This window comes from uncultured Microscilla sp. (assembly GCF_947493425.1).
Classification (GTDB): Bacteria; Bacteroidota; Bacteroidia; order Cytophagales; family Microscillaceae; genus Microscilla.
Map to the genome: position 1 here is coordinate 1 of NZ_CANLRP010000017.1, position 57,671 is coordinate 57,671.

Annotated in this window: 40 protein-coding genes (1 of these 40 running past the window's edge); 8 read left to right on the top strand and 32 right to left on the bottom strand. The window is 41.6% G+C overall.

The window, feature by feature from the left end; genetic code table 11:
- Window positions 1-329 precede the first annotated feature (329 nt).
- Window positions 330-9,689, top strand: a complete 9,360-nt coding sequence (locus Q0954_RS06950; RefSeq protein ID WP_299455366.1) for a neuraminidase-like domain-containing protein — start codon at window positions 330-332, stop codon at window positions 9,687-9,689.
- 239 nt (window positions 9,690-9,928) lie between these two features.
- On the opposite strand, the gene Q0954_RS06955 is transcribed toward Q0954_RS06950, so the two are convergent.
- The 24 genes from Q0954_RS06955 to Q0954_RS07070 form a co-directional block, all read right to left on the bottom strand.
- Entirely contained in the window at window positions 9,929-10,933 is a 1,005-nt protein-coding gene (locus Q0954_RS06955) for a 3-oxoacyl-[acyl-carrier-protein] synthase III C-terminal domain-containing protein (protein ID WP_299455367.1), read from the bottom strand.
- The gene (locus Q0954_RS06960) at window positions 10,911-12,212 is read right to left on the bottom strand and encodes a F390 synthetase-related protein (protein ID WP_299455368.1); all 1,302 of its coding nucleotides are present in this window, start codon (window positions 12,210-12,212) and stop codon (window positions 10,911-10,913) included. The genes Q0954_RS06955 and Q0954_RS06960 overlap by 23 nt, the downstream gene beginning before the upstream one ends.
- The gene (locus tag Q0954_RS06965; RefSeq protein ID WP_299455370.1) at window positions 12,202-13,050 is read right to left on the bottom strand and encodes an MBL fold metallo-hydrolase; all 849 of its coding nucleotides are present in this window, start codon (window positions 13,048-13,050) and stop codon (window positions 12,202-12,204) included. Before Q0954_RS06965 ends, Q0954_RS06960 begins: the two co-directional genes overlap by 11 nt.
- 590 nt (window positions 13,051-13,640) lie before the next feature.
- A complete protein-coding gene (locus Q0954_RS06970) occupies window positions 13,641-14,612 on the bottom strand; it encodes an NAD(P)-dependent oxidoreductase (RefSeq protein ID WP_299455372.1) in 972 nt (323 codons plus the stop codon).
- 117 nt (window positions 14,613-14,729) lie between these two features.
- Window positions 14,730-15,800, bottom strand: coding sequence for a DUF3419 family protein (locus tag Q0954_RS06975; protein WP_299455374.1), 1,071 nt, complete (start codon window positions 15,798-15,800; stop codon window positions 14,730-14,732).
- The gene (locus tag Q0954_RS06980) at window positions 15,800-16,834 is read right to left on the bottom strand and encodes a Rieske 2Fe-2S domain-containing protein (RefSeq protein ID WP_299455376.1); all 1,035 of its coding nucleotides are present in this window, start codon (window positions 16,832-16,834) and stop codon (window positions 15,800-15,802) included. Before Q0954_RS06980 ends, Q0954_RS06975 begins: the two co-directional genes overlap by 1 nt.
- An 830-nt stretch (window positions 16,835-17,664) precedes the next feature.
- Window positions 17,665-18,852 carry a glycosyltransferase family 2 protein gene (locus Q0954_RS06985; protein WP_299455378.1) on the bottom strand — a complete coding sequence of 396 codons (1,188 nt, stop codon included), beginning with the start codon at window positions 18,850-18,852 and terminating at the stop codon, window positions 17,665-17,667.
- Window positions 18,853-18,870: 18 nt separating this feature from the next.
- A complete protein-coding gene (locus Q0954_RS06990; RefSeq protein WP_299455379.1) occupies window positions 18,871-20,058 on the bottom strand; it encodes a glycosyltransferase family 1 protein in 1,188 nt (395 codons plus the stop codon).
- 12 nt (window positions 20,059-20,070) lie between these two features.
- The gene (locus Q0954_RS06995) at window positions 20,071-21,264 is read right to left on the bottom strand and encodes a glycosyltransferase family 2 protein (RefSeq protein WP_299455381.1); all 1,194 of its coding nucleotides are present in this window, start codon (window positions 21,262-21,264) and stop codon (window positions 20,071-20,073) included.
- Window positions 21,265-21,400: 136 nt separating this feature from the next.
- Complete coding sequence (locus Q0954_RS07000; protein ID WP_299455383.1) at window positions 21,401-22,573, bottom strand: glycosyltransferase family 2 protein; 1,173 nt, start codon at window positions 22,571-22,573, stop codon at window positions 21,401-21,403.
- A 115-nt stretch (window positions 22,574-22,688) separates the two neighbouring features.
- Window positions 22,689-24,134 carry an O-antigen ligase family protein gene (locus Q0954_RS07005; RefSeq protein ID WP_299455384.1) on the bottom strand — a complete coding sequence of 482 codons (1,446 nt, stop codon included), beginning with the start codon at window positions 24,132-24,134 and terminating at the stop codon, window positions 22,689-22,691.
- Window positions 24,135-24,185: 51 nt separating this feature from the next.
- Entirely contained in the window at window positions 24,186-25,103 is a 918-nt protein-coding gene (locus Q0954_RS07010) for a glycosyltransferase family 2 protein (RefSeq protein WP_299455385.1), read from the bottom strand.
- A 48-nt stretch (window positions 25,104-25,151) separates the two neighbouring features.
- On the bottom strand, window positions 25,152-26,195 hold the full coding sequence (locus Q0954_RS07015) for an acyltransferase (protein WP_299455387.1): 1,044 nt from the start codon (window positions 26,193-26,195) through the stop codon (window positions 25,152-25,154).
- Between the two features lie 11 nt (window positions 26,196-26,206).
- Complete coding sequence (locus Q0954_RS07020) at window positions 26,207-27,499, bottom strand: oligosaccharide flippase family protein (protein WP_299455388.1); 1,293 nt, start codon at window positions 27,497-27,499, stop codon at window positions 26,207-26,209.
- A gap of 2 nt (window positions 27,500-27,501) precedes the next feature.
- Window positions 27,502-28,740, bottom strand: a complete 1,239-nt coding sequence (locus tag Q0954_RS07025; protein WP_299455390.1) for a glycosyltransferase — start codon at window positions 28,738-28,740, stop codon at window positions 27,502-27,504.
- A gap of 44 nt (window positions 28,741-28,784) precedes the next feature.
- The gene (locus tag Q0954_RS07030) at window positions 28,785-30,977 is read right to left on the bottom strand and encodes a hypothetical protein (RefSeq protein ID WP_299455392.1); all 2,193 of its coding nucleotides are present in this window, start codon (window positions 30,975-30,977) and stop codon (window positions 28,785-28,787) included.
- Between the two features lie 10 nt (window positions 30,978-30,987).
- Window positions 30,988-31,701, bottom strand: coding sequence for a TolC family protein (locus tag Q0954_RS07035; RefSeq protein WP_299455394.1), 714 nt, complete (start codon window positions 31,699-31,701; stop codon window positions 30,988-30,990).
- A 173-nt stretch (window positions 31,702-31,874) separates the two neighbouring features.
- Entirely contained in the window at window positions 31,875-33,068 is a 1,194-nt protein-coding gene (locus Q0954_RS07040; RefSeq protein WP_299455396.1) for a sugar transferase, read from the bottom strand.
- Entirely contained in the window at window positions 33,031-33,453 is a 423-nt protein-coding gene (locus tag Q0954_RS07045) for a response regulator transcription factor (protein WP_299455397.1), read from the bottom strand. Before Q0954_RS07045 ends, Q0954_RS07040 begins: the two co-directional genes overlap by 38 nt.
- A gap of 1,052 nt (window positions 33,454-34,505) precedes the next feature.
- Window positions 34,506-35,309 (bottom strand): FkbM family methyltransferase, encoded by an 804-nt coding sequence (locus Q0954_RS07050; RefSeq protein WP_299455399.1) that lies wholly within the window; start codon window positions 35,307-35,309, stop codon window positions 34,506-34,508.
- 115 nt (window positions 35,310-35,424) lie between these two features.
- Entirely contained in the window at window positions 35,425-35,715 is a 291-nt protein-coding gene (locus Q0954_RS07055) for a hypothetical protein (protein WP_299455400.1), read from the bottom strand.
- Between the two features lie 18 nt (window positions 35,716-35,733).
- Window positions 35,734-36,936, bottom strand: coding sequence for a sugar transferase (locus Q0954_RS07060; protein WP_299455401.1), 1,203 nt, complete (start codon window positions 36,934-36,936; stop codon window positions 35,734-35,736).
- A complete protein-coding gene (locus Q0954_RS07065; protein ID WP_299455402.1) occupies window positions 36,908-37,312 on the bottom strand; it encodes a response regulator transcription factor in 405 nt (134 codons plus the stop codon). The genes Q0954_RS07060 and Q0954_RS07065 overlap by 29 nt, the downstream gene beginning before the upstream one ends.
- A gap of 21 nt (window positions 37,313-37,333) precedes the next feature.
- Window positions 37,334-39,376 carry an LruC domain-containing protein gene (locus Q0954_RS07070; protein WP_299455403.1) on the bottom strand — a complete coding sequence of 681 codons (2,043 nt, stop codon included), beginning with the start codon at window positions 39,374-39,376 and terminating at the stop codon, window positions 37,334-37,336.
- Between the two features lie 485 nt (window positions 39,377-39,861).
- Here Q0954_RS07070 and Q0954_RS07075 point away from each other — a divergent pair, with 485 nt between their 5' ends.
- The 3 genes from Q0954_RS07075 (at window position 39,862) to Q0954_RS07085 (ending at window position 46,245) form a co-directional block, all read left to right on the top strand.
- Window positions 39,862-41,214: a sigma-54 dependent transcriptional regulator gene (locus tag Q0954_RS07075; RefSeq protein WP_299455404.1), complete on the top strand. Its 1,353-nt coding sequence runs from the start codon at window positions 39,862-39,864 to the stop codon at window positions 41,212-41,214.
- Window positions 41,215-41,373: 159 nt separating this feature from the next.
- Entirely contained in the window at window positions 41,374-42,474 is a 1,101-nt protein-coding gene (locus tag Q0954_RS07080) for an FIST C-terminal domain-containing protein (RefSeq protein WP_299455405.1), read from the top strand.
- Window positions 42,475-43,017: 543 nt separating this feature from the next.
- The gene (locus Q0954_RS07085) at window positions 43,018-46,245 is read left to right on the top strand and encodes a PAS domain S-box protein (RefSeq protein WP_299455407.1); all 3,228 of its coding nucleotides are present in this window, start codon (window positions 43,018-43,020) and stop codon (window positions 46,243-46,245) included.
- A 12-nt stretch (window positions 46,246-46,257) separates the two neighbouring features.
- On the opposite strand, the gene Q0954_RS07090 is transcribed toward Q0954_RS07085, so the two are convergent.
- Complete coding sequence (locus Q0954_RS07090) at window positions 46,258-47,757, bottom strand: Mur ligase family protein (protein WP_299455409.1); 1,500 nt, start codon at window positions 47,755-47,757, stop codon at window positions 46,258-46,260.
- A 109-nt stretch (window positions 47,758-47,866) separates the two neighbouring features.
- Complete coding sequence (locus Q0954_RS07095; RefSeq protein WP_299455411.1) at window positions 47,867-48,625, bottom strand: alpha/beta hydrolase; 759 nt, start codon at window positions 48,623-48,625, stop codon at window positions 47,867-47,869.
- Between the two features lie 429 nt (window positions 48,626-49,054).
- Between Q0954_RS07095 and Q0954_RS07100 the strand changes: the two genes are divergently transcribed.
- Complete coding sequence (locus Q0954_RS07100; protein ID WP_299455412.1) at window positions 49,055-50,023, top strand: PASTA domain-containing protein; 969 nt, start codon at window positions 49,055-49,057, stop codon at window positions 50,021-50,023.
- Between the two features lie 181 nt (window positions 50,024-50,204).
- Here the strand turns inward: Q0954_RS07100 and Q0954_RS07105 are convergent, their stop codons facing one another.
- Both Q0954_RS07105 and Q0954_RS07110 read right to left on the bottom strand, forming a co-directional pair.
- A complete protein-coding gene (locus Q0954_RS07105; protein WP_299455414.1) occupies window positions 50,205-50,495 on the bottom strand; it encodes a hypothetical protein in 291 nt (96 codons plus the stop codon).
- 500 nt (window positions 50,496-50,995) lie between these two features.
- Entirely contained in the window at window positions 50,996-51,175 is a 180-nt protein-coding gene (locus Q0954_RS07110) for a hypothetical protein (protein ID WP_002704998.1), read from the bottom strand.
- Window positions 51,176-51,741: 566 nt separating this feature from the next.
- On the opposite strand from Q0954_RS07110, the gene Q0954_RS07115 reads away from it, so the two are divergent.
- The 3 genes from Q0954_RS07115 (at window position 51,742) to Q0954_RS07125 (ending at window position 55,595) form a co-directional block, all read left to right on the top strand.
- Window positions 51,742-53,265, top strand: a complete 1,524-nt coding sequence (locus tag Q0954_RS07115) for a SpoIIE family protein phosphatase (RefSeq protein ID WP_299455420.1) — start codon at window positions 51,742-51,744, stop codon at window positions 53,263-53,265.
- Window positions 53,266-53,509: 244 nt separating this feature from the next.
- Complete coding sequence (locus tag Q0954_RS07120; protein WP_299455422.1) at window positions 53,510-54,436, top strand: GAF domain-containing protein; 927 nt, start codon at window positions 53,510-53,512, stop codon at window positions 54,434-54,436.
- Window positions 54,437-54,836: 400 nt separating this feature from the next.
- Window positions 54,837-55,595 carry a hypothetical protein gene (locus tag Q0954_RS07125; RefSeq protein ID WP_299455424.1) on the top strand — a complete coding sequence of 253 codons (759 nt, stop codon included), beginning with the start codon at window positions 54,837-54,839 and terminating at the stop codon, window positions 55,593-55,595.
- A 79-nt stretch (window positions 55,596-55,674) separates the two neighbouring features.
- Here the strand turns inward: Q0954_RS07125 and Q0954_RS07130 are convergent, their stop codons facing one another.
- The 4 genes in view from Q0954_RS07130 to Q0954_RS07145 are tightly spaced (at most 39 nt apart) and all read right to left on the bottom strand, a layout consistent with a single transcriptional unit that may run on beyond the window.
- Entirely contained in the window at window positions 55,675-56,202 is a 528-nt protein-coding gene (locus tag Q0954_RS07130; RefSeq protein WP_299455426.1) for a hypothetical protein, read from the bottom strand.
- A gap of 39 nt (window positions 56,203-56,241) precedes the next feature.
- Window positions 56,242-56,718: a DUF6252 family protein gene (locus tag Q0954_RS07135; RefSeq protein WP_299455428.1), complete on the bottom strand. Its 477-nt coding sequence runs from the start codon at window positions 56,716-56,718 to the stop codon at window positions 56,242-56,244.
- Window positions 56,719-56,752: 34 nt separating this feature from the next.
- Window positions 56,753-57,628 carry a DUF4249 domain-containing protein gene (locus Q0954_RS07140; RefSeq protein ID WP_299455430.1) on the bottom strand — a complete coding sequence of 292 codons (876 nt, stop codon included), beginning with the start codon at window positions 57,626-57,628 and terminating at the stop codon, window positions 56,753-56,755.
- 23 nt (window positions 57,629-57,651) lie between these two features.
- Window positions 57,652-57,671, bottom strand: the end of a protein-coding gene (locus Q0954_RS07145; RefSeq protein ID WP_299455431.1) for a TonB-dependent receptor. The gene runs 2,485 nt beyond the window's last position; 20 of the gene's 2,505 nt are visible here — the last part of the coding sequence; its start codon lies off the right edge, out of view — the gene reads right to left on this strand; it ends in the stop codon at window positions 57,652-57,654.

Here is a 57,671-nt window from a genome sequence, read left to right on the forward strand (position 1 = left end):
AGGCAAAGGTTTTTTTTACAAAAATAGGGAAGCTGCAAGCCCCGAATCAAGTTCGGGATTTCGGAACTTCCGCAATGGTAGGTACAAGTGAGGACACTTTCCCCAGACTCAGCGAAATGTACGCGTATAGCAAGTTCAGCTTTCTGGTCAAGTACTCAGAAAGATTTACAAGACTAGGCAAAGGTTTTTTTTACAAAAATAGGGAAGCTGCAAGCCCCGAATCAAGTTCGGGATTTCGGAACTTCCGCAATGATAGGCACAAGTGAGGACACTTTCGCCAGCAACAACAACACTATTCAACCCAAAACAACATTATGAAAACCAAAAAAATGAAATCATCCAAAAACAGTTATGCCATTTATGGCAAAGTAAGCAATGCGCAGGGCAAAGCCTTAGCGGGGCTTAAGGTAGAAGTGTATGCCGTAGGCTTGCGAGCTTGGCAAGCGTTAGGCAGTGCAATTACCGATGCTCAAGGCAAGTACACCATTACTTGGGAACCCAAAAAGCTAGACAGGGACAAAAAAACGGGCAACTTTGGGCTGAAGGTGTTCAGTGCCAAAAAACAAGTCGAAGTATACCAAGCAGACTTGGTGCAGGTGAGCTTTGACGCCAAAGGGCGCTACAAGGCAGAGGTGCGCCTCACCAAAGTTTTGCCTGTAGAAACGCCCGTGTTCAATGATTTGCGCAAGCAAATAAAAAAACTGGCGGGCGAGGTAGCCATTGCCCAACTCAAGCAAGACCAAAGCCAGCGCGATGTCAGCTTTTTGGCGAAAGCCCTGCCCGCCTCCCGTCAGCAAATAGAGTGGATGATATTGGCACACCAACTAGAGGAAAGTTCGGAGGTGGATGCAGCATTTTTTTATGCTGTGTTGCAACAAGAAACTTTGCTACATCACCCTCCAACTGGCGCACCCACCCGACGCGGCATTGACCTAGACGCCGACCCGCGCACCTTGCTTTACGACATTGCCCTGGTGGATGAAACTGCCCTCAAAGCCGCCATTCACCAAGCAGTAGAGGGTTTGACCATTGCGCCAAGCACCCGTAAAAAGCTGGGCAAAAATCTGGAACAATTGGCAAAGTTTCGTGAAGAAGCCCGCCGCTATTACCAAACCACTCACCCCAAAAAGAGCATCGACTGGTTGGTGTCGTTCTTGAAGCCGGGCAAGTTGGCTGCCGTGCAACGCCTCTTCAAAGAAAGTCAGGGCAATGTGAGGGGTTTTATTGAGCAACTCAAACAAGACAGTTTTTTTGTGGATGAAGCTGCCCAAAAAGACGCCCAAACCCAACTTGCCTTGGGGCAGTTTTTGGGCTTGGGCAACGAGGCAGTGCCCGCCATAGCCAAAGCCCACCGCCTTGACTCTGCCACCGATGTAAAACAGTTGGCGCGTCTCAACAAAGCCGATTGGGTGAAGGCAATAGGCAAAGCCAACCCTGCCCTCAAAAAAAATGACGCCTTGAGCAATTATGCCTCGTTGGTGGTGAGGCGGTTCGAGCAGGCTTTTCCTACCATAGCTTTTGCCGCTCAACTAGAGCGCGAAAAAAAGCCTGTAGTCAAACACCAGGCGGCTTTGGTGGCGTTTCTGAATGCCCACCCCGACTTTGACTTCCTCCACCACCAAGTAGACCTTTATTTGAAAGAAAAGCAAGACAAGAGGAAGGGCAAAAAGAAAGACGATACACTAGACGAGCAGCAAGCAATGAGCGAAGAACTCAAGGCGTTGCAAAGGGTGTTTAGGTTGGCGCCACATTATGGCAAAACCTTGGCATTGCGCCAGCAAAATATGCATTCGGCATTTGACATTGTGGGCAAGGGCAAAACCCGTTTTTTGAACGAGATAGCTCCCAAAGCTGGGTTGAGCGAAAAAGAAGCCCACCAAGTATACCAAAAAGCCCAAACCCGCCAAACCGCTGCCATGTTGATGTTGGGCAACCTGAAAGACCAAGCAAGTGTGGCTCAGGTAGCATCGTTTAAAAGCGATAATGCCGAAAACGAACTCATCGAAAGCTTCCCAGATTTGCAAACCCTGTTTGGCGTTACCGATAGTTGCGAGTGCCAGCACTGTAGGTCGGTCTATAGCCCTGCCGCTTATTTGGTAGAAATATTACAGTTTTTGGAGCAGCGTGCCGCCAAGCAATATAACTCAACAGGTGAAGTAATAGATGCGCTGGTACCTCCGAAGAATGTGTTGTTTGAGCGCCGCCCCGACTTGGGCGAAATAGACTTGAGTTGTGCCAATGCCAATGTGCCCGTCAAATACATTGACTTGGTGTGCGAGTTGTTGGAAGAGGCAATTGCCCCTACCGTGCCTATAAAGTACAGTGGCGCGCTTGCCCAAAGCGAAAACCAGCTTACAGGGTTGGTGTCGGAAGCATTGCTTGAGCACTTGAAAAATGCGGGGCTGCCCGTGACTGCCGAGGCGATGATTTACCCCACTGACACAATTACCGACCCAGAAGACAAGGACAACACCCTGCCTGTTGCTCCCTATTATTTGCGCGATGTGGCGGTGGTTTGTCGCATAGAGACTACCGACGACGAAAACTTTGAAATCTATCGTTTGCGCCAAACCCTCTCGACTACCGAAGCTCTTGCCGCTGCCCCCGAATATGTCAATGATGCTGCTTATGAAGCGTTGCGTAATTCTAGCTATGCCTTTGCCTTGCCCTTTGACCTCCACCACACCGAGGCTCAAGCTTATTTTAGTCGTTTTGGGGTGCAACGTGCCGATTTGATGGAGGCTTTTAGAACATTGATTGAAACCGATGCAGCCGACGAAGAAGCACAAGCCCGCCAAAGGGATTTTGTGATTGCTTGCGAGCGATTGGGGCTGACTGAAGCCGAGGCAAATTTGATAGTGACCGCCTCTAGCGATGAAGCTACTCAGCAAGCCATTTGGAACGTGCCCGAGGATTACACTGTGCTGGGCTACCTTGCCCAAGTTGACCATTTTTTAGACCGAACAGGCTTGAGCTACGGGGAGTTGGAATTATTGCTCAAACTAGAATTTATAGACCCTGAGGGCAATTTGTTTATCCAACACCATGACTTTAGTTGCGACCTTACCCAAAAAGAAATTGTTAACCTCGCCTTGGAAGCGCTCGACCGCATCCACCGCTTTTTGCGTTTGCAGAAAAAAACGGGTTGGGAGGCTACTTTGCTCAACCAAATGGTAATGCAAGCCGAGGTAGGTATTGGATTTCTTGACGACCGTTGTTTGATACAAATTGCTCGCATCAACGCCATTGCCGACAAAACCAAGTGGCGCCTTGAGGCATTGACGGGTTGCTTTGATGAGTTTCCGCACACCATTTACAACCCTGACGACCCCAAACCACTTTATTACCAGATTTTTCTAAACGAAGCCCGCAATGGGAGCATAAACGAGGATTTTTTACCCGAAAATGTGGCAACGGGTGATCTATTGCTTGATGAACATGGGGAGTACATTGCCACTTGCTTGCAGATTACTACCCAAGACATTGACTTGTTTTTGTCTGCTACTGCATACGGTTCTGCTGGCTTTGGCATATTGAGTGAATTGTATACGGCTTCGTTGCTCATGAAAACCTTTGGCTTGAGTGCTCAAGATTTTCTTACCTTGTTTGAATTGGCTGGTTTGAACGAAGCTACCAAGGTAGAAGGCTTGCTAAAATCTGTAGAAGTCATAGAAGCTTTTGAGCAATCGCCCCTGAGTGCTACCGAGGTGAAATACTTGCTTGAGCACGAGGCAGACAACTTGGAGGCAAAGGCAATGAGCAACGCCGCAATTGCCACTTTGCTGGAAGAACTCACGGCTGCCTACCAAGAAATTGAGCAAACCTATGCCTCGCAGTTTGACAGTAGCTTATCGATAGAAGAACAACAAGCCACCTTTTTGCAAGTGGTGTCGGCTGCATCGGGCGCCAGTGCCGAAGCAGCCCAAACTATTTATGGCTTTGTGCTGAAAGAATGGGAAACGGTGGAAGCGGCTAAGGACTTTGTTGCCAAGGCATTTGACGAAGCCATTGACCTCAGCGAAATAAATATTGCTTTGGATGCACTGGCGGCTGTAGCCGATGACGCCGACTCCAGCCTTGACCAACTTAACTTGCTCGAAGCCATTTTTAACGCCATTGCCACCTTCCAAATAAACACCGCCCAGCGCACTGCCTTGCTAGAGGTGTTAGCCGAAGCATTTAAAACCGATGCCGACTTAGTGGAAGCGGTGCTGGCGAGTGCCCAACTTGGTGAGCAAGCAATGGCGGAGGTATTGATGGGCAATTTTGCCAATGCCACCGACCAAGAAAACGCCCTGCAACTATTGCATAAAATGTTGTATTTGATTGATGCCTTTGGGCTAGATAGCGTGGCGGTGACTTGGTTGCTCCAATATAGCACTGGTTTGGGAGGGTTTGCGCTCGACGCCCTGCCCTACAACCCAGCCCCCTACACGGCAGAATTTGAGCAATACTTGGTTTTTCTCAAAATTGCAAATTTTATAGCTATGCTTTCGCCCGTTGCCAACCCTGTCAACGCCCAAAACCCCTTGAGCTTTTTTAGCCTTATGGAATCCTTGCTAAACTCAGTCCCAGCAGATTGGGACTCTAATGACTTTTTCCAAGACTTGGCTTTGCTCACGGGTTACGAAAAAAATGATTTGATTGATGTAGCCGAAGTGTTGTTTGCCAATGTGGATGCAGTGACTACTTATCAATCCATCGACAATTTGGAGGCATTACTAGAGGGTGCCGAGTGGGTGCGCAAACTAGGGATGACGGTGGAGCAGATGGGGGCTTGTATCCAAGCAAGTTTGGGCAGTGGCGAGGTGAGCACTTTGCGCGCTGTGCTCAAGGCGCGTTATGATGAAGACACTTGGCTGACGACGCTGGAGGAAATTATGGACGCCATCCGCCCCCAGAAACGCGATGCTTTGGTGGCTTATTTGCTTGCCTACAACCCCGATTTGCAAGACAGCAATGACTTGTATGACCAGTATTTGATTGATGTGGAAATGGGGGCTTGTATGCCTTCGTCGCGCATAGTGCAAGCCCACAACAGCGTGCAATTGTTTGTGCAACGTTGCTTGATGGGGCTAGAGCCCGCCGCCATTGCCGATGTGGAGGCTGACTTGGGCTGGAAGCAATGGGAATGGATGAAAAACTATAGGGTGTGGGAAGCCAACCGCAAGGTGTTTTTGTATCCCGAAAACTGGTATGAGGTGAGCCTCACCAGCGACCCGTCTTATTTGCTCACTGAATGCCTCGACGAGCTGCAACAAAACGAGCTGACCAACGACACCGCCGAGCAAGCTTTGACCAATTACTTGGAGAAGCTAGACGACATTTCATTTTTGCAAGTAGCAGCCACTTGGTACGATGTGCCCAGCCGCAGCATGCATGTGTTTGCCCGCACTAAGGGCGGCGACCCAGCCATTTATTACTACCGCCGCTTTGAGAAGGAACGCTATTGGACGCCTTGGGAAAAAATAGAAGTAGACATTACGGGCGACCACTTGCTTGCCTTTGTGCGCAACAATCGTTTGCATCTGGCTTGGCTGATGTTTAGCGAAGAACCCGACCCTGACCCAAAGGTTACCGAAAATGAAGACAATACATTGGACAAACCCAAACGCAAGCTCAAAATGCAACTTGCCTTGAGTGTGTATAGCAACGAGCAATGGCAACCCAAGCGGGTGTCGAAGGAGGCAATTTTAACTCCTAATGATCATTTCACGGCTGAGGAGTTTCACAAAGAAAAACACAATTTGGCTTATATAGAGGCAAGCGAACAAATATATGTGTTCAAAAGTCAGGCGTTTTTGTCTGAAAACCCCAAGGTGTTAGATAGCATCGAAACTACAGGAAAAACCACGGGCAATTTGCTCATCAACGAAAGCAACCGCATCATTGGCGTGTTTGACCTTAAAGGATGCAAGGGCTACCCTGAAGTGGCGCACTATGAAGGTGAGGAAGAAGAGGCTTATTTGCCAGAGTTTTACCCCGACTTTAACAATGCCACCTTGCAAGCCCAAAAATACCAAGAGGCTACCACCGACGCCAGCATTAGCGAGGACAGCGGCAACCCTGAAGACACGGGCGACGCCTTGGCGGTAAGGAATATCAACAGCCCGCTCAGCTTCATGACCTTGTTGGCTAAAACCCCCGACCGCTTTACACTGGCGTATCCTCATCAGGTGACGGCAATAGATGTATGCGCTGCTGCCTATAGCCTGTTTTTGAACCAAACCACGGGCAATACAATCAAACTATCGTTGGGGGCTTGGCTGCCTTATTTCAAAGAAGACAGCAACCAAGCTTATGTCATTGTGCCAGGCTTTTACAAAAAAACCGTGCAGGGCGAAGGAGAAGATGCTACCTACACCTTTGACGACTCGGAAAAAGTGACGGTAGCCGATCTATTTGATTTGTGGGCAGACCTGCTTGTGTGGTCTAAAAAGATGGTAGCAGAATTTGAAGAAAACCCACCCGAAAACACCGATGCCGCCATTAAAAAAATAGTGAGTGATGCCGATTTTCAAGCATTGTTGGCGGAGATAGTCAAGTATGAGGGGGGCAAAGCGGTGTTGAGCCTGATGGCAAACCAAGCAGGGAGCAGCGAGCTAGACGAATACCTGAAAACCTTGGAAGAATCTTCTGGCGCTTTGGCGTATGGCGAGCAATTCAAAAACTTGTACCACCCTTTGGTGTGCGCCCTCAAAACTACCCTCTATGCCGACGGGGTGGCGGGTTTGATGCAGCGCGACACCCAATTGCAGCAAACCAATTTCAACTTTGAGCGTCATTATGCGCCCAATGCTCAAGCCGTGCCCCAATCGTTACAAGCTCAAGAAGATGGCGAGCTCAAGGCAAGCTACCCTATAGAAGATTTGGACTTTAGCAGCGACGGCAGCTATAGCGTGTATAATTGGGATTTGTTTTTTAGAATACCCTTGCACATTGCGGGCAGTCTGAGCCAAAACCAACGCTTTGAAGAAGCCTTACAATGGTTTCACTATATCTTTAATCCCACGGGCGCACTAGAGGGCGAAGGAGTACAAAAATATTGGGTCACCAAGCCTTTTTATTTGCACCAAACCGAAGACTACCAAGACCAAAGCATTGAGGCGTTGTTGCGTTTGTCGGCAAGTGGTTCCTCGGCTGATTTGGAGTTTGCCATTGCCGAATGGCGCGCCAAGCCTTTTGAGGCCGATGTGGTAGCAAGGTACCGCCCTGTAGCTTACCAAAAAGCGGTGCTGATGCAATACCTAGATAACTTGATTGCTTGGGGCGATTATTTGTTTAGGCAAGACACGATGGAGTCTATCACTCAAGCCACCCAAATGTATATACTTGCCGACAAGCTATTGGGCGCCAAGCCTAAAGAGGTAAAACCAGTGGCAAAGCCCCCTTATGAAACCTATAACCAACTCGCCACCAAATTGGGCAGCTTTGGCAATGCCTTGATTGCAATGGAGAGTATTTTACCTGATTTGAGTACTTTGCCCGAAGGGGGCGAAGAGTTGCCAACCGAAACGACTCTGTCGATGCTGTATTTTTGTGTGCCTACCAACGAGAAAATGCTGGAGTATTGGGACATCATTGCCGACCGTTTGTTTAAGATTAGGCATTGCCAAAATATAGACGGGGTAGAGCGTAGCCTTGCCTTGTTTGCCCCACCTATAGACCCTGGCATGTTGGTGCGTACTGCTGCCGCTGGGCTCGACATTGCGTCGGTGATTGCGGGGCTCAATGCGCCCCTGCCTCACTACCGCTTTAGGGTGTTTTCGCAAAAGGCGACCGAACTGGCGCAAGAAGTACGCAGCTTGGGCAATGCTTTGCTGCAAGCGCTGGAGAAACGCGACGCCGAAGCACTCTCACTTTTGCGAAACCAATTGGAGCTTAAGGTGTTGGATGCGGTGACGGACATAAAACAATTGCAAATTGAAGAAGCCGAGGAGCAAATAGAGGTGTTGAACAAAACGCGGGTGGTAACTGAGGAGAGGCATGCTTATTATAGGGATATTGAGAAGATGAACAAAGGTGAAAAAGCTGCTTTGGGGCTAAATACTGTTTCTGCGGCAGCATTCACTGTAGGTTCAATTATGGAAATAGTTGCAGGGGCAACAAGCTTAATCCCTGAGATAGTCATAGGCGTGTCTGGTGTTGCAGGTACTCCTGTAACAACCGTAGAATATGGAGGTAATAAAGTATCAAACTCTACGAGTACATTTGCCAGATCAATATTGCTTGGTGCACAATTGCTTGACAAGGTAGCAGGAGGAATTTCTACAATTGCTGGCTATAATCGTCGCTACGATGACTGGAAACTCCAAGAAACCCTTGCCGACAAAGAGTTGGAATCCATTGACCAGCAAATAGTGGCGGCGGAGCTTAGAAAAGAGATTGCCGAAACTGACTTGAAAAACCACGAGTTACAAATAGAAAACGCCCACAAGACCGATGAGTTTATGCGCAACAAATTCACCAACAAAGAGCTCTATGATTGGATGGTGAAGCAAATAACCGCGGTTTATTTTAAGGCGTACCAGTTGGCGCACGATTTTGCCAAAAAAGCCGAGCGTTGTTATCAGTTTGAACTGGGCAACAGCGACACTTTTATTGCTTATGGTTATTGGGACAGTCTCAAGAAAGGGCTGCAAAGTGCCAACCACCTCATGCACGACATCAAGCGCATGGAAACCAGTTATTTGGATAAAAACAAACGCGCTTACCAACTTACCAAACACGTATCGCTTGCTATGCTCGACCCGCTTGCCTTGCAAAAGCTAAAGGCTACTGGAGTATGCGATTTTTCCATCCCTGAAGCCCTCTACGATATGGACCACGCGGGGCAGTATTTCCGCCGAATAAAGTCAGTAAGCATTAGCTTGCCCTGCATTGCAGGTCCTTATACTTCGGTGAGCGCCAAGCTGTCGTTGGTGAGCAACAAGTATAGAAAAGACAAGAGGGTGGATGACAATTATAGAGAAGCTGAAGAGGGCAACGACATGCGCTTTGCCTACAACATTGGGGCGATCCAGTCTATAGCCACCAGCCACGCCCAAAACGACAGTGGCATGTTTGAGCTCAACTTCAACGACGAGCGTTACTTACCTTTTGAGGGAACGGGCGCCATTGGCACTTGGCGTTTAGAATTGCCCGAAGCCGTAAGACAGTTTGACTACAACAGCATTGCCGACGTGGTGTTGCACGTAAAATACACCGCGCGCGAAGGAGGTTCTAGCCTAAAAAATGCCGCCAATGCAACCCTACAAAACCAGCTTAACGCCATTGGGCAAGCCTTGGGCAAAACAGGGTTGCACCTTGCCATCAACCTCAAGCACGACATGCCCAACGAATGGCACTTGCTCAAAAACAATGGCAGCGTAGAAATTAGCATCGATAACGCCAGACTGCCTTATATGGCGCAAGCGGCGAATCCTGTGGTTGAGGAGGTGATGTTGATTGCTAATGATGGCGTTTCGTCATTGGTGGTGCATGATGTTGGTACTGATCCAAATAGCTTTACTGATGGCAGCAATACCATAACCCTCAACGCTTATGATGGTTTTGATGACCTAAAAATAGGCAGCAATCAGGAAATGGAAACTCCTTATATTATTAGTCAAGGCGTTCCTTTTATGCTTTCTAATATTTCGGAGAACTTGGAGGAGTTGGTTTTGGTGGTGGGGTATGGTTTCGTGTAAACAATAGTCCGCAGCATTCAAGTCATAGCCCATAGCATATTCGAGCAAATGTTTACCCGGTGAGCATTTGTAAATCAGTGGTTTATGTTAAAATTGCTTACTCCTTTACTGGCTTAAGTTTTTTTAACTTAAACCCTTGAATTAAAAGCAAGTTGCAAACTTGCCACCATTGTAGATTTAAGTCTGGAGACTTCAACCAAGGGGCATGTATGGCAAAACCCAGCGCCAAGCCCCTATCTTCAATACCTCAACAACACCCCACCAATGGCAAAGCCCGCCGAAGTACCCGCTAATAAACAAATATCGCCTCGTTGTATATTGCCCTCATCTATAGCTGCCATGAGCGTAAGCGGAATAGAAGCTGCAATACAATTGCCATAGTGCGCCAGCGTAGTTTGTACTTGCCCAGGAGCAAAGTCAAACAAGCGTTGAAAGAGTGCCGCCCCCAGTTTAGATGCCTGATGTGGCACTATAGCATCTATAGTGGCAAGGGTATAACCCGTGTCTTCAAAAAACCAATCCATAAAATCGGGCAAAAGTTTTTTGGTAAGCTTAAGCAATTGTTTGCCCTTCATTTGAAACGAGTGCAGTTCAGGATCATAAGGGTAGTCTTTGAAAAACTTACGATTGCCTCCTCCTTCAATCAAGGTGTGATACACCCCTTCAGAATAAGTGCGTTGCATTCCCTTGATATAGCAAGATGACTGACCCGGAGCGTAACTTACCACTGCTGCGGCTGCCCCATCGCCAAACAAAGTAAGAGTTTCCCAGTTGGCAGGGTTGATGCCCTTAGAGGCAATCTCGCTGCTTACAATGAGGATGTTTTTGTAGGCTTTACCATCTAGTATTTTGGCGGCAAAATCAAGCGCCGTCACAAAACTCAAGCAAGTACTATCAATGTCTATAGCGGGGGTGTGGCAATTATTACCATCCTTCATTTCTGCCTTTATCACACTTGCCTGGTTAGGAATGGGGTAATCGTAAGTCCCCCCACCCGAAATGAGCATGTCTATGTCGTGCAAAGTCATTTCGGCTTTTTGCAAGGCTTCGTCTGCCGCCCGCGCGCCCATCCAGCCATTAGACTCTTGACTTGCCACATGGCGGTTTTGCACCCCCGAATATTTCATTGCCCAGCCAGTGGGCAAGCCGTGTTTTTTTTCTAGAGCCTCCGAGCTCATCGCTTGTGGCAAATACTTGCCCATGGCCACTATTCTGATAGGTTTAGTTTTGATCGTTTTGCTCATTTAATTCATTCTTAATTCTTCTTAGTTTATCACCCTTTTCGTGGTGTTTGTGGTGGGTTTGCACAATGCGTACCCCAGCAATGTGGTATTTATTGAGCAGGTCTAGTATGCCCTGTCGGCCTTGGTAAAAACTTTCTTCTTGGCCTTTTGTGTACAGTTCTAAGCGTTGAAGATCGGTTTGAGCAAGCGTATAATCTTGAATAGTTTCATCGGCAAAAATGATTGCCCGACGCAAAAAATCAGGGTAAATTTTTACAGTATTGCCTGTGGTGTCAATAAAATGTAACACATCATCGGCACGCCCTTCTATTTGGGCAATGGCAAGGGTAGGTTGCCCACAAGGGCAAGCTTTTTCTTCTACTATAATGTCGTTGAGCTCGTAGCGCACCACAGGCTGCGACGAACGCAACAAATCAGTAATTACCGGGTGAAACCGTGTGTGTGACTCATCGAGGTATTTTTTCTCAATAATGAGAAAGTCTTCATGAAAATGCAATACACCCTCACTGCAACTACTGGCTAAAAAACCCTCAGTACATTGATACACCTGATGAATGGTTTGCCGAAAGGCACGCTCTAGTTGAGCCTTGTCTTCGGGGTAGAGCACCTCTGCCACCGAAATTATCTTGGCAGGGGCAATGTGTAAGGTACCCGCCTCTAGCGCTTGGGCAAGCTCTAGCAACATACTGGGCTGTGCCACCAATATATGAGGCTTGAGGGCATTGAGCCTGGCAATGTGTTGCGATACATCGTTATACAAATCAAAAAACTCAAACTGTAGCACCCGCGACTTTACCGAGTCGTACAAGTTGCTGTTGGCACGCAAAAAAAAGGCGACCTTGCGTTTTTTGAGTGATACTCCAATGACCCTATCGAGCACAGCAGCTACCCAAAAAGCCCGCTCTGCCTGGGTAGCCAAAAAAATACCCCGGTTGCCACTTGTGCCTGACGACAGCCCCACGGTAACTTTGCCCAACATAGGCGAAAAGTCGCGCGATTGTTCGGCTTTGAGTGCTACATTATACGCCTCTTGCACCTCTATTCTATGGGTATTGATGGCATTGAAGTTTGCCATAAACCGGGTTTTGTTCATCAAAGGGTAAGCTGCCAGTGGTTGTTTGTTTTGGGCGCTTTCGCGATAAAAACCTGAGTGGCACAACACCTTTTTTTGCAATCGTTTCCACAGTTTTTGCTGTAGCTTTTCTTTGGCTTCCTGGGTGCGGGGCTTGCGCCAACGGAGTTGCACCAGGCGCCATAAAATCTGGAGTTTAAAGAACATTCATAGCTAACTTATCTTGCACCAAAGCATCGGTAGTGGCTGCGCAGTGCGTGGGCACCAACAAAGTCTGGGGGTTTGCCACATGGTAATCGTGCATTTTTTGCAAGGTGTGTTTAAACTCGAACCACGAATGAAAAAACAACACGACTATAGGGTTGGGAGGAATGACCTCCTCGTAAGAACGTTTGACCCAGCAAGCATCTGCCACCAAAAAGTAAGGTCTTTGCGTGGTTTCCAACATGACCCCAATTTGCCCGGCAGCGTGTCCCGGTAGCTCATAAATATGCAGACTATCGTCGCCAAATAAATCATACTTATGCCCAAAAACAGGGTCAGTAATTTTCTTACAAGCTTCATCAATCAATACCGTGCGTTGCTTCAGATCTTTGGGCAGCAAATCTTTGAGCACCCCTTTGCTAAAAGCCGTCCAAGCCGATAAACTCAAGGTATAGTCGAGTGCTTGGCGTGAAGTGTAAAAAGTAGCATTCGGAAAATCTTTCAGCCCACCCACATGGTCAGCGTGAAAGTGCGTAATAATGATGTGTTGGATATCTTCAGGGGCAATACCTGCTCGCTGAAGCTGAGCTTTTACCTCGTCTTGTTCTTTGATCACCACTGGACTTAGCAAGGCATATATCTTGTTAGGAAACCAGCCCGTGGCTTGGTGAAACCTGCGGGTATAGCCTGTATCATACAAAATCCAACCCTTGTCGGGGTGTTCTATCAACCCCCATAGGGCATTGAATTGTACATTTTCGCTTTTACCGCCCTGTATTACTTCGCTTTCTTTTGCCACGCAATACCCGGCATAGTTGAGGTATAGTTTTACTTTTTTCATCTTTAGTTGGTCGTTAGTAGCTTCTAAAGCTTTTAGCCTTTTTTTAACTATTTGTATTGAGCCTTTAGCTTTTAGCCTTTTCTTGAGCTTTGCTTGGCTTTTAGCCTTTAGCTTTTGTTTGGCTGTTTGTAGGGAGCTTTTAGCCTTTTCTTGAGCTTTGATTGGCTTTTTTTAACTGTTTGTATTGAGCCTTTAGCTTTTGTTTGGCTGTTTGTAGGGAGCTTTTAGCCTTTTTTTAACTGTTTGTATTGAGCCCTTGGCTTTTAGCCTTTTTTGATCTTGGTGTAGCTTTAGCCTTTAGCTTTTGTTTGAGCTACGAAGGACTTTTAGCTTCGCTTCGCGCTCATTCGTACTTGAAAGACTCGTAATTCGTAATTGTTTAACTGTTTGTATTGAGCTTTTAGCCTTTTCTTGAGCTACGATGAGCCTTTAGCTTTAAATTATCATATTTGCGAATTAGTTAGGAATCAGTAATCCGTAGTTTTAACTACGCTTTGCGCTCATTCGTAATTAGCTTTGCAGAGCTCCCTACGGTCGGTTCGTAATTAAACCATTCGTAATTGTTAAACTCGTAATTGACCCATTCGTAATTAAACAAACCACTTTACAAACTCCTTAATTGCCTCGTCGGTGCTTACTTTGGGGCTATAGCCTAATAGTTTTTGTGCCTTCGAAATATTCATAGTCATAGACTTGGCAAGCACGCCCACTCCATACTTAGTCAACACAGGTTCCTTGCCTCCTGTCAGTTTTGCCGAAAACTCCATTGCTCCCGCTGCTGCCCATACTACCCAATAAGGTACTTGGGCAGTGGGCACCTCTTTGCCCATTAACTGTAGTACCAAGGCTATTTTGTCCCAAAGTTTTATGGGTTCGCCATTCGTAATGTTATAAGTTTCGTTGAGCCCCTGTTGGGTAGTCAATGCTAGTACGATGGCATCTGCAACATTTGCCACCGAAGTCAAATCTACTATATTTTTGCCATTTCCTATTACTTTCAGCCTGCCTTCTTGGTGTGCCCTGATAATGCGTGGCATAATCACTGTATCGCCTCTGCCTACCAAGGCACGGGGGCGCAGGTTTACATAAGCAATGCCTGATTGCTCTAGCTCAACCTCAGCAAGCCGCTTGGTTTGGCTGTAGGCATTCACCATTTGGCGAGGCAATGGATCACTTTCTTTAATATCGAATCGATCGTTGCCCGTGAAATACATCGAGGGAGTAGAGATAAACACAAAGCGTTTGATGTGGTGCTCTAGAGCTGCCTTTAGCAAGTGTTTTTGGGTGGTGAGATTGGCTGCCTCAAAGTCAGCGTAACTACCCCAAGGCGACGATAACGCAGCAGCGTGCACGATGTACTCAGTTTGTGCTACTAGGCTTTGTACAAACTCCAGATTGGTCAAGTCGCCCAATACATAGCGTACCTTGGGGTGCTCTACAGTATGGCTGGGTTTGAGGGTGCGCCCTGTGGCTATCACCTGGTTTACTTCGGGCAATTGAGCAAGAACTTCGAGCGTGCGAAAACCCAAAAAACCGGTGGCACCAGTAAGTAGTATTTTCATGTTTTTAGTCAGTAGTTTTTTAGTTGAGAGTTGGTAGTCTTTTTCACTCGGCAAAGCTATTAGTCAATAGTTCAAGGTTTTTAGCCATTGTTTCACGTTCAGCGTGGCCATAGTAGACTAAAATACCCCTACACAAAAAGTGTAAATATACGCCTCATCTTTTTCATTGAGTCTTTTTTCTAGCCAAGCGTTACGTTTGAGCGTAGGGCAATGTGTTTCAGGATTTCTTTTTACCAAAAATTGCCGCTCGCAAAAACGGGCTTGAGGAGCGGCCACTCTTGCCACTCTTTGCCAGATGTGTTGGTATGCTTCGGGTGGGGCGTATGACGAAAAATCGGAGAGTGAAAAGGCGTTGAATTGGTAAGGAGTTTCAGCTAGATAGTTGATCAATGAAGCCGTAACGATTTCTATTTTATGGATATTTTTTTTGATTAGGTCAAAGTTTTCGGGGCGTAAATGGTGGGGCAAAACGCAGGGTGGCGAATACTTGCCCCGTAACATCAAGTGGGCGTAATGGTTAGTTTTTAGGTCAAAGTTGTTGCCCATGTGGTCGAGGCGGGCTTTCATATAGTCATACACGTTAAAACCTGTTGGAATGAGCCTTGCTCCGGGTTCACGCACCACATATTTCCATAAAAATTGGTTAGAAATAATTTTCAAGTAAAGCCGCCATACCCAATTATCCCATTTTTTTGCCCAAATACTTCGTTGTACCTCCAGTGAGGGGGCAGCCATCAATTGCTCAATTAGTTTTTTGCGGGGACTTGCCAGCCGTAGCATATTTTTGAGCAACCTTTCCCAGGTACCACAATAGAGCACCCCGTTTTTAATATGTTTGGGCTGTTTGCCCCAAAATGCCTGGGCTTGCGCCGATAAAAAAGGGGTGAGTTGCTGGTAGGTAGCCACTCTTTTGCCGCAAGGCTGTAAACCTATAAATCGGGCAAAAGCCTTATAACTCAAGGCACGATAAGCAGCAATCTTGAGTTCCAGGAGGTAGTTTTGGGCAGGGTTAAAGTCAATACTTACTATTTTTTTTGGGGTATCTACCAGCAAGTCGAGCGACCTTGCCCCACTGCCACTAATACAAAGTACGGTATCATTGGACGTCAGCTGCAGGGCTTGCTGCTCCGATTCGCTATCTTCGTTGCTTGCCGAATAGTTTATTTTGGTAAAAAAACGATTTGCCATTATAAGAATAATTTAAATTCGGTTTCAGAAGGTGTGATAGTTTGGCGGCGTTGGGCGGCTCGCCTGATCAAGCGCATTTTGTGGTGCATGATATCACTATCTATAGATTTATCCTTTTGTTGGGCAAATATTTTTTGGTTGGCAAACTGTTGTTGGGTAATGTCAAAGTCTTGTGCCAGCACTTTGCGGGCAAGCCAGGGCAAAGCTCGCTTGACCAAGAAGTTGAGCTTGCCAAAACGAAATGAAAGCTTTACTAAAGCCTCTGTTTTGCCTTCGCTAGTGGGGTTGCAGGCAATCACTGCTGTAAACCGAGGTACATCGTTGATTATATAATCTACCTTTACGAGGTTGGGCAGCAAAAAGGCGTCGCTGTGCTTGACGCGCAGATTTTTACCCAAAATAAACTGCAGTGCCACGCCTATTTTTTCGGTGGTTTCGGCATAGCTTGCCAATAATTGATTAGGGGCAACTTTGAGGTGTATATGGTGTTGGGTAGGCGCACCGTGCCCCCTAATAATGCCCCGATGGATAAAAGGGGTATGGGTAGCGTCCATAAAGTTTTCAATGAGCAATTCTTCGCTGGTAGCAAATTGTTTTTTGAGCTGTATGTGTTGCCAGCCTTTGGCTGGGGCTGTCAGCGATAGGGGTAAGGTGGCAGGCGGAGTATCTTTGCCCAAATAGAGCCAGAGCCAGCCGTGGGCTTCTTGTATGGGCAAAGTATGTAGTGAAGCGTTGAGTTTGTTCAAATCTATATTGGGCGAGCTGGGAATGTGACACACTTGTCCGTTTTGGTGATATTGCCAACCATGATAAGGGCAAGTAATGGTGTTTTGTTTGAAACAAGTGACTGCCAAGGGAGCGCGTTTGTGGGCGCAAACATCTACCACCGCAAATACTTGGGCTTCAGCATCACGCCATAGCAACAAGGGGATGCCATATAGTTGTAGTTTGAGCGATTGACTTTTTTTAAGGTCTTGGGCAAAAGCTACTGCGTGCCAATGGTCGACTAAGCCTTGAGCGGTGTTTTCAAACATATTTCTTTAGAATTGCTCTATTGTTTAAATGGTTTGCGAAGCGATGTTTCTTGTTATTTAAGCCAATTCAACCTAAAAAGCAATTGTCATCACCAAAAGTAAGAGTCTAGCATGTAGGAATTCATCCTACTATACATTTTGGCTCAAGCTGGCAGTGAAGACACTGCCAGCAGCGCGTGCGCCTCGAGTTGTGTCTCCACAACCGAAAAATGTATAGTAGGATGGTAGGAATTCCTTGTGGTTGCCCAATAGTCCACGGCGTTCAGTCGATGGTCGACAGTCGTTACGTGGGTACAAACCTCTAATAATATTGAAAGTTGCAAAATTTCCAATATTAATAGGCACAAGTTATGTTACGCTAAACTTACCTCAGCTAAGATGAGCCAATTCAATCCAAAAAACAACATCCTTGCCTTGGTCTTAAGGCATTAGCCAGATCAATGTTTGTTACCCCTAAGGCTTTTATATAAGTTGTTTTTTAGGTGTTGGTTGAGCATTGCTCAGGTCGCCCTGCGGTAAGACCAAAAACAACTTTCCCTGTATTGGTCTTAAGGCTTTAGCCAGACCAATACTTGCACCCAAAATCCTGTATACAAGTTGTTTTTACGTTTTAGTTGAGCATTGCTCAGGTCACCCTGCGGTAAGACCTTCGCGGGGGGAAGACCAATACTTGCACCCAAAATCTTGTACACAAGTTGTTTTTCAGGTTTTTGAGTTGAGCATTGCTCAGTGCTCTGCGGTAAGACCTTCGCGTGAGGGATATTTTTTTGTTGAATTTGCTAAGCTGGGCACACACAAGAACACGTGTGCCAGCGAAAGCTTGTAACTGTCTATTCTTTCCTCCGCGCTGCCTTTTCCCATGCCACACTTTGTTGCCCTTTGATAAAGCGGGCGAAGCCTAAAAATACCGATAGGTTCATCACCACAAAATAATAAGGCACAAACAAGGCTTTAAGTTTAATCTTTTTGGTTTGTAGCCACCAACCTAACAGTGCCGTAAGATAAAACAATACCTGCAGCCCTAGCATTACCTGATAAAAAGGCAAGGGGAGCACAGCCAGCCAAATATTGAGGGCAAATACCACCACCAGCGACAAGGGCGTGAGCGTCCAGCGGAGCACCCGATGCGATACGTATTGGAAGCTGAGCCAACCGTATTTGAAAATATTGAGCAAGGGCAGCAACCATAAAATAGATTGAATGCCTCCTGCACAAATTCTTATTTTGCGTTTAAACTCTTCCTTCACCGAACTTGATGGAGTTTCCCAGGCCTGTGCCTGAGGTTCGTATTTTACTCGGTAGCCCTTTTGGGCAATGCGCATCGAGAGCATAAAATCATCCAGGAGGGCGTTGGCAGGTACCTGTTCGTAGAGCTTGGTACGTACCGAAAAAAGTTCGCCAGCAGCACCCACTACTGAATAAAAAGCCGAATCCATTTTTTTGAGCCACGATTCATATTTCCAGTAAATGCCCTCTCCGGCACCATTGGCAGCGTCTTTTTCCAATACCTTGATGCGTTTCTCCCCTGCTACTGCGCCCACTTTGGGGTTTTGGTAGTGTTTTACAATCTCTTGTAGGGCTTCGGGGTTGAGATCAGTGTTGGCATCCGAAAAAATAGCAATGTCGGCTTCTACAAACCCCATGGCGCGGTGCATAGCATGAATCTTTCCCCGACGGGCATCTTTGTGTAGCACCCTAATGCCCTGAGCTTCATATTCACGCAGTATATTGGGCGTTTGGTCGCTTGATCCATCCGTTACAAAAATAATGTCGAGTTTGTCGGCAGGGTAATTCAGCTTTAATGAGTTAGCCACCTTGTCGCGGATGTAGTCTTCTTCGTTGTAAGCGGCAATGACAAAAGCCACCGTCGGAAAATCAGTCAATGGGGGCAAAGGTGCCTCAGGCTTGAGCGCATTTTTGAGTTTTACCAAAACGCCTATCACCACCCCATAGCCTACATAAGTATACACTACCAGGGCAATGCCCAGCCAAAATAATATGATCAGAATGTTTTGCATTGGATAAAGAAGGTTGAATTAATTGCTAGTTTCTTTGAGTACAATCTCGCGGTAACTATCCAGTGAGATTTGAGCATGCGCCTCCCAGGTAAAGTTTTTCACGTTTTCCAGCCCTTTTTTGATCAGTGATTGTTCCAGGGCTTCATCACCTGTGAGTTGTTTTATAGCCTGGGCTATTTCGTGGGGTTGGTGTGGGTCTACCAATAGCCCACAACCGTTGGCTACTTCTGGCATAGCCGAAGTGTTAGACGTGATCACAGGAGTGCCACAAGCCATAGCTTCCAGAATAGGTAAGCCAAAACTTTCGCGTAGTGATGGGTACAAAAACACCTTTGCTTGATTGTACCATAAGGTGATATTGGCATTGGGAATGTATCCAGTCAGCAAAATATGTTGGGTAAGCTGAGGCAAATTCAATGAACTGAGCCAATCGGCCAGTTGCTCTTCGCTGGTTTCGGCGATGACCAAAGGCAGGGGAGAGGCTACACTTTGGGCGTATTGAGCATAGCCACGCAAAGCGTTGCCCATATTCTTTTTGGGGGCTTGGTTGCCCAAATAAAAAACAAAACTTTTGGGCTGTAAACCCTTCATCAACTCTTGATGTTGGTCTAGTTTTTTAAACTTGGCAGCTACTCCATTATGCGCCACCACTACTTTGTCTTCAATGCGGGGGAGTTTGTTCGTAATCTGGGTTTTTTCGTAGTTCGACACAGTGAGTATTTTTTCGGCTTTACGCACTGCTCTGGGTACATTCCAACGACGGTATATATGCCCCAGTTTTTGGTAAAGGGTGCCTTGAGCACGTCTTTTTTCCAGAAAAATAACATCATGCAGCGTAATTACTGTGGGTACTGGACACCTCAGCGAAGCAGTATTACTGGTAAAGTGCATCAATTCAACGCCTGATTTTTTGATGGCTTTGGGCAGTGAAAGTTGTTCCCAGTCGAGGTAAGTTTTGGCGGTTACTTCTATCACTGTAAAATTGTCCTGGCTTTGGAGGCAAGGGTCAGCATCGGGTTTTACAAAAATAAAATATTCGTTGTATTGATCTATTTTTTGCAAGTGACGGATGAGTTCCAGTGCTACTATGTCCATGCCGTGCTTGTGTGGACGAAAAACCCTTTGGGCTTCTATGCCTATTTTCATGGGGCGTGCCTGTGGGTTAGGGTTAGTAGGCGAGTTCGTATCTTTTTTTAATGTATCCATTCTTTATTTAGCTTACTTCTTTTGCGAATGTTGGTGAGGAGTTGGTAAAAACGATTTGAAACCTTTACGAAAGTTGAACAATGCCTTAAGCATAGAGAAAAAGGTCAAAGGCAACTTGCGGAAAGCATACAGTGTCTTATAGGTTCTAAACTTGCGAGGCAAGGCGAGGGTCAAGAACAAAATAAGCGAGGCAAAAAGCCCTGCGGTGTAAATAAAGTAGGGCAAACCAAGCAAAGGGCTTAGGCAAGTAAGCAAGCCCAACCCACCCAATAAGAGCAAACGAGGGGGCAACCAAAACTGAAGCACTTTGTCAAAGTAAGCAAAGTTACCTTTAAATAATTGCGCCAATCCGCTTGGCGCTCCTTTTACTCCATACTTTATTTGTGCCGAGATCCAACGGGTACGTTGCCTGCCAAATACCTTGGCATCTGATACCTTTTCGTCGTATACCATAGCATCGTTGAGGTAATATATTTTGTTATGAGGCAAAGTCTTGTCCTTGATCAGGCTCAGTTCCAGTTCCTTGTCAAACCCGCCAATGGCATCAATTGCCTGCATGTGTTCGCGGTAAATGCGAAAGTCCATCACCATTCCAGAACCAATCAGCGCAGCAGGCAAGCCCAATACCTGGTGCCCGGTGCGAAACATAGAGTTGTTGAGCTCTTCGCTGATGGCGTCTAGCTGTGCCATGTCATTTTCTTGGTTTTTGGCGGTGCGGTGTGCCTGAATAATACGGTGCCCTCCTTGTACATAGGCAAGGTTTGATTTAAGCAAAAAGTTGGTTTCTATGTGATTGTCAGCATCTAATATAACGGCTATGTCGTGTTCTTTCAAGTGCTGAAAAGCAAAGTTGAGTGACTTGGCTTTGGTACTTTTTTCAAATTTAACTTCTATTACCTGTACTGGCAATTGGTGAAGCGCCTCTAGAGTTTCGGGTTGTAGCTGATCGGCAAGCACTGCAATGGTGTACAGTTCTTTAGGGTAATTTTGTTTGAGTACGTTTTGTACCGTGTCTACAATTACCCCATCCTCTTTGTAGGCAGGCAGTAATATTACAAAGCTTGATTTTTTTACTGCTTCAAGCTCTTCGGTAGTGTACTTGGTTGTTTTGAAAAACAAACTGGCCACACAAAATAAGCCATAATAACTCACCGAAAGGGTGAGGTAGCCAAGTATGAAGGAAATAAAAATAGTTAGAATCCACATTTTTTATACTAATTATTCGGTGATTAAGAATTACTTCAATGTTCGTAGTATCATTGCATTTGGTTAGCCACTTTGTTTGAGCGTTGGGCTAAAACAAACGGTAATTTTTTAGTCAGTAGCCTGTCTAAGACATTTTTTATTTTTTCTGAAAATATTGGTGAGACGTTGGTAAAAACGACTCGAAAATTTTGCGAAAGCCTGGCAACGCCCTGCACATCAGCCAAAAGGTAATTGGCAACTTCTTGAAAGCATACAGTGTTTTGTAAGTCCTGAGTTGACGTGGTAAAGCCACCCCCAAAAACAGTGCTAAAGCTGTAAACAGACCCGCAGTATACACAAAATATTCAAGCCCTATCCATGGTGTAAAGCAAAGTAAAACCCCCAGGCTACCCAATAATATTAAGCGAGGAGGCAACCAAAACTGAAGTACCTTGTCAAAATAAGCAAAGTTTCCTTTAAAGAGTTGTACCCACCCATCGGCAGCATTTTTTAATGCATATTTTATTTGTGCCAAAATCCAACGCGTACGTTGTTTTTTGAATACCTCATTGTCCGACATTTTGGCATCATACACCAAAGCATCATCTAAATAATGTATCTTGTTGTGTGGCAATGATTGATCTTTGATCAAGCGCAATTCAAGTTCTTTGTCAAACCCATCAATAGTATCAATCGCGCGCATGTGTTCGCGGTATAGGTTAAACTCCATTACCATTCCTGAGCCAATGAGCGCAGCAGGCAAGCCCAGTACCTGGTGTCCGGTACGAAACATGGCGTTGTTGAGTTCTTCACTGATGCCATCTAATTGTGCCAAATGGTTCTCTTTGTTTTTTGCAGTACGATGCGCCTGAATAACCAAGTGCCCTTCTTGTACATAAGCATAATTAGCCTTGAGCAAAAAATCTTCTTCTATGTGGTTATCACAATCTAATACTACAGCCAAATCGTATTCATCGAGGTGGTCAAAAGCCAGGTTAAGTGACTTGGCTTTGGTACTTTTTTCAAAGCGTACTTCTATCAGTTGAATGGGTAACTGCCTCAGCGCTTCGAGGGTTAGGGGTTGCAAATGATCCGCAATTACTGCAATGGTATACAGTTCTTTAGGGTAATGTTGTTGAAGCGCTTTTTTTACCGACTCCACAATCACATCATCTTCTTTGTAAACAGGTAGTAAAATTACAAAACTTGATTTTTTTACCTTGTCCATTGCCCCCAAAGCGCGTTGGGTAGACTTGAAAAACAAGCTGGCAATACAAAACAAGCCATAGTAGCCTACTGAAACGGTAAAGTAGCCGAGTATTACATACATGATGGTTGTTAGAATAATCATCACTTTATTAAAAAGATAAATCGCCTTCAGTTTAAAGAGCGCTGATGCTCTAATAAGCTTATAAGCGAAGCAGGAAAAATAAACTGCAGCAAAGTTAATCATTAGTTTCTGCTTGTTTGCTTAAATGTGGAGTTAAAAACATAATTGCCATGCCCACATTGAGCAAACTACCCGTAGGAATCTGCCCCAGAACTCCGTTGCCATAACTTGCCAGATAAATTCCCCACATACCACCCCATATCGCCATCATTTTTTGCCGCAGTTCTGAGTCTTCCATATACCAAATATAGTAACCCGAATGCCCTGCTATATAAAATAAAATGATGAGGTGTAGCCAAAGCCCTATAATGCCTTCTTCTGCCCATATTTTTACATACCAACTATCGGTAGGGGTTTCTGCCAAAAAGCTCCCTGGACTGAAACGCAACCCCCAGTTGCCTGCCGAACCCACTCCACCTCCAAAAGGACGTGAAGCCAAATAGCTAGACAGCTTTCGTTGATTGGCAAGCCTTACCTGTAGCGAGGGGTCATTGGGGTCGAGCGCGGTACGCATCCGGTTAATGGCATAAATGCCTTGCCCGATAGAGGTAAATTTAAGTACCGAAAAAGCCCCAATGCCTACAATAATGCCTAGCACTACTATCTTAAAGTTTTTGCTCATGACAAAATACATAAAGAAGCCAATGCCAGGTACGCCAAGAGCACCCCTTGTACCCGAAATCATCATTCCGTATAAACATAATACCGCAGTAATGGCATAAAATGCCTTTCGGGGCAGACTGATTCCTTTTCTTAGAGTCATTACCCCAGCAGCCACCAGTGCATGCCCCTGCGATACTCCAAATTGCCCGGCATCGCTGTAGAATGAAAATACCCGCAATTTGCCAAACAACACATGTTGAGTGCCCGCACCTGCATCTAGCCAGGCTTGTTCAAATCGGTCTACCCCAAAATGTTGTTGTTTGATTCCGTTGAGCGCCCCACAAATAGATAAGCCAAACCAAAGAATAAAGAAAATGTCTACTTCGCGTGGAGACCGCACAAGTAGCATTACCAGTGGAGCACTTAGCAAGGGATAAAGTGCCACTCCACGCATGGCATAGAACCACGCTACCCGACTGCGGGCTTCCGGGTTAAACAATTGTAACATGTTGTACCCCATCCAGATGGCGAAAGCAATGACCAACCCATTTTTGAGTATCTGAAAGTCATACTCTTCGGTTTTGTGCACTGCTATAGCTACCCAGGTAATAATAAGGATACCATCGACTGATAAGCCTAAAGGGAGCCCCGATACATACCGCAAAATGCCGCTTACGCCAAACCCTGCCACCACATAAGAATAAACACCAATAATGGGGTAAGTAAACAATAAGTAAAGGTAAAAAAACACAAATGGTAAACCGATCAAGCCCAACCCGGCAAGCATGCCACCTTTAGCTACCACAAACGCTACCGGCAAAGTGGCGATCAATGCCAGCATCAACCTGAGGTTTTGGGAGTAGCGGGTTTTAAACGGAGAAGAGTCGGTTGGTTTCATCAATTTATTCAAAGCTCAGCCATTGGGCAGTATACACTGCCTACAAATCATTTATGTACGAAAGGAAGAAAAACGCTTCAACAAAATACTATTCCAGCAGACAGCCTTCAGGTATATTTTAAAATTTTTGAAGTTGCCTTTGAGCAAATATTTGCCCAAACGTACCGGAGTTACCAACATCACCAAGTAAGTAAGCGCCAGGAACAACTGAAACCCTCTTAAGTTTCTACGGGCAAAGAATATACGGTTACGGGTTTTATAATACAACTGCAAGGGACTATTCTTACCCACACTCATAGATTCTTTATGCAATACTAGTGATTGAGGCACAAAATGAATCACAAAACCTGCTTTTTTGATTTGCTCGCACCAATCCAGCTCTTCATAATACAAAAAAAATGAGTCTTCCATAAGCCCGGCTTTGGCAATGGCTTCTTGCGACACCATCATGGCGGCTCCGTGGGCAAGGTGGGTTTGTCCGCCTGTCTGGTCGTACTGCCCTTTATCTTCTTCGCCATAGCCAATGGCATAACTTGCCACTCGCATAGGGTCTATAGCAGTAGAGCCAGCGTATTGGATATGTACCTGGGTTTCGTAAAACCTGATTTTAGGACTGCAAACACCAATTTTAGCATCTTGTTCCATACAAGCCACCAGAGGTTCCAAAAAGTCAGGGGCTACTTCAGTGTCGTTGTTGAGCAATAGCACATATTTACCTTTAGCCTGTCTGATAGCCACATTGTTTCCTCCGGCAAAGCCTAAGTTTTCTTGGTTTTTAATAAATGTCACCTCCGGATAGCGGCTTGTAATGAGTTGCTCTGGCTGATCTTTAGAAGCGTTGTCTACCACCAGTATTTCTATATTGGGGTAGCTTATTGCCCGCAACGAATCGAGCAAATCGCAGGTGACTTCGGCTTGGTTGTAGTTAAGTGTTACAATACTTATCAAAGGGTGTTTTTCCTGATCCATAAGTTATTCAATGCACTGCACGAGTGAAGTAGTTTGATGGTGATAAATTTAATTTTTTGTGGTAGGCGTCGCTTGCCTCACCGAAGATTTGTTATAGACCCACTGGTATACATTGTCGTATGTTATCGAAGCCCCCACGGTCAGCAACAAGTAAACAAGCAAACCTGCAATACTGAAAAACACTTGGGGAGTGGGTGGTTGTATGTATAAAAATAATTGAAGTACCGCAATATGTATAAGGTAAAGCGGATAAGAATATTTGCCAATAAATAGCATGGCTTGTTCAATCAAAGGGGCAAATGCCTGGCATACTTGGTAGAGTAATATGGTGATAGACAGGTAGCCGATCATTGCCGGAATGTCGTTGATAATGATACCCAGGTCTCCTAGAGAAAAGGTAAGTAAAGCCATTGCTCCAAAACCTGCCACAAACCCAATGACCCACTTGCCTGCAGGCAAGTGCCAAAATTCAAATTGATTGGTTTGAAAACGGCGGGCAAGCACCATGCCCAAGGCAAACTCCCATAAATACATTGGAAAAAACCTGCTCCATAGTTTATGCTCAGGGCGAGCACTGAGGTACAAAATGCCAAAATAAGCCAAAGAGATACCCAGACAGATGACCAAAAAACGGGTATTACCTAGTTTATTGAGGGCAATGCGCAACAAAGGAAACAATAGGTAGAGCTGTAAAATGGTACTAATGAACCAAAACTGAATACCAAATACATAAAAAATCTCTAAGTCAATTAATTGTACAAAGAACAGTGTGCCCAGGTAGGCATACCAGTCCATTTTGGGGTGCACAGTTACAAAAAAGTTGACGATAAAAAGTAAGGTGACAAAGAAATAATAAGGGAGTAGTATTTTGGTTGCGCGTCGTCGTAAAAAGTGTTGCCAACCCCGGTATTGACCCAAAGCGAGCCCAAAACCTGAAAGCAATATAAATACATGGATGCCTGTGCCCCCTAAGGGTACTGCCTTGGCCAACCAACCGGGAAGGGGTACTCGTTGGAAGTAGTGCATCATGACAATGGTAAGAATTGAAAACCCCTTGGCAAAATCTATAAATGTGATCTTTTTATTAGGCATAACAAACTAATTCAACGGAGCGAGAATAATTGTTTGGCGTTTAACTGCCTTACATCGTGAATGGGCAGTGTTTTGTATATTTTATACCAACCAAAACCCATACCTATTGCAATGTTTACAAGGGTAACGCCCGCTACCATTACCAACGACCCTCCCGCACTAAGTACCAGATAATCGCCTATAATGTTAATGACTACCATAATGCCTATTTTAAGCGTATTGATTTGGGGACGATTGAGGCTGTCAAGAGCAATGCCAATGAAGCGATCGATGGGTAAAAAAATTACATAAATCAATAGTATTTGAAAAATGGGTGCAGAGGCAGCATACTTGGCTTTGCCTATCAACACCATAAAAAACTCAGCCCAGATCATACCTATCAGGCAAAAAGGAGTGGCAAGCGTAATAAATACCAGTACTTGTTTTTGGATAAACTGAGTGGCAATGACGTATTTTTTCTCTTCAGTCCACTTGGCAATCCTTGGGAATGCCGTGGTAGCAAAACTTCGGAGGGGTACTTCGGCTAGTTCTATAATTTTGAGCGGAAACTGGTACAAAGCTACAGCAGCCGGACCTATAAAAATACCAATGAGAAATATGTCGGTGCTTTTGAGCAGGTTGGTGCCTAGCATCGAGAACAAACTGTATTGCCCAAAATACACCAGTTTTTTTACATATCGTTTGCTTACATGCCCAATGTAACGAATGCCGTCCCAACCACTTATCAGCGTGAATATGCCTGCAATGGCCCGCACTGCAGTATGGGCAATCAAAATAGTGGTAAGGTCTAAAGAGCGGTTATAGTTGAAAAGTATAAACAAACCAAAACCACCCGTAATGCAAAGTTGAATAATGACCATGCGTACATAGCGTTGTTTCGAATGGCTAATCCACAAACCCATATTTGATGGAAGCGTGACCCAAATTACAATCGGATACCATTGAAAAAACAAGGTGAAGTTTTTGCTGGCAATAGGTTCGGCAAAAGCCCAGCCTGATAAAGCAATAAGCCCCGAAAACAAGGCTGTAGAAATGAGCCCAATCCACCACGATGAACCTGTGATTACTTTTTGAACCAACTTCTTGGAGTTTGATGCAAAATACTTAACCAATGCCTGGTAGATAAACCCTGCCCTGACCATTTCCATAAAGGTAAAAGCGGCTACATACAACAACCACACACCAAACTCATCAACCGGGAGCATGTGGGCAAGAAACATAAAGCTTAAGAAACCAATGCCTGCATTGAACAAGTTGCCTCCCAATACCCATAAGTTATCTTTGATGTGTGAAAGTTTTGCCATATTTAGTAGGTCTTCTGAAATTCGGTTTTTTTGCGTGCAATGATTTGATTGATTACCTCTGAAAGCTCTTCGGCGCGATTGTCCCATGAATTAGAAGCAGCAAAAGCAAGACGTTCTTTGGTAGCCTGGGTGTATGCTTCTGGTTGTTTGATGTGTGCTGCCAATTGTTTGATGGCAACCAAAAACTCATCGGGCTGACTGGTAATAGAAGCTATTTCTCTAAAATCATCTACTTGTCCAAAATTGGTCATTACCACTGGCAAACCTGCAGCCAGATACTCATTGATTTTAAGCGGATAAATGCTTTGGGTAAAGCCATTGCTTACAAAAGGAATGAGCCCAATATCAAATTTTGCCACATAACCCGCCAGCTTGTCGGGCGATTGTGCCCCAAAAAATGTGACGTTGCTGTAGTTTTTCAAACGATCTTTGCCTTGTGGGTAAATCTCCCGCCCTACAAAGTGAAATTGAGCATCAGGCAACTGTTCTATACAGTGAGCCAATAACTCATAGTCGAGTCTATCGTCTATAGTGCCCAAGTACCCCACTGTCAAGGGCTTATCAGTAGCATCAGCCGCTTGTTTTTGTGCATAAGCTTGCTGAAATAGCTCCAGGTTTACTCCATTTTTCACCAAGAAACACTGATCATTGTAAACTTTCTTGTTTTGCTGTAATTGTGCCGAAGTAGTAATGATGGCATCAGCTTTGGCGGCAAAGTCGGCTTCTACGCCTGTGCCGTGCTTCTTACACCATTTGGCGTGGCTTATTTCGTCATAGCAATAGTACAACAACAGTTTTTCATTGAGCTTGCCCACTAAAGGCAAACCATAAGTAGGGTTAAAAGCATTAACGACAATAGGGCTGTGCATATCGCGCGAACCCACTGCTCTTTGAATAGCTTTTCTGAGGATACGTGCGTTACGCTTAACAAAAAAGTGATGAATTTTGCCAGAAGGCAACCAGTTTACGGGGTAGATAGGGGGAGCAGTTAAAACGTTTATTTCAGTGTTATCTTCGAGCTTTATGGTACGCAATCGTTTGTTGATACCCAAAATCCGTTTGACAGGAATACCGTTACCACGCAACATGCCCGTGATAATGTCTTTATACGTAAACTGATACTCAACATAGATTACCCGGTTATGACGTGCCAGTACCGACATAATTTGTACACTGGCTTTCATGTAATCACCTTCCCAGGGAGACATTGCCAAACAAACGATATTTTTTCCTCGAATCATCTTGCTGTATGTTTTATGGATTGCGTATGAGTTGTATTCTTGGGTTAATTTATTTTCTTTTTAGATTTAAATTCAAGGCGAAAAGCTCGTTTTACCCACGCACGCAACGAATAAGGCGACTGCCCATAATCCCCTACTAATTCTTCAATGTAATGTGGCTTTACTCCATTCAATATCATTAAGTGTTTGACATCGTCTTGCGACAAGTAAGTGTCAGACAAGTATTTATCAGATTTTTTCCAAGATCGATTAGCCCTTACAATCAACACGTTTAAGTTTGCCTGTTTCAGCATTTTTAGCGGTAGCATTCCTTTTACAAATCCAGGAAGCTCTAGTAGTATATAGTCAAACTCTACCTCTTCGAGCGATATATCTACCAACTCTTCAAGCGTTTGTTTTTCGGGCAAATCGGGGTTTACCGTATATTCATAATCGCTTTTATACTGTTGGTTGTTGCTGCTGTTGGCAGGGTTTATCTGTAGTACTTTCTTGCCCGAAGAACGCAAGTTATCTACGATCTCTCCTGACAAATAAGATTTGCCTTCCCTGGTTTGCGTGCTCGTGATTGTAATAATTGGCTGGGGAACATCTTTCAACTCAATCAGTATTTTATTGGTGATTTGGTTGATCAAAGCCTTCCTGATTATTTTCTGATTTTCTTTGACTTTCTTCTTTTTGGTCACGGGTATGGCACCCGCAAATGGTAAACCTACTGCTTTCATTGCCCTTGCCGGGCTCTTTAGGGTAGTATCCAGTAGCTCGGTGGCTATTACAAATGCCAAAGACCCAATGGCACCCACCATAAACCCTAAAATAATGAGTAATACTTTTTTATTGGGTTTTTTTGACACACTTGGCTTATCTACTACCTCCAGGTTCGACGACAGCTCAATATTTTGTTGGCGGATCAAAGCTTGGTTTAGTCCGTGCAAAATTTCAATATATGCGCGCTCTTCTACGCCCACTTCCCGCTCCAGTTTTTTGAGGCGAGAGCCTAGTGGGGCAAAGCGATCATACTCTTTGTCTATATCTTTGATACGATCCTCAAAAATCTTTACCCTTGCTTTGGCTTGTTCTACCAAAATAAGGTTGGCAAGCCATTCGTTTAGTAAAGTTTTAACGGCAATACCCCCTCCCGTAGAGTACTGATAATTGTACATATTGAGTACCTCTTTTTGCAAGTCCTTTTTTAAGGCTTCTATTTCTTGCTTTAGTGCTGTTTGGTTTTGTTCAACAGTAGGGTCGTTTTCGGCAGATTTGCGGGTTTTTTGCAGCGCCAATGCCACAATCAGATTCGATAGGCGTTTCTTTTTGATAAGAATTTCATCATTTTTGGCAAAAAACTCTTTGTTGATATTGAGCTTTTTTTCCAATTCTTTTAATACTGCTCTGGATGCTTCCAGATTTCCTACCTCTTTTTTGTAAGCATCTGTAATATCACTTTTTTGCCCAGCTATAGATTTAGTTTGTTCGTAGTAATTTAATATTTTACCGTTTTCACGGAATATCTTTAAGCGGTTTTCTACCCCATTTAATTTTGCTTTTGCTTTATTGAGTTGTGCCTCAAAGTAAGCGACTACATCTCCTGTCTCCGATTTTTTTAGAAACTTATAACGTTTGATAAATTTTTCGACAACAAAAATCAGCGTATTCCGGCTGATAAATGCGTCATCGGTACCATACTTAATGGTAATCATGTCGCTTGAACCCAAACGCCTGGCCGATACACGCGACATTGCCCGGTAACTGTAGTAGGGGTGTTTGCTATTGAGTATTTTATTGAGCCACTCTGGTTGGTTGGTTTCAATAGACTTGTAGAGTTTGTCATAAGTAGCTTTAAAGTTACCTTTGACTACCAGTTGTTTTCTTACTACAGGGGTTACTATTTTTTTTAACTTGGCATAAGCTTTTACCCCTATAATACCTGAAGTGGGTTTGTCGAGCAATAAATGTTGGGTGAGTAAACTAAGGGCAACTTCTTTTTGAGTTTCTTTGGCTTTGATCACGTTGATCAAATTATCAAAGGCATTATTTACACTAAAGTAATCTATTCTTGAGCTTCCGGTAGACTCAATGTTATAGCCTGAGGCTATGCCTGTATAAATCAAAGTTTCTGCCTCATACTTATTGGGCATGTCTTTGACCAGGTAGTATACTCCAGCGGCTAAAGCTACAGGCACAAAAATGAGTAGCTTTATATTATGGACTATTAGACGAACAAAGTCTATTAAGTTCATTTTCTGTGGTTTAGAAACTGTTTAATGGCTTACCAACAAATTGTTCCAGCTTTAAGTAGGCTTTTTCATAGCTGTTTTTTCCTTGTTCAAACTCCTGATGGGCGTTGGAGGTGAGCTCGATGATTCGGCTTAGCTCAGCTATTTTGATTTGCCCCTGGGTAAACTCTTTCTCGGCTACTTGTCGCTGCAAAGCAAGTGTTTGCATTTTTTCACTTTTAATATGTAGCAAAGTTTGGGCTAATTCCAGGTTTTTGTATAGCTCTGTTACTTGCCATACAATTTCTCTTTCAATAGAAAGTAGTTGATTTTCTGAGGCGTTTTTCTCTTGAATAGCCGCTTGAGTGACATGTTTTGCTCCTGAAAAGTCAAATAAAGAGAACCTGAGGGTAAAGCCGGCACGGTAGTTTCCTCCGTTTTTCAAGGCAAGCGTTTCCACATTGCCCGTGTTAGAGTTAATATTAGTGACCGAAAAGTTGTTGGTGTAACTATAACCCGCATCCATAAACACTTTATTCATCCATCGCTTTTTTCTTTCTTTGATATTGGCTTTGTCACGAAGAATGATTGATTGCTGATATTTTACCTGTGGAGAGCTGTTGATTGCTTCTTCAGTCAACGCTGCCAGTGGTGGTAAGCGGAAAGCTGACCACGCAGTGTCTGTTTGTGCATTGGTGTTGAAGCAAGTCAATAATAAGACCCATCCGATGTATAAATACTTGTGCATTCTTAGTTTCTACTGTTTCAAATAGTAAAGAGAAGTTAGCAGGCTTTCTCTTAATTTTGGGAACCTGTGTGAATGATTGATGATTACTTTGAGCACAAAATTAAACAAGTACACTATAACATTTAGTGTATAGTCAATAATTTATTGAAAATTTTGTAAATACACAGGGGTTTTTATACTTTTTCGGACTGCAATAAAGCAGGGAATGTTTTCAGGATAATCTTCATATCCATCATAAAAGAGTGCTTTTGTGCATATTCATTGTCAAGTGCTATGCGCTCTTCAGTAGACATATCTGCTTTGCCTCGTTTGGTTACTTGCCATAAGCCCGTAATTCCAGCAGGTGCATCAAAACGCTGAATGGTCTGATCTTTTGTCAGTTTTTCTGCCTCATACAATGGCAAAGGGCGGTTACCTACCAGCGACATATCACCTCGGAGCACATTGAATAACTGAGGTATTTCGTCGATACTGGTTTTGCGGATAAAAGCTCCCACTTTAGTAATGCGAGGGTCTTTGGCTAGTTTCATAAAAACTGCTTCATCCTCTTTTTCTTCTACTTCGCTTTTTACTTTCTCGCACACTACCCCCTCATCGGTCCATAATGGTTGCTGACAAGCACATTTTTTCAACACACAATCTGCACAGTTTTTCATCTCAACCTTCGCCTTTTCTTGTTTAGTTTTTTCTTTTTTGGCGGGTGCTTTGTATTGGTTGAGGTGCTTTAGCTCTTCCAAGCGTTGGTCAGCATCTTGGTACATAGAGCGAAACTTGAGCAAAGGAAATACTTTGTAATTAGTTCCTACTCGTTTCGAGGTGTACAATGGGTTTCCTTTAGACTCTAGTCTGATAATGATCGCCACTAATAACAATATAGGAGACAACAGCAATAAGGCTGACCCTGCGGCTACAACATCAAAAGCTCTTTTGAAAAAATTAACGTGTTTTTTTGTCGACGCTTTGGGTTGAGCATTCAAATCACTGTAGCTTTTTTTCTTAAGCAAACTGTCGATTCGTAATTTGAGCATTTTATAGTTCAGCTCGTCTGACAAAATATCGTTTACCCCTGTAGGCACATGTTGAAACAAAGGTGAGTCACTTAAATACTCAGGGTAAATAAACAATACAGGCAGTTGTTGTTTGCTGTATTCACGTCTGACTTTACTCAAGAAACCAGTAAACTCAATGATAGATTCGTGTACAGCACAAACACAAATATCAGCTTCGCGAATAACACGACTTGATGAACGGTGCAGACTGTCTAAATCTTTGAAATGAACAATTTTGTAGTCTTGTCCCAGGTTAGCTTGAAATGCAAAAGTTTCTTGCTTATTTGGATTGATATAAAGTAGGGTTGAAGTTTTCATTAACTGAGTTGTTTTTTTTTACGATTTTTTGAACTTTGATAAGTAATTCTGCAGGGTTAAAAGGCTTGGTAAGGTAGTCTTCCGCACCTAACTGCAGGCATTTGATCCGAGCGTTACTATCGCTCAAACCTGAAAGCATTACAACGGGAATGTTCTGATATAACTTGCTTTTTTTCAGGAGGTTGATTAGCTCAAAACCATCCATTTCGGGCATTTTTATGTCCGTAACAATTACATCAGGGGTTCCCATTTCTTCCATCCATTCAAAAAACGCAAGTCCGTTGTTGAACTCAGAAACTTCGAAGTGTTCGTTTAAGTAGGACTCTAGCATGTAGCGCATGATAGCATTGTCCTCTATAAGGGCCAGGGTTAGCTTGGTACTCATAAAACTTATATTTTTAAGGATTAACAGGGTAATAGACTCACAATTTCTGTTAAGTAAACTGTGTTAGGAATTAGTTAAATAATAGCATTAATTAAATTGTACTTCTGTGTTTTAATGTTTTAAAAAGATATTACAATTAGCTCCTTTATTTTAACAAAGGATTGGTGGCTCTGTGGTTTTAAAAAGTAGAATTAGTGGTATAGAATTGTATAATTCTAAATTTGTGTTATTGTGATAAGAGCCTGATTATTAAATATATAAGTTGCTTTTGGGTTTTTTTAACTGAAAGATGCCCCAAAATATTGCATGATTATATGCAATTATTTCTCAATAGGTAACCAAAGGATTTTGGATAAAAAGAACAAACGTGAATTTGTTCTATTAGTACCATAAGTTACTTTGGGTAGTATTGTAATGATGAGAAAGATTTTTTCTTTGTGTGTTTGCCTGAATAATTTTCATTATAGTATTTGTGTTTAAAATTGCTCAACCTTGTTAGCAAATATTGAGCAAAACATGCATCATAGTAAATTATTTTTTGCACATCAAAAAACAAAAGTACCTAATCTTGCAAGGAATCATTAGGTAGTGAGTCAATCACCTCAACTTGTTTTGTTTCACTTTTAGATTTTTGACGCTCAAAATGTGTTAGTTTTTTATTTGTTAATATTCTGTAAAAAAATATTTCCGCATAGTTACGGCTTTTTTATTTTATAAGTAAGACCTTTTAGGCGAGCGTAGCTATTTTTTAGACTAATGTACCTATTTGAAGGATTACTTGTAAGCGTAAAATTATATAAATATTTTTAGAATGTGTAAAGGTATGTAAGAAAGAGTTTAATTTCTTTCGTAAAGATTATACTTGTGTAATACAATTTTGTTTGAGTTAGCATTTTATAAATGTTAGATTAAATTATTATAAGGAACGGGCAAAAAATAAGTAGGCAGGTAGGGTGTTTATATAGTAAGTATGAGCAAGCAGATGGGCATAAAAACACCGCAAGCAAAAAAATGTTTTGCTTGCGGTGTAAACCTCTGTTGATAAGTGTCATTTAAACTTGTTTAGTAGCAGCAAAATTATGTTCGTCAATCTTGGTATATTTAAACTCTCCCCACTGTGCAAGCAGTTGTTTAAGTGCTTGCTGATCAGAAATACAGGTTTCCATGATGAGCATCAGGTGGGGGCAGTTTTTTATAAATTCGGAGGCACCTTTGAGCACTTCACTTTCCATTCCTTCTACATCTAGTTTTATGATTACTTTGTCATTGTGCGACAGGGGCAACTGATTTACAATCGAGTCAAACTGTTGGATTTGCCCATTGTTGGTCTGGCTTGTTTCAGGAATATGGTTGTTTCTAATAACTTTGCTTGCCCCTTTGTTATGTGGTCTTACTTCAAAGCTTACTTCTTCTTTTTTTGAGCCCAATCCCCAAGGGTAAGAGTGAATATGTTCGGTGAGGTGATTAATTTTAATATTTTGTTGCAACACTTCAAAGTTTGCTGGCACAGGCTCAAACGTTAAACACTTATACCCATTGTTTGCCAACCAAACAGAGTAATCGCCAATGCAGGCACCAACATCCAAAAAAGTGTCATATTTACTCAGGTTTTTTCGGATAAATTTTTTCACCTTTCTTTCATAGTTATAGTTGGCATACATGAAATCAGTGGTGTCTTTGCGGCAAAGAAAAACCCCCATACGCGAATAAATGAGGCGATCGGTTGAATTGCTTTTTTTTGATATTACATACCTTAGAGCATTGCTTATAGATCTGAAATCTATGTAGCGTAAATATTCCCAGAAATACCACCAGTAAATCTGAATTTTGTCATAAGTTTTAGTAATCTGTTGCATATAATTAATAGTATTTTGATAAAAACATTAGTAGAGTGTATACTTATAATTTATCTGTAAGCCAGAGGTTTTACACCTTGGATACAGGGTCTAGGATACTGCCCTTGATGGTTTGTCAAGGCGATAACCTAAACTTTATATTGACAATCGCTAATAAATAAGCTGTTTTTTGTGATTGTACAGCCAATAGCGCCGACATTATCCATGTTTCAATCTTGTTGCCTGATTTTAAAAAAAACTTGTTTTTGTGATAAATTATTGATAATGAGTGTTTTATGTTTATTTTGTTTTTTGTTTCAGGTATTCTAATTCCCCATTTTAAGACATTACTTTCCCAAAAAAAGAAAATCAATGATTGAATCTGAGTTTTGCTGTTCAAAGCAACTCCCATAGCTTCTATAGGCAAGCGATCAATGTTGTGATCCTACACTTTTTCGGTTTGTAACAGTGCTGGAATGGTTTGAAAAATGATTTTCATATCCAGCCAAAACGAATGTTTTTGCGCATACTCATTGTCTAAAGCTACTCTTTCTTGTGCCGACATATCGGCTTTTCCTCTTTTGGTCACTTGCCATAAACCTGTAATACCGGCGGGTGCATTGAATCGTTGTACGCTGTGATCACGAGTGAGTTTTTCAGCTTCATAAAGTGGCAATGGACGGTTGCCTACCAACGACATATCTCCTCGTAATACATTGATAAGTTGAGGTAGTTCGTCTATGCTGGTTTTGCGTAAAAATCTGCCAATTGGAGTTACCCTTGGGTCTTGGCTAAACTTTTTAAATGCTGTTTGCTTTTGTCTCTCTACTCGCATGTGTTCTAGTTTTTCACATACTACTACCCCATTGTCTTTCCAGAGTTGTTGAGTACAAGCACAGGCGTTTATTACACATTGTGCACAAGTATTGCTCAAGGCTGCTTGGTTGTTTACTTGGTCAATATCCTGGTATTGGTTTAAGTGCTCCATTTGCTTTATCTGTTGATCAGCATTTGCCTGCATCGTTCTAAACTTGAGCAACGAGAACACCTTATAGTAAGCCCCTACCCGCTTTGATTTATAAAATACTCCACCACTTGACTCCAGCCTAATGAGTAAAGCCACTACAAGAAATAGAGGTAATAATATCAAGAGTGCCGTCAGTGAGGCAACAATATCAAATAGTCGTTTGCCATAACCTGAAATGTTTACTGGGGTGTTAAATCGGGTAAATTTGCCAGAAGCTGCATCGCTAGGTATTTGTTGCTTTATTTTGAGCAAAATATCCAGCCTTAATTTAAGTAAATCATAACTGATAGGGTCAATGAATATATCGTTGATTTGTGACTTGACTGATGCTAATGATAACCTTGCAAATTCGCCCATCTCTCTGGGGTAAATAAAAATAACGGGCAGTTGGGTTTTGTCGTATTGTGCCCTGATTTTTTGCAGAAAATCGACATGAGTAAAAATCGGATAGTTAATTACACAAACACAAACATCTATGTCATAAACGTTATTTTTTATAGCTTGCTGAGCGTCATCTATATTATTGAATGCCACAATGTGGTAATGCTTGCTCAAGTTCAGATTGCATTGGAGGCGTTCACGCTCATTATGATTAATATATAGCAGGACTGGTTTTTTCATTGCTCGAATTGTTTTGAATAGTTTTACAAATTTTTATAAATAGTTCTTTGGGGTTAAAGGGTTTCATGAGGTAATCACTGGCACCCATTTCCAGGCATTTGATGCGATCATTGCTATCATCTAAACCAGAAAGTATGATAATGTTAATATGTTGGTATAATTGGCTGTTTTTGATATTGGTAGTAAGCTCAAAGCCATTCATTTCAGGCATTTCCAGGTCAGTTACTATTATTTCGGGTGCTTCATTTTGTTCCAGCCAGGCAAAAAACTCCAGTCCATTGCTAAAATCAATTACTGTAAAGTGTGCATCCAGATAAGACTTAAGCATGTATCTCATCATATTGTTATCTTCTATAATTGCTACTTTAGTTTTCATAATATATTGCTTATAAATGAATTAATATATGTTTTCGTTGTTCCTGTATCCAGTTTTATCGAGGTACCAGTCATCAAATGACCCTCCTTGACTTTGTGCCCATTCTACAAATTTTAGAAAGGCAATATTGATTGCTTTTTTCTCTATAGGATAAGCAAAGTGGGTAGGTATATGAAGCGCAAAAGGTAAGTTTTGAGAGGTTCTGTAAAAGCGATTGGCAGTAGGGTTGCTCTTGTCCTGTAAAGTACCCAAAAGGCTTAAGTCAGCCAGGTTGGTAGGTGGATGATCCACCAAATGTACTTCGTGCCCCCTGGTTTTATTGACCATTATAAAAGGGTTGTAAGGAGCATTGCTAAGGGTAGCGAAATCAATAGGGCTTGACAACACAATCTTGATATGTAAAGTATCGTGTTGTACTATGGGTGCGTTTTTTTGAGTGTTTACAAAAAATCCTGAAGGCCGCGTTACTTGTTTGTAGGCGTTGTCAAATACCACCACTACAGCTTTATCCTGATTGGCTTCTACTCCATTGTTAGCCAGTGTAATGTAGTTTTCGGTAAGTTGTGAACCCGTCACTGAGGCTACTTGTTGGGGTGCAATGGGTAGTTGTATAGCAAAGCCATTATGGTATGAAGCTCCTATGGCACGAATGATAAACTGAGCGTTGATTTCGGTTACTTGATCTTGCGCGTTGGCAACCAGGTTATATTGATAATTAACAACCAAGTCGTTGAAGTCAAAATCTCCTTTGGCTGGCCACAAATCCTCAAAAGCCAAAGTCCCAAAAGTATTATTGGCGGGTAAATAATTGTTAAATGCTTTTTGGCTATCCTCTGGAAAAGCATCATTTACGTCGGTTACTCCATCATTGTCAGTATCGGTACCACTATGGGTTACTTGAGGCATCTGATCGCTCTGAATAGCGGTATAAGGGTTGGCGGTTACGTAAAAAATAGCATCATTAAAATCTTGATCGCAACTGGGGTAGTCGCGTCGGGTGTCTTCAAAACCCAACAATACCAGTTTTCTTTCCGAGTCGTTGATCAACACATTGTGTTGGCGGTCACTAGCACTACTTTCGGGGTTAAAGTCAGGGTTTGAATAGATGGTATAACTTGAGTTAGTAACTGTTTGGCTGGTAGACTTCCACCCTTGTGCTACCAAAAACCAACCAATGCCAGTGCCTGCTGGAAACTTGCCTAAAAATACTTTATTGCCAGATTGAAGTCCCCCACCACTGCCACTGAATGATACATTAGGAAAAATAATTTTCAACTGCTTAATCTCTTCAACTGTTCGGGGTGGGTTGTTTAAATCGTATGTATAGTAACCCAGTGAGTTGCGCCAGCCAGCGCCTTCATGCACAAACGTAATCCAAATATCCGCTTCTTCTTTTACGGCAATATCAGTTACATTACCTACTTTCAAATACTCTGGGTGAGCGTTAGGCACTGGGGCGTTTTCGGGGAGAGTATGGTTGACATCAGTCAGAAAAAGAGCGTCAAACACATCATTCGTAGTGAGGTAATCAGGTACTCCCTGGCTATCGTAAGCACCTAAAAATGTGTAAGTATCACTGGTACGTTCTTGTGGTTTACCAATAGTTTGTCTTTTGGTGTTTGAGGCAGGTTTGATGCTTACCTGATAATTAATTGCCTGATTGCTCACCGTGAGTACATGTTCACGGACAAAACCTATGTGATCAACGATCAGGTATAGTTGCTCTACATAACGAGGCAGGGACATTTTTCTTTCAAATACTCCTTGAGTATTGGTATAGCCACTCACAATTAATTGTCCTCCATTGTGGGGTGCCTGTGTATACAACTTTAGAGGTACCTTAGGCAGGCTTTTGCCAAAAGCTAGAGCTTGAATAAAGATGGAAACTTGTTGAGTACTTTGGTAATTGAAGTCTTTTGGGAAAATCATTTTTTGAATATCACCAGTAGCATCTGGTTGAATGTCTTTATCGAGTAACATATGGCAAGCATTCAAAGCAAGTAGCCCCAACACACATACTGCGAGTTGTAGTTTATAAATGATATGTAGGTTGAAATTTTTCATCTGGTAAATTATTATGAGTAGAGTTTTTTTTAGTTTTTTAAAAAAGATACCCACCCTACAACATTGGCTGAATGGGTATCAGTAGCAACATTAAGATTACAGGTTCTTCAATGTTTTTCAAGTATATTTATCCCATATTCTTTGGCAGGCAACCGACTCTCTTGGTGGTTGCTTAACCAGTAGTAGTATTGTAAATAGCATTTTCGTTTTTTGTAGCTGTATGTACTAAGTTGTTTGCCAGTTTTAATGAAAAAATATTGCCTTTGTTTGTAAGTATCTTATAATGAGTATGTTATTTGTTTTTAATGCTTTTAAATAGTCTCTTTTTGGGATTTTTTTTCTAAAAATGGAATGGATTCGAACGTAAAAGGAGGAAGTAGAAAAGAAAATAAGCTTAGGATAATAGAAACAAATCAGCTATAATACGTCTATTGTAAATATCCTTTGATAATAAATTATAACGAACTAAACCTTTATGCGAAAATATGGAAACCTCTAAGATTTTTGTGGTAGAAGATGACGATTGGTATGCCAAAATATTGATGTACACATTATCGCTCAACCCCGATTATGAGGTCATTAGGTTCAAGTCAGCTACAGAAGTATTGGCAAGCCTTCACCTCAAACCCTCTATTATTACCCTCGATTATTCATTGCCTGACACCAAAGGCGCGAAACTACTCAAGCAACTCAAAGAAAGATTGCCCGATGTACCTGTAGTGGTGGTGTCGGGGCAAGAAGACATTACTACAGCAGTGAGTTTACTCAAAGAAGGAGCGTATGATTATATAGTAAAAGATGAAAACACAAAAGAAAATCTTTGGAAGGTAATTCATCATATCAGAGATCACATATCACTGAAAAAACAAATTGACGATTTGCGGGAAGAAGTGGAACGAAAGTACACCTTTGATAAGATAATTAAAGGAAATAGCCCAGCGATTCAGCGAGTATTTAGACTGATGGAAAAAGCTACTTCTAATAACATTACAGTATCTATCACAGGCGAAACAGGCACTGGAAAAGAACTGGTGGCAAAAGCCATTCACTATAACTCTCACCAAAAGAAAAAATCGTTTGTTGCAGTCAATGTAGCGGCTATTCCAAAAGAGTTGATAGAGAGTGAGCTGTTCGGACACGAAAAAGGAGCATTTACTGGTGCTGTAGCGCGTAGAATAGGCAAGTTTGAAGAAGCCCACAAGGGCACCCTGTTTTTAGACGAAATAGGTGAAATGGACTTGAATATGCAGGCAAAACTGTTGCGAGTATTACAAGAGCGGGAGCTAAGTAGAGTGGGGGGCAATGAGTTGGTAAAAATAGATGTAAGGCTGATAGTAGCTACCCATAAAAACCTGTTGGAAGAAGTGCAAAAAAATAATTTTAGAGAAGACCTGTATTATAGGTTATTAGGTTTGCCCATTGTAGTACCTCCATTACGTGAACGAGGCTCTGATATTATATTATTGGCAAAATACTTTGTAGAACAATTTTGCAAGGAAAACAAGATGCCTTTGCTTAAAATTTCGCCTGAGGTCAATAAAAAACTGTTGCAATACCCTTTCCCTGGCAATATAAGAGAACTCAAGGCAATGGCAGAATTGGCTGCTGTGATGGCAAACGATGATACCATTTATCCTGAAGACATCACCTTTAATACTACCCGAAATGCGGCCGATTTGTTGTTCAACGAAACCACCCTGAAAGAATATAATCAAATGATTCTGAAGCATTTTTTGCAAAAATACGATAATAATGTTTTGTTGGTTGCCCAAAAACTGGATATTGGTAAATCTACCATTTATCGTATGATTAAGAATGGCGAAGTCAGTGTAGGGTAATCCCATCTTGGGAAATATTTATCCCGTTATGGGACAAGAGGTCAGGTGGTTTAGTGATAAATGCTTGATTTGTAGGTGCTTATTTTCTGCGCATTGTATTAGAAGGTTGGGTGGCATTAGCCTTTATTTATTTTCAACACAACCAACATCATTACAATTATGTATATAGCACCTACCTCTATCGAACAAATGCTTCAGCCTATTATTCAACAGGCAGATAAGGATAAATCTAAAACTTGGCTTCTCATGTTTGGTGAGCAAGACTTGCCCAACATTACACAATTGATTCAGGTTTTAAACGCCCATCATATTTCTTTTTTTGGGGGAGTATTTCCAGGGGTTGTCTTTCAGGAAAAAAAATACGAGAGAGGACTTGTAGCAGAGCAACTACCCGCCAACGTAGATTTGTTATTGGTACAAGAACTTGATTCGCCTGATTTTGAAATAGGCTTTCTGCCCAATATTGTTGCTTGTAATGACGCATTAAGTGCTTTGGTGCTGGTAGATGGACTTACTGCCAATATTGCCTCATTTTTGCGCCGTTTGTACGATATATACGGCGATAATGTAAACTATATGGGAGGAGGAGCAGGGTCATTGACTTTGGAACAAATGCCTTGTGTATTTAACCAAGAAGGCGTTTTTCAAGATGCTGCCATTGTTGCATTTACTCGGTCGTCGAGCTCGCTTGGTATTCGTCATGGTTGGCAAAAAATAGTAGAACCTTTTCTAGCTACCAATACTACCAACAATGTGATAAGTGAACTTAATTGGGGAAATGCTTTTGAGGTATATAGAGATGTGGTAGAAGAAAGTAGCGGGGAACGCTTATTACAAAACTCATTCTTTGACATAGCCAAGGGGTACCCATTTGGCATTACTAAAGAAGGACTGGAAGTAGTAGTACGCGATCCTATTATGGTAAATGCTCAAGGCGATTTGGTGTGTGTAGGCGAAGTACCCCAAAATGCTTCACTTGCTATACTGAAAGGTGACAAGCAAAACCTAATTAATGCTGCCAAAGAAGCTGCTGAAGCGTGTAATAACTCCAGGCAAAGCTTGTGTATGGTGTTTGACTGTATATCAAGGGTATTGTTCTTGGAAGATGATTTTGATAAAGAACTTCAGGCGGTAAAAAAGGGGTTGGGCAACCCTGCTCAATTGTTAGGTGCACTAACTCTGGGCGAGATCTCATCTTATGGAGATGGGTATATTGAGTTTTTTAATAAAACAATTGTGGTAGGCGCTTTGCATACCTAAAACCGATGGATTTGTTATGATAACAGATCATTAAATATGAGTCATAATTAAATACATCTGCTATATATAATTAGGAATGGTGTAAAAATAAATTTCTATAGTAACGCTAAAATATTTTGTTGCTAGACGAGGCACGGCAATATCCAGTGGATGTTGAGCGAGCTTGAGGGATGGTCGGCTAATAGCATCGCTATTCGGCTATTTTTTAACAAAGTATAGCCTCAAAAGATGAGGTTAAGAATGCGTATTTATTTTGGTACCATTCCTTAGGAATTGTTCAAAAATAAATTTACACTCTGAGGGGTGATTTTTCGCCTTGATACTTCGTTATTTTTATTGCCCGTAGCGCTGCTATGGGCGCAAAAAATAGCCTCGTCTCAAAACAAAACCTCTACCTCAAGAATGGTAATTTAATTTCTCACCATTCCTTAGTGTATTATGAGTAGCTTATGGCTAATTGCTTGCTACTACTTAGGCTTATGCATTATCAGGCAATATTAATACAACAACTGCTAAAAAATAAATCGTATCCAATATAATACAATGATTCAAAAAAATGACGTGCTGGACGATATAGCCACTTTGTATGAACTATCCCTCTCAATAGGTTCATCCTTAAATTTATATGAAAATTGCGAACATTTTTTAACTACCTTGCTGTCGCGTAAAAACCTTGATTTTGCTTCAGTATGGTTAAAAAAGTCATTGATTAAGCCACAGCAAGCAGATGGACATAACCTAATGACTGTATTTGCTTTACCCGTGTCTAAAAACGAGCAGGAAGAATTAGACGCTGACCATTTTTTGCCTGTCAAAACTACCCAATCACCCTATTTCTCCTGCCATGTTACCGACAAAGAGTTTACCGATTGTATTCAGGAAAACAACATTGTAAAAGGCGCCTATGCTATTTATCAGTTGGGCGACATAGGTTTTCTAAAACTCTACTCTGCCCGTTGGCAAAAAGCCCTCTCAACTACAGAACTGAATAAACTCAAGGCCGTGATTGATAAGTTTACCGTATCGCTTGAGGGGTGTTTATCGCACCAACGCTCTATTTATGAGGCAAAGAGCCGTTTGAAAATGGAGAAGCAACTTCGGGAAAAAGACATGCTCTATAGCACAATGGTAGAAAAGCTTCAGGATGGCTTAATTATTACTACCCCTGAGTCCGATATTATATTTGCCAATCCACGTATGGAGGAGCTGTCTGGTTATAAGCTGTCAGAAATGTTGCACCGAAAAACGTACGAGCTATTTATAGCCAAAGACAAGCAAGAGCTGCTGAATGAAAAACTGCAGGGCAGGCGCGAGGGACGATCTGATAAATATGAAATAGAACAAGTACGAAAAGATGGCACCTGTTGGCAGTCGTTCGTCAACGCTACGCCTTATTATAACGATGCCGATGAAATGATAGGGATTATGGCTTTGGTCACTGATATTACACACCAAAAAAATGCCGAAGCACACCTCAAAAAGTCAGAGCAAGACCATCGTTTGTTGTTTAACAGAAATCCGCACCCAATGCTGATTTTTGCTACCAAAACCTTACAAATACTTGCTGTAAACGATACTATGGTAGAGAAGTATGGGTATACCAAAGAAGACTTTGCTCAAATGAGTCTTAGAGACTTGCGCCGGACAGAAGACATTCCATACCTAGAGGCAAACCTGAACCAACACCAGGAAGTGACTCGAAGTACGCATTGTTTGAAAGATGGTTCCCTCATAAACGTAGATATATCAGGACGCGATATTTTGTATAACAATCAAGCTGCTCGTTTGGTGCTCATTCAGGATGTCACAGAAAAACTCAAAGCCGAAAATGAACTTCATATTACCTCATCACGGCTGAAAGCTTTGTTGCAAAACATGCAAGCAGGCATACTGTTAGAAGATGCTCAACGCAAAGTAGTGCTTGCCAATCCAGTGTTTTGCGATATGTTTGACGTGCCTGTACCTCCCGAAGAGCTTAAAGGGCTTGACTGTGCCCCTTTTGCCGAGTTGAGCAAAGGGTATTTTACAAACTCAGATACTTTTATTTCGGTGATCAGCGATATACTCACCGCCAGAAACATTGTATTGGGCGAAGAGCTCGAACTGGTAGATGGCAGGGTGTATGAACGTGACTATATTCCTGTGTTTAGCAATGAAGAATACTTGGGGCACTTGTGGCAGTACCGCGACGTGAGCAACAAAAAAAAGGCGCAAAAGGTGTTGATTGAGGCACGCAAAAAAGCTGAAGAATCATCTTTGGCAAAAGAGCGGTTTCTTGCCAACATGAGCCACGAAATACGTACTCCGCTTAATGCCATCATTGGTATGCAACGGTTGTTGAATAAAACTGCTTTAGAAGAAAGACAGCAAAGATATTTAGATGCCATAGGTACTTCAGCAGACAATCTCTTAGTGATTATCAATGATATTTTAGATATATCGAAAATTGAGGCTGGTAAACTGGAACTCGAAAATGTAGGCTTTGACCTTTGTAAACTTATTCGCCATTTGGTATTTACCCTTGGTTACAAAGCTGAAGAAAAAGGCATTGGTTTGTATGCCAACATTGATGACAATATGCACCCCGTTGTATTGGGCGACTCGGTACGACTGCACCAGATATTACTCAACTTGCTCAATAATGCCATTAAATTTACTGATGTAGGCAAAGTAATCATCAGTACGTTTTTGGTAGAAGCCAACCCTGATACTCAAACTATATGTTTTGAGGTAAGTGATACCGGGAGGGGAATCAAAGCCGAAAATATGGAAGCTGTTTTTGAGAGTTTTACTCAAGAAGATGCCAGTATTACCCGCAAGTTTGGTGGTTCGGGGTTAGGACTCGCCATAGGTAGGCAGTTGGTAGAGTTGTTTGGGGGCAAACTCATGGCAACAAGCGAATACGGCAAAGGTACTACGTTCTCGTTTACGCTTACTTTCAAAAAAGAAACCATAGATGCCATAACCCCAGTACAGGAGATAACCCAGGAAGGAGAAAAAGCTTTGCAGGGAAAAAAGGTGTTATTGGCAGAAGATAACCAGATGAACCAGTTTTTGGCAACTACCATTCTGGAAGAGTGGGGAGTGATAGTGGAGGTAGCCGAAGATGGCAAACAAGCCGTTGAAAAATTTAGTGAAGATAAATACGACTTGATCTTGATGGATATGCAAATGCCCATCATGGATGGACTGGAAGCCACTCGTATTATTCGCCAGCAATTGAGGTCTACAGTGCCCATCATTGCACTTACCGCCAATGCCATCAAGGGCGACCGACAAAGGTGTATAGAGGTAGGAATGAACGACTATTTACCCAAGCCATTTGCCCAAAAAGATTTGCAGGAAAAAATATTGCATAACCTCAATTTACCTACCAAAACACTTGCCCAGGAACCCGCAGTAAATAAGCAAAATGAGGAGATTATCCAACTCTACAGTTTAAACAAACTTGATAAAATGATGAGTGGTAACAAGACCCACATCAAGAAAATGTTGGAAATGTTTGTAAACGACACCCCAGCGTTGGTGCAAGATATGCAACAAGCACTGGTTTCCAGCGATATTCAAACTGTAGGCAAACTGGCACACAAGGTAAAAAGTTCTGTTGATATTCTCGATGTAAAAGATTTGGGCAAAGTAGTCAGAGAAATAGAGGCATTGGCAAAGGAACACCCTCAAAGTGAGCGCATCCCTTTGTTGATTCGTAGTTTTGCCAGCATTCTCGAACAAGTAGTGGTTGCCCTGCAAAACGACCCTATGTTTCAAGAGTGATTCTTGGGTTTTTTACTCATTATAAGTATCTGGCAAATCATTTTCATACAAAACCACGTCACCCGCCTTGGCTATTTTCATCAAGTGTTGGTTAGCATCGGTCAGGTTGCGGGCAATGTAGAGACGATCTTCAGGGTAGTTTTTATTTTTGAGCCCCTCTTGTATAGGTAAGGTTTGTTTAGGACCTACCAAAATGGCATAATCTACATGCTCAGCAATTTGTTCACCCAATACTTTATTCAACTCATACTCCTTCTCGGCAAGTTCAATCATTCCAGGGGTAATAATCACTTTTTGCCCACCTTCAATCTGTTTAAGCACGTTTAACGCCATCTTAGCCCCGGCAGGGTTGGAGTTAAAAGCATCGTCCAAAATAGTAATTCCGCCTGGGTTGCGCTTAAGTTCCATCCGGTGTTTAACAGGTTGGAGGTTTTTTACGGCAAACTGAATGTTTTTAATTGGAACATCAAAGCGAAGCGCCACTGCACAACAAACCAAAATATTCGACATGTTGGCTTCACCCATGAGTTTGGTTTCCAGTTCCATTACTTTTTCATTTTTATGATATACCGAAAACTGCATGCCCTTTGCGGTGTATTGAAGATCGCGTGCCTGGTAGTCAGCTTCGGGTTGGTGTAGACCATAAGCATGATTTTCTACATGGGTAATTGGGGGATGGTTCTTTACATATTCATAGTCAAAGTTAAGGTAACCTACTCCATCTTTAGGCAAAGCATCAATGAGTTCAAACTTACCTTTTTGAATGTTTTCAATCGATCCAAACGTGTCAAGGTGTTGGTCAGCTACTGCCGTTAGTATGCCAATTTGTGGGTGGGCAAGGTCGCATAACTCCTTAATATCACCTATTTGTTTGGCACCCATTTCACATACAAAAATCTCATGAATAGGCTTAATGTGGTTGCGAATGGTAATGGTTACCCCCATAGGTGTATTGTAACTACCTGGGGTCATGACTACATTGTATTTTTCAGATAAAATTCGGGTGAGAAAATGCTTCACGCTCGTTTTTCCATAACTACCCGTAATGCCAATTACCTTAAGTTGAGGCATAGACTTGATAATACGGCGGGCATCGGCATAGTACCACTGGGCAATGTGTTGCTCTACCGGAATAAGCACAAAGTTGGCTAAGATAAGCCAGCCAAATGCCATAAAATCCATAAAAACAAGCGTCAACATGGTAAATTTAGTAGGCACAAACCACACAACGACTATACTGGTTGCCACAAATAGCCCTATAGATGTAAAAAACAAGGTTTTAGCGCGACGAGTAAAAGCAAGTTTCTTTTTGTGTTTTTCGGTAAGTAATCGATACGCTCCAAAACCAGCACCAAATATCCATATCAGGTAAGCAAGTATAGAGACTATTTTGAGCAAAGCCAACCCCCCAGCTATTGCCATAAGTAACACACTAAAGACAAGTTTTTGGCTAAAGTTTTTCTTAGTCCAACTCCAGTAACGGCTATTTCTGTAGCTGTTGAGTTGCATCATGTGCAGCTCTTTTTTTAATTGAGCAAATGCGTGGGCTGCTAAAGAAAGAAGAATGAGCCCGAACCAAATTTTTTCCATACCTTATAATAACTGAGCCTTGTTGTTTTTTTTAAATAAAATGATCGACAATAATGAGAAACTCTGCCCGCTTTTCTAAAAAGCCGTAGTGTCCTGTATTTTTGAGTACTGCTAAGCCTGCGTCAGGAATTTCCTTTTCCATAATTTTAGCATGTGCCAAAGGAGTAGCTGTATCGTGTTCGCCCCAAACCAGTAGGGTAGATGCCTGCATTTTTGGTAATAAATTACGCAAATCCTCATTCACAACCTTTACCAATGTTTGGCGCATTACTCCTGAGGCATTTTTGTAATCACTAGAACCTGATTTTTTCCGGTATTTCTCCAATACTTGCTCAGAATAGTTTCTGAGAATGGGAAGTTTAAATATATTCTTAATTGTTTTATAAGAATATACCTTGACATAATAATCAAGCTTACGTTTAGGTTTTAGCCCTGCACCTCCAGTCAGAATCACCTTCTGAATACTGGCATGTTTGGCAGACAAGCGGATAGACACCCGCCCCCCAAAAGAATGCCCCAACAAAATGGGGTTTGTTATATTGAGGGCAGAAATAAACTGTTCGGTCAAAACGGCGTATTCTTCAGTGCTCCAGGGTTTAGGAGGGTCAGGAGTTTTGCCAAAGCCAGGAAAGTCAATACTATATGTAGTAAAGCGTTGCGAGAAATGCTCTTGAATAGGCTTAAAAATTTCCAGATCACATCCCCACCCATGCAGCAACAATAAATTAGGTCCGTTTCCGGTAACTTTATAATGTATCGGAATATTTTGAATATCTATAGTTTTGTTCATACCACCACACCTTTTGAGGTTTGTATCTTTTGTGAAAGACTCCTCATTGCTAAAATTCTTCAAAGTTATGTGCAACCTCAATTAGATTGCAATAAAAAACCTGTTTTTTTCAGTTCCCTGACCCAAAAAGGGATTTTTGTTGTTCATTGGGTTACATAAATCTGTTTTTAGTATGAAGAAAACACGAACACGTAAGACAAAACCATTGGTCTGCAAGTATCAAGAGGGTAAAAGCTGCACCTTCATAAATACCAAATTGTTGGAATAGATTGAAAAATGGAGAGGTACAATGAGACAGACTCACTTGCTAAAAACTTTGACAATCAGTGCAATACTTTTCGAATTTGATTAAATTTGTATAACTATTGAGAAAAGCATACTTACTCATAGATCAGGAAAACAAACACTATTGAAAAAATTGGATAACTTATGGCTTCTAAAAAAACTATTTTCTTCAAAAGTAATTCATTTCTAGATGTATTGGTGCATTTAGGAATCGTGCTTGCGCTCCTTACCTTTTTGGTAATGGTGCTTTTTAGTACCATTTTACCTTCTACTACCAACCACGGCGAAACTGTAACTGTGCCTGACCTTACCGGACGCAAGGTAGAAGAATTGAAGAGGTTTCTTGAGTCTCGTGACCTGTCTTTTGAAGTAAAAGACTCTACTTTTTCGCGTCGTCACCGCGACCGCCCTGGTACTGTGTTGCTCCAGTCGCCCGAACCAGGAGTAAAAGTAAAGCGCCATCGTAAGATCTATATTACCATTACGCCAAAAAACGCTCCTAGAGTAAAAATGCCTAAGTTAGTAGATGTTCCCTTTGATATGGCAGAAAACATGCTCAAAAACCTAGACCTGGATTTGGGTAAAATCACTTACAAACCTTTTATTGGTGAGAATGTGATTATGGAACAACACTATTTAGGTAAAAAAATTCAGCCCAACACTTATATACCAAAAGGTAGTAAAATAGACTTGATAGTAGGAGATGGTTTGGGTGAAAAAGAATTCAAGATGCCCGATTTAGTTATGATGCCCCTCGACGAAGCCGAGCAGTTGCTAAAAGGGTACGATTTATTGTTAGGTAACATTACCTATGTATACAACAGTGACAAAGAGTTGGGAACAGTTGTGCGCCAAAATCCTCCGGTGTTTATTGGCAAGAAAAAAGATGGAATAAAAAAAGGAAGTTCATTAGACGCTCGCAAACGTACCACTGTACACGCAGGCGAACTAGTAGACTTGTGGGTAGTGGGTAATCCTGCACCTAAAGCCAAAAAAGAGGGTGAAAAAGACGAAGAAGACCCATTGAAGTACCTCGATACGATCAATATTCGCAAAGCAGACGAGATAAAAAACTACAAAAAACGTAAGCTTAAAAAAGATTCGATCAAGTAAGCGTTTTTACTAAATATTTGAAAAAAGGTGTGGTGCTGAGTAACAGCGTCATCCCTTTTTTCATTTGCGGTAAAGTACTACAGGGTTTTTGGGTTAAGTAAAAATGCCTAAAATCCAGAGGCGACTTTAGGCGAGCGACAATATTGTCTATGTTATAATCAGTTGTTCAGCTAAAGTAGTACTATAAACCAAGCGATTGTCTCACTGTTTGTAATATTTCGTGGCAATTGGCATTGTCTACAATGTGCATTTCTGTTTTTTTGAGTGGTCGCAGGGTAGCAATGCGTCTTTTGTATATCTGAAAAGGTTTGTACTTTCCATATACTACTTCACACATTCCAAAACCAAGCATTCGACCTACACACATAGGTAGCAATGGGGTGCTGGTTTCGTACACCCACATTCCAGACTGTATTTCGCTGGTCAGGTTGGATGCACTTTGAGCAGGGTCGTCCCTTTTTGTTTTAAACATGTTATTTTTGATATTTAAAAAGTTGTGTTAGAAATTAGTTACAACAACACGTAATAATTAACCAAAACGTTACTTTTTGTTAAAAAAATGTTGATGTAGTTGGTAATGCAAGTTAGCGAAAAAAAACATCTGATAATAAGCATTTTAAATGAAAACTGTAAAATATCACCGTTTTTTTTAATTATATGGCACGTAAGTATTTGATAGTAAGAGTTTTATTTGTTTTTAGCTGAACCTGATAAGTTAAATTATGCTATTTGTTTTATATTCAGGGTAAACCTGATGTAGCCATCAAACAGGGGCAGTTGGTGGAGGTACAAAGAATAGGAAGGTAGGACAAAATGCTTGTGTATGTACATAAAAAAAGGTTTTTGAGATTACTCAAAAACCTTTTTTTGTTGGCTTAGTATGTAGTAGTAATGACTTTTGAAAACTTTTGTTAGCAGAGTATAGAGAATATGTTTGTTGAAAATATTTTTATCAGTTACTACTTAATGCTATCAACCATATAAGAATTCTTTCATATTCATTGCGTAATTTTCATTCACCCACATCACAGCCTTTTGCTCATCATTGAAATTAGCAATCCACTTGAATCCCATTTCTTGCAAATATTTTTTGCTCTTGGCAAAATATGCAGTAATTAAACCTTCTTTTTTTTCTGTGGCAACGTAAATCATAAGACAAAGATATTAGATTAAAATTTATGAGATAAGACTTTTAGAAGAAAGAGCCTTATGTATGTTTAAATGAAAGGCAGATTGAATATTTTTTGAATAACATTACTTACTATTACGCTGAAAAAGCGACTATTGTTTCATTTTTGGTAAAAAAAACTAACAAACGTCCGTTTTTTATACAAACTGAGGTATTTTCTATAGCTTGTTTTGTAAATGCTTGGGTAAGTTTTTTTATTGTTAAGTGTTTGAATGTCAGTGTTTTAAATAGGGTTTTGTTTTGTGGCTATATCCTTTGTTAAAACGAAGGTTTTTTTTGTACTTTTTTCATTATATCCAAAACTTACATTTGTGGTTTTCGTTAAAGTATACAATCAATAATCTGTGAAAACCAGCATTCAACAAACTGACACATATCACATTCATTATACCAATTAAAATAAGCGGGTGTTTTTGATAACATTTGATGAAATTTCCAGGGTAGTTGTCAAACTATGCCTAAAAAATTAGTAGCAATAAATACCTTATATTGTTCAATATCTAACTACTAAACATTTTCACCCAGGTTTATGAGTAATAATAACATAGTCAGTGTCCAGCCTGATGTATCTGCCTATAATGGCAAAGATTATGCACCCAATGCTTTTCAAATGGATGTTTCCAATTTAGAAGAAAGTGAAAATTCTTTTGACGATTGGTTACGTCTGCATACTTCACGTGATGTAGTATCTTTTACTAACGAAGTATTAGAGTATTTGGCAGAAACTACCCAAGCTTTTCGAGCAGTGTTTTTTGTACAGACGCGTGACAATCACAAAAAGTTTGAGGCAACCGCTTGTTACGGAGTGTCAGACAGTGTTTTGTACTTAAAAACTGTTACCTTAAATGAAGGTATTATAGGAGAAGTAGCTGCTACAAAAAAAGCAAAAATCTTTAACAATCTTCCTAAAAATGCCCTTACTATCGACTTTGTTTCAGTGGGTGTGAGCACTGCTTGTGTACTAGTGCTACCTGTCTTGTTTAACAATACTGTTTATGGAGTCGTAGAGCTTTATTACTTTCGAGTAATGACTGCTCAAGAGCAAAAACGTATTAAACGTTTGATCAATGTATTGGGGGCAACCTTGCAGGGGATACTGGATTACAGAAAAAACAAAATACTGCTTGAGCAGTCAGACGAGCACCGGGAACAAATACTGGCACAAAAAGACGAAATGGAGCAAACCATCGAGAAGTTGTTTGATACGCAGGTGGAGCTCGAAAAACAAAAGAAGAGAACCGAAATAGCTTTTAATAATTTTAAAAGTACCAATAAACGCCTGATGGAAAGTATCAAGTATGCTAAAAGTGTACAAAAAGCTTTGTTGCCCGACCCTTTACGCCTGAATACATTGTTTTCGGAGTCGTTTGTGGTGTATCAGCCCAAAGATGTAGTATCAGGTGATTTTTACTGGTTTTCAAAGGCAGACTTTACCCAGGCTCCTCCCGAACCATTTATTTTGGCGGTTATTGACTGTACTGGACATGGGGTACCTGGTGGATTTATGTCTATGGTAGGCAACGCGCTGTTGCACGAGATTGTAAACATTAAACAAATTATCGAGCCTGCATTGATCTTAACAATGCTACATCGTGGTATTCGTGATGTACTTAGACAGGAATCGTCTACCAACCACGATGGAATGGAAGCAACTATTTGTCAGTTTTTGCCCAAAAACGAACAAGAGTATGATGTGATATTTGCCGGAGCCAAACATCAGTTATACTATTTTAAAGATGACAAAATGTTAAAGGTTTCAGGCGACCGCAAGTTTTTAGGAGGGGGGAACCTGCAACTACCTCATCTTACTTTTGAGAACCATACATTTAGTTTGAAAAAAGGCGAAGTACTGTATTTGTCTACCGATGGGCTTGTAGATACTTGTAACCCTCAAAGGCGTAAGTATGGTACAAAGCGTTGGGAGTCAATTGTAAAGGGGTGTTACCAAAAACCTTTATCTACCCAAAAACACATCATTATCAAAGATGTGTTGAATTTTAAACAAGACGGCGAGCAAAGAGATGATATTACCTGCATTAGCGTAAGGGTATAAATTTTGATAATTATATTACACATTTAAAGAACTGAAATACATTTAAATAAAGTAAGTAACAGTACAGGTTCAGGGTAAATAGTGGGGGTGGTAAAGCAACGCCAAATCAACTATTTATGTTGAAGGGTTGAATGGTTAAAATGCAAATTTATTTTTGACATATTTCCATGCCCTTTTACTGAGCAAAAATGTTATTCAAGATGGACCATAAAAGAGTTTTCAACCCATAAGCCACACATAATTTATGAAACAAGATAATCTAAATATTTCTTATGAGGAATTTGTTCAGCTGAAACAAAAGTTTGAAGAAAAAGAGAAAAAAATAGAAGCACAACTTTGGGTAGATTCTACCCTTAACAAGTTTGATGAACTATTAAGAGTAAACTATGCAAAATCGCTTGAAGAATTTTCACAAATTGTGATACAACATATTGCAGAGCTTACTAATGCCTTTAGTGGTATTATGTATACCCTGGATAAAGAGAGTAAAGTATTTAAAGCCAGTGCCGGCTACGCAGTAGAAATTGATAAGCTTGAAAAAAGGGTATTTAAAGAAGGAGAAGGGGCGGTAGGGCAAGCAGTGGCTTCTGCCAAAACGTTGTTGTTTGAGAATATACCTGCTGATAGTGTAGAAGTATACTTTGGGAGCGCCAAGGTAAACGTGGCCAATATACGAGTGATTCCTTTGGTGTTTAACGAAGTAGTTTTTGGTGCCCTGGAGCTGGTATATATTACCAATGTGAGCGAGGTATATGTCAGGTTGCTGGAAAAAATAAGCCGTAGTATTGCGACTATGATTGAAAGTATTTTGAACAATGACTTTAACCAAAAGTTGTTGGTAGACTCACAAGAGCAAACCGATTTGTTGAGAGCTCAAGAAGAGGAGCTGAGGCAAAATCTGGAAGAAATTGCTGCTACTCAAGATTTGATGAATAAACAGCAAAAAGAACTTGAGCAAAAAGAAATGGCAATGTCTGAAACGCTGAAAAAAATTGCCAAAGAAAAGCAGGATATAGAAGAAAACGAAAAGAAAATGAAGGATACCGTAGAAAAGTATCAGCAAGATATTAAGCGTTATCAGGAGAAGGACAAGGTAATTGAGCAGCTTAAAGCTGAATTGGCAACTTATAGAAAAGCCAAGTCAACCACACCAAAGCCTGAAAAAATATAATGACTATAGATGTACTGATGGTCATGAAAACTTAGCAGTGCTCTTGACCATCAGCCTACAACTATTTCTTCAATAAAAACCCACCTATTGGCTATATAGCCTTTTCCCATACACATCATGTGCAAGTTGTATTACTTTGTTGGAGCATTTGACTTGCTTTGTCAAAATTGACCTGAGAAATAGCGGCTTTTTATATTGTTTGTTGCGTGTACTTCGTTGACAGGTTTAGCAAATAGACTACCAGTAAAGAGAATAAATACTGGGTTTGAACAGAAAAATAAAGTGTGAACTCGTCTTGATTTTTTGAATGTTTGTGAAGATTATTGCTTTTGTGGAGCAACGAATAATTTGCAGCTCAGGATTAAAAGCCGAGATTTTAAAAATTATTAATTGTTGTTTTATGCAAAGTATAAAGTATGCAGGAGTATTGATTGCCCTGCTGTGGGTGAGCTGTGCCTGGGCACAAAAACCCCTAAAAAATGTATGGGTAAGTTATGATTTTCGTAAGGGGCAAACTGTGTATAGTTTTCAGAAAAAAGAAATGAAGATTGTACAATGGAATCGACACGGGGCTATTCAGGAAAAAGTATTGCCAGTGGCAAAAATATTGCCTGCAACCCAGGGAAATTACGGCAAAATTATTCTGGGACCAGTACCTGATATTGGAGGGTATGGAGTGCTGTTTTATCGCAACCTTAGTGCCGACTCAGTGCAGTTTACTACGTTGTCTTTTTTAGAAAAATCGTTGTATGATCCCAAGCGTCCCAGAAAACGCAAAGCTGCCGAAAAAATCACCCCTGAAATTACTATTGGTAAAAGTAAAATGAAAGTGCCTTTGGTATTGTTCAGAAGCAGGGCACATTTTCAAAACACCGTCAATAAATTGCCTGAGCTTCCAGCCAAACTCTCTTTAGCTGATTATCAACAATTGGTAGATAAGATGTTAACTGTGTTGCAAGACTGGAGTACAAAACTGGCATCTTCGCCTGAACGCCTGATGAGCTCTGCCAACATCTTTGAATTGCTGATTGCCAGTGGTTATAAACCTTCACTGGTGAGCATACACCGTTTGCACAAAGCAGAAAAAAAGCATGAGAAAACACCAGAAATAAAAGAAAAAATGTTGAAACTAAACCAGTATTTGCACGGCAAGTATTAGTACTTGAAATAGGTCAATATAAAAAAATACCTGCCATCAGCAGGTATTTTTAACTACTACATTCCTCAATGTAATGTGTTTATTTGTTCTCTATCCATTGAGCCTTCTCTCGTAAAATGTCGTAGTAAATGTTTACTTGCCCCTGGTTAAATGGAGCATTGGTTAAGGTGTAGTTTCCTGTGAATTTATTTTGATGATGACGTTGGTAATGATTACTTACTTTTTCATCGGCTTTAAACCCTGGAAACCCTTCTTTTTCACCATAACTACCCGTCCACGACTTGGTACTATTGTATTGAATGGTTACTTGAAATTCTTTGTCGGTAAATTTCAATTGATCATACAAGTACCTGTTATTGGCATAAGCAAGGCGGTTGTTGTTGAGCATTACATAACCATTTTTTAGTTCTATAGCTTGCCCATTTTTATCCTTTACAGCTACTTTTAATGTTTTGTTATTATCATAATCTTGCGTAATGCTTACGCTTACATTCAATAGTGCTGGGTCGTCTATTTCTACATCAGACAGAGGAGATTTACAGCTATATAATAGCAATGATATAATCAATAATTGATAAAATTTGATAAAAATTATACGTTTGTTCATAAAATCCTATTTTTTGTTAAAGTACAGTGAGTAAGTGATTTAGATTTGTGGAATATTTTCAAAAACCCCTTCAGTAATGATGATGCCATCGCCTGTACCCGAGTTGGGCAAAACGGTCATTTCAAAAGTACCAGAGATTTTATTGTTCGTAGCCTTCGTGATATGTAGCTTAAAACTCCCTTTTTTACCTATACCCAATACACCATTGGTAGCACCGTAACTTACTTCATTTTTGGAATAAATAGCGAAGACAACTTCTTGATGACTCATATCATATACACCTTCTTTTATTCCAGTAAGGCTAAAACCTACAATCTCTTCTTTGGCATTGTTACCAAAAGATATTAATCCGCTGTCAAAGTCATAAGAGTTTGCCAAGGTAAAAGACTTGAGTTCTCCATTTATTTTTACACTTACTTTGCCTCTTGTAAATACAGGAGCTATATCTTTCTTTTTGCAGGCGGTAATAAACAACAACATCAACGCTATGAGTTGCAATAATTTAATTCTATTCATTATTGGTTTATATTTATTGAAATTTAATAAGAGTTTATTCCAGTTTGACGGTAGCCGAGTGCACCCCTGATACCGTAAAAAAGCCTAAAGCAAAATCTTTCTCATCATTATTGTTGATAATATTGCCCCTGATGGGAGCAGGTGGGGTAGAGAAAGGTCCTAAGTTATTATTACCTTGACTGGTAAGTGCTTGAAAAAAGTCATAGGCTTTTTGGCTGATAGAGGTTTGGTATACTTTTACAAAATTTTTAGTATTGTCGTCACTTAATTCAGCAAGGTCAAAACCTTCTTCGGCACCTGATATAAGACGACCTGGTACATAGGTCCAGTTCCATGATGAATCTATTGTATTGAACTGACTGCTTTGGCCACTTTTCCAATACCACATATAATAAGCGTTAGATGTTTGTAAGTCTTCGGATTGAATACTAATAATGGCTACACGATTGGTAGTATCTTCAAAAGGAATTGCCCTGTCTTCGTAGCGTACTTTCAAGTTTTTAATGGCAGGCACCTCCGACATTTTTTCTGGTTCAGAGCTGTACTGTTTTCCATTGCTGGTGGTAATGTTCAGGGTATAAATTCTACCTACCTCTCCAGAACCTGTTGTAATGTATACTCCTGGGGATGTTTCGTTAAACGGAATGGTATTGCCTTGATCATCGGTGATGGTGACTGTAGCTCCTGTTTCTACGGGATAACCACTGCCATTAGGTGTAGGAGCAGTGTACGCTAAAGTTCGGGATAAGTAAATCGTGTGCGTTTGTGTGGCATTAGTAAAGCGACCTTCTACTACCAGGCGGTTCGAGTTGTTGGCAAGCTCGCCTATGGGGTAGCGATCAGTACAAGCACTTAGCAAAGCAAACGAGGTGATGATAGCTATAGCAATTATTGAGTGTATGCGTTTCATGGTGTATAAAATCAAACTTTAAATTAAAAAGAGAAGTTATAAG

Coding starts and splice junctions, on each gene's coding strand:
- Q0954_RS07100 (WP_299455412.1), top strand. CDS start 49,055: ATGGCTTCTAAAAAAACTATTTTCTTCAAAAGTAATTCATTTCTAGAT.
- Q0954_RS06950 (WP_299455366.1), top strand. CDS start 330: ATGAAATCATCCAAAAACAGTTATGCCATTTATGGCAAAGTAAGCAAT.
- Q0954_RS07095 (WP_299455411.1), bottom strand. CDS start 48,625: ATGAACAAAACTATAGATATTCAAAATATTCCGATACATTATAAAGTT.
- Q0954_RS07020 (WP_299455388.1), bottom strand. CDS start 27,499: ATGGCAAAACTTTCACACATCAAAGATAACTTATGGGTATTGGGAGGC.
- Q0954_RS07000 (WP_299455383.1), bottom strand. CDS start 22,573: ATGTATGTAATACTCGGCTACTTTACCGTTTCAGTAGGCTACTATGGC.
- Q0954_RS07135 (WP_299455428.1), bottom strand. CDS start 56,718: ATGAATAGAATTAAATTATTGCAACTCATAGCGTTGATGTTGTTGTTT.
- Q0954_RS07110 (WP_002704998.1), bottom strand. CDS start 51,175: ATGATTTACGTTGCCACAGAAAAAAAAGAAGGTTTAATTACTGCATAT.
- Q0954_RS06975 (WP_299455374.1), bottom strand. CDS start 15,800: ATGGCAAATCGTTTTTTTACCAAAATAAACTATTCGGCAAGCAACGAA.
- Q0954_RS07030 (WP_299455392.1), bottom strand. CDS start 30,977: ATGAACTTAATAGACTTTGTTCGTCTAATAGTCCATAATATAAAGCTA.
- Q0954_RS07080 (WP_299455405.1), top strand. CDS start 41,374: ATGTATATAGCACCTACCTCTATCGAACAAATGCTTCAGCCTATTATT.
- Q0954_RS07140 (WP_299455430.1), bottom strand. CDS start 57,628: ATGAAACGCATACACTCAATAATTGCTATAGCTATCATCACCTCGTTT.
- Q0954_RS07010 (WP_299455385.1), bottom strand. CDS start 25,103: ATGGATCAGGAAAAACACCCTTTGATAAGTATTGTAACACTTAACTAC.
- Q0954_RS06980 (WP_299455376.1), bottom strand. CDS start 16,834: ATGTTTGAAAACACCGCTCAAGGCTTAGTCGACCATTGGCACGCAGTA.
- Q0954_RS07040 (WP_299455396.1), bottom strand. CDS start 33,068: ATGAAAACTTCAACCCTACTTTATATCAATCCAAATAAGCAAGAAACT.
- Q0954_RS07130 (WP_299455426.1), bottom strand. CDS start 56,202: ATGAACAAACGTATAATTTTTATCAAATTTTATCAATTATTGATTATA.
- Q0954_RS07085 (WP_299455407.1), top strand. CDS start 43,018: ATGATTCAAAAAAATGACGTGCTGGACGATATAGCCACTTTGTATGAA.
- Q0954_RS07065 (WP_299455402.1), bottom strand. CDS start 37,312: ATGAAAACTAAAGTAGCAATTATAGAAGATAACAATATGATGAGATAC.
- Q0954_RS07120 (WP_299455422.1), top strand. CDS start 53,510: ATGAAACAAGATAATCTAAATATTTCTTATGAGGAATTTGTTCAGCTG.
- Q0954_RS06985 (WP_299455378.1), bottom strand. CDS start 18,852: ATGCAAAACATTCTGATCATATTATTTTGGCTGGGCATTGCCCTGGTA.
- Q0954_RS07050 (WP_299455399.1), bottom strand. CDS start 35,309: ATGCAACAGATTACTAAAACTTATGACAAAATTCAGATTTACTGGTGG.
- Q0954_RS07015 (WP_299455387.1), bottom strand. CDS start 26,195: ATGCCTAATAAAAAGATCACATTTATAGATTTTGCCAAGGGGTTTTCA.
- Q0954_RS07105 (WP_299455414.1), bottom strand. CDS start 50,495: ATGTTTAAAACAAAAAGGGACGACCCTGCTCAAAGTGCATCCAACCTG.
- Q0954_RS06960 (WP_299455368.1), bottom strand. CDS start 12,212: ATGTTCTTTAAACTCCAGATTTTATGGCGCCTGGTGCAACTCCGTTGG.
- Q0954_RS07115 (WP_299455420.1), top strand. CDS start 51,742: ATGAGTAATAATAACATAGTCAGTGTCCAGCCTGATGTATCTGCCTAT.
- Q0954_RS07125 (WP_299455424.1), top strand. CDS start 54,837: ATGCAAAGTATAAAGTATGCAGGAGTATTGATTGCCCTGCTGTGGGTG.
- Q0954_RS07070 (WP_299455403.1), bottom strand. CDS start 39,376: ATGAAAAATTTCAACCTACATATCATTTATAAACTACAACTCGCAGTA.
- Q0954_RS07090 (WP_299455409.1), bottom strand. CDS start 47,757: ATGATGCAACTCAACAGCTACAGAAATAGCCGTTACTGGAGTTGGACT.
- Q0954_RS07060 (WP_299455401.1), bottom strand. CDS start 36,936: ATGAAAAAACCAGTCCTGCTATATATTAATCATAATGAGCGTGAACGC.
- Q0954_RS06970 (WP_299455372.1), bottom strand. CDS start 14,612: ATGAAAATACTACTTACTGGTGCCACCGGTTTTTTGGGTTTTCGCACG.
- Q0954_RS07025 (WP_299455390.1), bottom strand. CDS start 28,740: ATGATTCGAGGAAAAAATATCGTTTGTTTGGCAATGTCTCCCTGGGAA.
- Q0954_RS06955 (WP_299455367.1), bottom strand. CDS start 10,933: ATGAGCAAAACGATCAAAACTAAACCTATCAGAATAGTGGCCATGGGC.
- Q0954_RS07005 (WP_299455384.1), bottom strand. CDS start 24,134: ATGAAACCAACCGACTCTTCTCCGTTTAAAACCCGCTACTCCCAAAAC.
- Q0954_RS07075 (WP_299455404.1), top strand. CDS start 39,862: ATGGAAACCTCTAAGATTTTTGTGGTAGAAGATGACGATTGGTATGCC.
- Q0954_RS06995 (WP_299455381.1), bottom strand. CDS start 21,264: ATGTGGATTCTAACTATTTTTATTTCCTTCATACTTGGCTACCTCACC.
- Q0954_RS07035 (WP_299455394.1), bottom strand. CDS start 31,701: ATGCACAAGTATTTATACATCGGATGGGTCTTATTATTGACTTGCTTC.
- Q0954_RS07045 (WP_299455397.1), bottom strand. CDS start 33,453: ATGAGTACCAAGCTAACCCTGGCCCTTATAGAGGACAATGCTATCATG.
- Q0954_RS06965 (WP_299455370.1), bottom strand. CDS start 13,050: ATGAAAAAAGTAAAACTATACCTCAACTATGCCGGGTATTGCGTGGCA.
- Q0954_RS06990 (WP_299455379.1), bottom strand. CDS start 20,058: ATGGATACATTAAAAAAAGATACGAACTCGCCTACTAACCCTAACCCA.